This window comes from Vibrio sp. YYF0003, assembly GCF_036350715.1.
In the GTDB taxonomy this organism is placed as follows: Bacteria; Pseudomonadota; Gammaproteobacteria; order Enterobacterales; family Vibrionaceae; genus Vibrio; species Vibrio natriegens.
Map to the genome: position 1 here is coordinate 288,356 of NZ_JAZDWA010000006.1, position 57,671 is coordinate 346,026.

At 42.3% G+C, this 57,671-nt stretch carries 62 protein-coding genes and 1 pseudogene (2 of these 63 running past the window's edge); 51 read left to right on the forward strand and 12 right to left on the reverse strand.

Translation table 11 applies throughout. The annotated features are described in order from the left end of the window. The 8 genes from V1U08_RS18060 to V1U08_RS18095 all read left to right on the forward strand — a co-directional run. Positions 1-724: the 3' portion of a fumarate hydratase gene (locus V1U08_RS18060; protein WP_014232348.1), read on the forward strand. The gene continues 794 nt to the left of window position 1, outside the view; the window shows 724 of its 1,518 coding nt (coding positions 795-1,518); its start codon lies beyond the left edge, outside the window; the stop codon is at positions 722-724. Between the two features lie 175 nt (positions 725-899). Then, positions 900-1,085, forward strand: a complete 186-nt coding sequence (locus V1U08_RS18065; RefSeq protein ID WP_014232347.1) for a hypothetical protein — start codon at positions 900-902, stop codon at positions 1,083-1,085. Between the two features lie 179 nt (positions 1,086-1,264). After that, the gene (locus tag V1U08_RS18070) at positions 1,265-2,641 is read left to right on the forward strand and encodes a YcjX family protein (RefSeq protein ID WP_330471163.1); all 1,377 of its coding nucleotides are present in this window, start codon (positions 1,265-1,267) and stop codon (positions 2,639-2,641) included. Beyond that, the gene (locus V1U08_RS18075) at positions 2,638-3,678 is read left to right on the forward strand and encodes a YcjF family protein (protein ID WP_330471164.1); all 1,041 of its coding nucleotides are present in this window, start codon (positions 2,638-2,640) and stop codon (positions 3,676-3,678) included. The genes V1U08_RS18070 and V1U08_RS18075 overlap by 4 nt, the downstream gene beginning before the upstream one ends. A gap of 100 nt (positions 3,679-3,778) precedes the next feature. Continuing rightward, positions 3,779-5,323 carry a transcriptional regulator TyrR gene (gene tyrR, locus V1U08_RS18080; protein WP_014232344.1) on the forward strand — a complete coding sequence of 515 codons (1,545 nt, stop codon included), beginning with the start codon at positions 3,779-3,781 and terminating at the stop codon, positions 5,321-5,323. Between the two features lie 36 nt (positions 5,324-5,359). Then, positions 5,360-5,944, forward strand: coding sequence for a ribosomal protein S5-alanine N-acetyltransferase (gene rimJ / locus V1U08_RS18085; RefSeq protein WP_330471165.1), 585 nt, complete (start codon positions 5,360-5,362; stop codon positions 5,942-5,944). A 1-nt stretch (position 5,945) separates the two neighbouring features. Further along, complete coding sequence (locus V1U08_RS18090; RefSeq protein WP_330471166.1) at positions 5,946-6,533, forward strand: HD domain-containing protein; 588 nt, start codon at positions 5,946-5,948, stop codon at positions 6,531-6,533. A gap of 13 nt (positions 6,534-6,546) precedes the next feature. Then, on the forward strand, positions 6,547-7,020 hold the full coding sequence (locus V1U08_RS18095; protein ID WP_330471167.1) for a DUF2947 domain-containing protein: 474 nt from the start codon (positions 6,547-6,549) through the stop codon (positions 7,018-7,020). A 51-nt stretch (positions 7,021-7,071) separates the two neighbouring features. On the opposite strand, the gene V1U08_RS18100 is transcribed toward V1U08_RS18095, so the two are convergent. Further along, positions 7,072-8,034, reverse strand: coding sequence for an integron integrase (locus V1U08_RS18100; protein WP_330471168.1), 963 nt, complete (start codon positions 8,032-8,034; stop codon positions 7,072-7,074). A 241-nt stretch (positions 8,035-8,275) separates the two neighbouring features. Between V1U08_RS18100 and V1U08_RS18105 the strand changes: the two genes are divergently transcribed. From V1U08_RS18105 to V1U08_RS18325, 43 genes and pseudogenes are all read left to right on the forward strand, one after another. After that, positions 8,276-8,860 (forward strand): hypothetical protein, encoded by a 585-nt coding sequence (locus tag V1U08_RS18105; RefSeq protein WP_330471169.1) that lies wholly within the window; start codon positions 8,276-8,278, stop codon positions 8,858-8,860. A gap of 619 nt (positions 8,861-9,479) precedes the next feature. Next, positions 9,480-9,863 carry a hypothetical protein gene (locus V1U08_RS18110; RefSeq protein ID WP_140357611.1) on the forward strand — a complete coding sequence of 128 codons (384 nt, stop codon included), beginning with the start codon at positions 9,480-9,482 and terminating at the stop codon, positions 9,861-9,863. Between the two features lie 139 nt (positions 9,864-10,002). Next, on the forward strand, positions 10,003-10,446 hold the full coding sequence (locus tag V1U08_RS18115; protein ID WP_330471170.1) for a hypothetical protein: 444 nt from the start codon (positions 10,003-10,005) through the stop codon (positions 10,444-10,446). A gap of 143 nt (positions 10,447-10,589) precedes the next feature. After that, positions 10,590-11,147 (forward strand): nucleotidyltransferase domain-containing protein, encoded by a 558-nt coding sequence (locus V1U08_RS18120; protein WP_053342871.1) that lies wholly within the window; start codon positions 10,590-10,592, stop codon positions 11,145-11,147. A 152-nt stretch (positions 11,148-11,299) separates the two neighbouring features. After that, positions 11,300-11,794, forward strand: coding sequence for a GNAT family N-acetyltransferase (locus V1U08_RS18125; protein ID WP_025625177.1), 495 nt, complete (start codon positions 11,300-11,302; stop codon positions 11,792-11,794). A 138-nt stretch (positions 11,795-11,932) separates the two neighbouring features. Beyond that, complete coding sequence (locus tag V1U08_RS18130) at positions 11,933-12,271, forward strand: hypothetical protein (RefSeq protein WP_152816208.1); 339 nt, start codon at positions 11,933-11,935, stop codon at positions 12,269-12,271. 159 nt (positions 12,272-12,430) lie between these two features. Beyond that, positions 12,431-12,868, forward strand: a complete 438-nt coding sequence (locus tag V1U08_RS18135) for an NUDIX hydrolase (protein ID WP_330471171.1) — start codon at positions 12,431-12,433, stop codon at positions 12,866-12,868. A gap of 176 nt (positions 12,869-13,044) precedes the next feature. Continuing rightward, positions 13,045-13,800: a DUF3944 domain-containing protein gene (locus V1U08_RS18140; RefSeq protein WP_006741457.1), complete on the forward strand. Its 756-nt coding sequence runs from the start codon at positions 13,045-13,047 to the stop codon at positions 13,798-13,800. A gap of 733 nt (positions 13,801-14,533) precedes the next feature. After that, positions 14,534-15,535 (forward strand): DUF4062 domain-containing protein, encoded by a 1,002-nt coding sequence (locus V1U08_RS18145; protein WP_330471172.1) that lies wholly within the window; start codon positions 14,534-14,536, stop codon positions 15,533-15,535. Between the two features lie 178 nt (positions 15,536-15,713). Continuing rightward, the gene (locus V1U08_RS18150; protein WP_193292662.1) at positions 15,714-15,995 is read left to right on the forward strand and encodes a hypothetical protein; all 282 of its coding nucleotides are present in this window, start codon (positions 15,714-15,716) and stop codon (positions 15,993-15,995) included. 149 nt (positions 15,996-16,144) lie between these two features. Then, positions 16,145-16,417, forward strand: a complete 273-nt coding sequence (locus V1U08_RS18155) for a hypothetical protein (protein WP_330471173.1) — start codon at positions 16,145-16,147, stop codon at positions 16,415-16,417. Between the two features lie 707 nt (positions 16,418-17,124). Beyond that, positions 17,125-17,547, forward strand: coding sequence for an SMI1/KNR4 family protein (locus V1U08_RS18160; protein ID WP_330471174.1), 423 nt, complete (start codon positions 17,125-17,127; stop codon positions 17,545-17,547). Positions 17,548-17,682: 135 nt separating this feature from the next. Continuing rightward, complete coding sequence (locus tag V1U08_RS18165) at positions 17,683-18,543, forward strand: hypothetical protein (protein ID WP_140372758.1); 861 nt, start codon at positions 17,683-17,685, stop codon at positions 18,541-18,543. Between the two features lie 110 nt (positions 18,544-18,653). After that, complete coding sequence (locus tag V1U08_RS18170) at positions 18,654-19,193, forward strand: hypothetical protein (RefSeq protein WP_330471175.1); 540 nt, start codon at positions 18,654-18,656, stop codon at positions 19,191-19,193. A gap of 135 nt (positions 19,194-19,328) precedes the next feature. Further along, positions 19,329-19,496 (forward strand): hypothetical protein, encoded by a 168-nt coding sequence (locus V1U08_RS18175; RefSeq protein ID WP_330471176.1) that lies wholly within the window; start codon positions 19,329-19,331, stop codon positions 19,494-19,496. A gap of 263 nt (positions 19,497-19,759) precedes the next feature. Further along, on the forward strand, positions 19,760-20,182 hold the full coding sequence (locus V1U08_RS18180) for a hypothetical protein (protein ID WP_330471177.1): 423 nt from the start codon (positions 19,760-19,762) through the stop codon (positions 20,180-20,182). 135 nt (positions 20,183-20,317) lie between these two features. After that, the gene (locus tag V1U08_RS18185) at positions 20,318-20,791 is read left to right on the forward strand and encodes a T6SS immunity protein Tdi1 domain-containing protein (RefSeq protein WP_069540179.1); all 474 of its coding nucleotides are present in this window, start codon (positions 20,318-20,320) and stop codon (positions 20,789-20,791) included. Positions 20,792-20,959: 168 nt separating this feature from the next. After that, positions 20,960-21,250 (forward strand): hypothetical protein, encoded by a 291-nt coding sequence (locus tag V1U08_RS18190; protein WP_267398943.1) that lies wholly within the window; start codon positions 20,960-20,962, stop codon positions 21,248-21,250. 152 nt (positions 21,251-21,402) lie between these two features. Beyond that, the gene (locus tag V1U08_RS18195) at positions 21,403-21,744 is read left to right on the forward strand and encodes a hypothetical protein (protein WP_069537329.1); all 342 of its coding nucleotides are present in this window, start codon (positions 21,403-21,405) and stop codon (positions 21,742-21,744) included. A 164-nt stretch (positions 21,745-21,908) separates the two neighbouring features. Next, a complete protein-coding gene (locus V1U08_RS18200; protein ID WP_318497707.1) occupies positions 21,909-22,742 on the forward strand; it encodes a DUF4365 domain-containing protein in 834 nt (277 codons plus the stop codon). Between the two features lie 722 nt (positions 22,743-23,464). Beyond that, the gene (locus V1U08_RS18205) at positions 23,465-24,709 is read left to right on the forward strand and encodes an SIR2 family protein (protein ID WP_330471178.1); all 1,245 of its coding nucleotides are present in this window, start codon (positions 23,465-23,467) and stop codon (positions 24,707-24,709) included. A gap of 142 nt (positions 24,710-24,851) precedes the next feature. After that, entirely contained in the window at positions 24,852-25,847 is a 996-nt protein-coding gene (locus V1U08_RS18210) for a protein kinase domain-containing protein (RefSeq protein WP_330471179.1), read from the forward strand. Positions 25,848-26,009: 162 nt separating this feature from the next. Continuing rightward, entirely contained in the window at positions 26,010-26,450 is a 441-nt protein-coding gene (locus V1U08_RS18215; RefSeq protein WP_330471180.1) for a hypothetical protein, read from the forward strand. A 146-nt stretch (positions 26,451-26,596) separates the two neighbouring features. Continuing rightward, positions 26,597-26,782 carry a hypothetical protein gene (locus V1U08_RS18220; RefSeq protein WP_080505661.1) on the forward strand — a complete coding sequence of 62 codons (186 nt, stop codon included), beginning with the start codon at positions 26,597-26,599 and terminating at the stop codon, positions 26,780-26,782. A 1,227-nt stretch (positions 26,783-28,009) separates the two neighbouring features. Further along, a complete protein-coding gene (locus tag V1U08_RS18225; RefSeq protein WP_045377480.1) occupies positions 28,010-28,462 on the forward strand; it encodes a hypothetical protein in 453 nt (150 codons plus the stop codon). A 147-nt stretch (positions 28,463-28,609) separates the two neighbouring features. Continuing rightward, a pseudogene (locus tag V1U08_RS18230) lies at positions 28,610-29,120 on the forward strand (GNAT family N-acetyltransferase). A 199-nt stretch (positions 29,121-29,319) separates the two neighbouring features. Beyond that, on the forward strand, positions 29,320-30,309 hold the full coding sequence (locus V1U08_RS18235; protein WP_330471181.1) for a DUF6602 domain-containing protein: 990 nt from the start codon (positions 29,320-29,322) through the stop codon (positions 30,307-30,309). A 1,170-nt stretch (positions 30,310-31,479) separates the two neighbouring features. After that, positions 31,480-31,896: a hypothetical protein gene (locus V1U08_RS18240; protein WP_025502303.1), complete on the forward strand. Its 417-nt coding sequence runs from the start codon at positions 31,480-31,482 to the stop codon at positions 31,894-31,896. 133 nt (positions 31,897-32,029) lie between these two features. Further along, positions 32,030-32,362: a hypothetical protein gene (locus V1U08_RS18245; protein WP_024702461.1), complete on the forward strand. Its 333-nt coding sequence runs from the start codon at positions 32,030-32,032 to the stop codon at positions 32,360-32,362. A gap of 731 nt (positions 32,363-33,093) precedes the next feature. Continuing rightward, positions 33,094-33,513, forward strand: coding sequence for a GNAT family N-acetyltransferase (locus tag V1U08_RS18250; RefSeq protein WP_330471182.1), 420 nt, complete (start codon positions 33,094-33,096; stop codon positions 33,511-33,513). A 688-nt stretch (positions 33,514-34,201) separates the two neighbouring features. Next, complete coding sequence (locus V1U08_RS18260) at positions 34,202-34,369, forward strand: hypothetical protein (protein ID WP_330471183.1); 168 nt, start codon at positions 34,202-34,204, stop codon at positions 34,367-34,369. Positions 34,370-34,637: 268 nt separating this feature from the next. Continuing rightward, a complete protein-coding gene (locus V1U08_RS18265) occupies positions 34,638-35,009 on the forward strand; it encodes a GNAT family N-acetyltransferase (protein WP_330471184.1) in 372 nt (123 codons plus the stop codon). 215 nt (positions 35,010-35,224) lie between these two features. Continuing rightward, positions 35,225-35,722 (forward strand): hypothetical protein, encoded by a 498-nt coding sequence (locus tag V1U08_RS18270; protein ID WP_330471185.1) that lies wholly within the window; start codon positions 35,225-35,227, stop codon positions 35,720-35,722. 133 nt (positions 35,723-35,855) lie between these two features. Continuing rightward, positions 35,856-37,127, forward strand: coding sequence for a hypothetical protein (locus V1U08_RS18275; protein ID WP_330471186.1), 1,272 nt, complete (start codon positions 35,856-35,858; stop codon positions 37,125-37,127). A gap of 142 nt (positions 37,128-37,269) precedes the next feature. Beyond that, entirely contained in the window at positions 37,270-37,872 is a 603-nt protein-coding gene (locus V1U08_RS18285) for a class I SAM-dependent methyltransferase (protein ID WP_330471187.1), read from the forward strand. A gap of 136 nt (positions 37,873-38,008) precedes the next feature. After that, on the forward strand, positions 38,009-38,410 hold the full coding sequence (locus V1U08_RS18290; protein WP_025555159.1) for a putative signal transducing protein: 402 nt from the start codon (positions 38,009-38,011) through the stop codon (positions 38,408-38,410). Between the two features lie 182 nt (positions 38,411-38,592). Next, positions 38,593-38,982: a cell envelope integrity TolA C-terminal domain-containing protein gene (locus V1U08_RS18295; RefSeq protein ID WP_330471188.1), complete on the forward strand. Its 390-nt coding sequence runs from the start codon at positions 38,593-38,595 to the stop codon at positions 38,980-38,982. A gap of 153 nt (positions 38,983-39,135) precedes the next feature. Next, complete coding sequence (locus V1U08_RS18300) at positions 39,136-39,603, forward strand: ASCH domain-containing protein (protein ID WP_065302351.1); 468 nt, start codon at positions 39,136-39,138, stop codon at positions 39,601-39,603. A 163-nt stretch (positions 39,604-39,766) separates the two neighbouring features. Next, the gene (locus V1U08_RS18305) at positions 39,767-40,174 is read left to right on the forward strand and encodes an OsmC family protein (protein WP_014232128.1); all 408 of its coding nucleotides are present in this window, start codon (positions 39,767-39,769) and stop codon (positions 40,172-40,174) included. A 134-nt stretch (positions 40,175-40,308) separates the two neighbouring features. Then, complete coding sequence (locus tag V1U08_RS18310; RefSeq protein WP_065302352.1) at positions 40,309-40,644, forward strand: 5-carboxymethyl-2-hydroxymuconate Delta-isomerase; 336 nt, start codon at positions 40,309-40,311, stop codon at positions 40,642-40,644. Positions 40,645-41,129: 485 nt separating this feature from the next. Continuing rightward, positions 41,130-44,102, forward strand: coding sequence for a polysaccharide lyase family 8 super-sandwich domain-containing protein (locus V1U08_RS18315; protein ID WP_330471189.1), 2,973 nt, complete (start codon positions 41,130-41,132; stop codon positions 44,100-44,102). A 285-nt stretch (positions 44,103-44,387) separates the two neighbouring features. Next, positions 44,388-44,909, forward strand: coding sequence for a GNAT family N-acetyltransferase (locus tag V1U08_RS18320; RefSeq protein WP_330471190.1), 522 nt, complete (start codon positions 44,388-44,390; stop codon positions 44,907-44,909). A 113-nt stretch (positions 44,910-45,022) separates the two neighbouring features. Then, entirely contained in the window at positions 45,023-45,319 is a 297-nt protein-coding gene (locus V1U08_RS18325) for an antibiotic biosynthesis monooxygenase family protein (protein WP_330471191.1), read from the forward strand. A gap of 195 nt (positions 45,320-45,514) precedes the next feature. On the opposite strand, the gene V1U08_RS18330 is transcribed toward V1U08_RS18325, so the two are convergent. The 11 genes from V1U08_RS18330 to V1U08_RS18380 form a co-directional block, all read right to left on the reverse strand. Continuing rightward, positions 45,515-46,153 (reverse strand): sugar transferase, encoded by a 639-nt coding sequence (locus tag V1U08_RS18330; protein WP_014232122.1) that lies wholly within the window; start codon positions 46,151-46,153, stop codon positions 45,515-45,517. Continuing rightward, positions 46,150-47,352 (reverse strand): glycosyltransferase family 2 protein, encoded by a 1,203-nt coding sequence (locus V1U08_RS18335; RefSeq protein ID WP_330471192.1) that lies wholly within the window; start codon positions 47,350-47,352, stop codon positions 46,150-46,152. The genes V1U08_RS18330 and V1U08_RS18335 overlap by 4 nt, the downstream gene beginning before the upstream one ends. Then, a complete protein-coding gene (locus V1U08_RS18340; protein WP_330471193.1) occupies positions 47,349-48,440 on the reverse strand; it encodes a glycosyltransferase in 1,092 nt (363 codons plus the stop codon). Before V1U08_RS18340 ends, V1U08_RS18335 begins: the two co-directional genes overlap by 4 nt. Positions 48,441-48,577: 137 nt before the next feature. Beyond that, entirely contained in the window at positions 48,578-50,008 is a 1,431-nt protein-coding gene (locus tag V1U08_RS18345) for a GumC family protein (protein ID WP_330471194.1), read from the reverse strand. After that, positions 50,005-51,120, reverse strand: coding sequence for a glycosyltransferase (locus tag V1U08_RS18350; protein WP_330471195.1), 1,116 nt, complete (start codon positions 51,118-51,120; stop codon positions 50,005-50,007). Before V1U08_RS18350 ends, V1U08_RS18345 begins: the two co-directional genes overlap by 4 nt. 10 nt (positions 51,121-51,130) lie before the next feature. Then, on the reverse strand, positions 51,131-51,844 hold the full coding sequence (locus tag V1U08_RS18355) for an acyltransferase (RefSeq protein ID WP_330471196.1): 714 nt from the start codon (positions 51,842-51,844) through the stop codon (positions 51,131-51,133). 87 nt (positions 51,845-51,931) lie between these two features. Beyond that, positions 51,932-53,317, reverse strand: a complete 1,386-nt coding sequence (locus V1U08_RS18360; RefSeq protein ID WP_443089736.1) for an O-antigen ligase family protein — start codon at positions 53,315-53,317, stop codon at positions 51,932-51,934. Further along, entirely contained in the window at positions 53,314-54,741 is a 1,428-nt protein-coding gene (locus tag V1U08_RS18365) for a lipopolysaccharide biosynthesis protein (protein WP_330471197.1), read from the reverse strand. Before V1U08_RS18365 ends, V1U08_RS18360 begins: the two co-directional genes overlap by 4 nt. Before the next feature lie 25 nt (positions 54,742-54,766). Continuing rightward, entirely contained in the window at positions 54,767-55,948 is a 1,182-nt protein-coding gene (locus V1U08_RS18370; protein ID WP_330471198.1) for a glycosyltransferase family 4 protein, read from the reverse strand. After that, on the reverse strand, positions 55,941-57,146 hold the full coding sequence (locus V1U08_RS18375; RefSeq protein ID WP_330471199.1) for a glycosyltransferase: 1,206 nt from the start codon (positions 57,144-57,146) through the stop codon (positions 55,941-55,943). The genes V1U08_RS18370 and V1U08_RS18375 overlap by 8 nt, the downstream gene beginning before the upstream one ends. 137 nt (positions 57,147-57,283) lie before the next feature. After that, positions 57,284-57,671, reverse strand: partial view of a glycosyltransferase family 4 protein gene (locus V1U08_RS18380; protein WP_330471200.1) — the final stretch only. It continues 668 nt past the right edge of the window; 388 of the gene's 1,056 nt are visible here — the last part of the coding sequence; its start codon lies off the right edge, out of view — the gene reads right to left on this strand; the stop codon is at positions 57,284-57,286.

The following is a 57,671-nucleotide window of genomic DNA, read 5'->3' on the forward strand; positions in this document are numbered from 1 at the left end:
TGCTGCGTCTAAACCAGTATGTTTGATCCCGAACTGTGCTGCGACTCGTCACGTACACTTTACGCTAGATGGCTCAGGCCCGGCAGATTTGACTCCACCTAAGCTTGAAGAGTGGCCAGATATCACTTGGGAAGCGGGCGCGAATACTCGTCGCGTTAACTTAGACGAAGTGACACAAGCTGATGTTGAGCAGTGGAAGACAGGCGAGACAGTTCTTCTTTCTGGTAAGATTCTTACTGGTCGCGATGCGGCACACAAACGCATCCAGACTATGTTGCAAAATGGCGAGGGTCTACCTGAAGGTGTCGATTTCAAAGGTAAATTTATCTACTACGTTGGCCCTGTAGACGCTGTGGGTGATGAAGCCGTAGGTCCTGCTGGCCCGACTACGTCAACTCGTATGGACAAATTCACCGACATGATGCTTGATGAAACGGGCATTATGGGCATGATCGGTAAAGCAGAGCGTGGCCCTGCGACCGTTGAATCTATCAAGAAGCACAAAGCGGTTTACTTGATGGCGGTTGGCGGTGCGGCTTACCTGGTTGCGAAGGCGATTAAGAAAGCACGCGTAGTAGCGTTTGAAGATCTGGGTATGGAAGCGATCTACGAATTTGAAGTAGAAGACATGCCAGTAACAGTCGCGGTAGACTCAAACGGTGTGAACGCTCACCAGATTGGTCCGGACACTTGGAAAGTAAAAATCCAAGAGATGGAAGCTTAATGTAAATGGCACTTTGAGGACGTCTCAGTCTTGAGAATGTGACAAGGTGCTGATTTACCTAGCAAACAATTGACAAAAGTGCAGCGAAAACTGCACTTTTTGTCTATATACTAGGTATATTAACCTTTGGGCATAGCAACAGACGTTATGCGAACAATAATAATTAGGAGACGGCATGCCTCGTTTTATTCAAATTCTACAAATTATTCTTGCTGTTGTGGTGGGTGGCTTTGTTGGCTATGACTTGATTCTTCACGGTATCAGTATCTTTGATGAAAAATACGTCACGATTACGTGTGTATTGTGGGTAGTGCTAGAGGTGGCGCTATTCGTTATCTACAAACTGATTGAAGAAGATTAGAACGTTTACGCTTAAATCGTTTGATCGATAGTTAGAATACCGAAGCCTCTGAGAATTCTCAGGGGCTTTTGTGTTTTTGGGCAATGGCTTTCTTCTGTGAGTATTTTGTTCATCTTTGATTAATGTATGTAAAATTAGACTCATACCTTCGTCGTTTACTAATGAGATAAATAAAAAGCATGAAAAGAATAACAAAAGAAGTGAATGACTTTATCAACCGCGGCATGGACTCTAATGTCCGAATCGCCGTTACAGGCTTATCCCGAGCGGGCAAAACGGCGTTTATTACTTCCATGGTCGATCAGCTGCTTTATACGGCGACGCACGACAATTTGCCATTATTGGCCGCGGCCAGAGACAAACGATTGATAGGCGCTAAACGTGAGCCTCAATCGAACATGATGGTTCCGCGTTTTGCTTACGATGAAGCCATCGCTCAAATTCATGCCACGCCTCCAGCGTGGCCAGTGCCCACGCGTGATGTTAGTGAAATTCGACTGGCGCTGAAATATAAGCCGAATAAAACCACCAAAAAGCTATTGAGCAAAACTGCTGTACTTAACGTGGATATCATTGATTACCCGGGTGAGTGGCTGCTTGATTTACCGCTTCTGGATATGGATTTCGCAACCTGGTCGCAAACGCAGTTTAATGCGCTAAAAGGTCAACGCAGTCAGTTGGCAGAAACGTGGTTAGAAGAACTGGAAAACCTGGACCTTAACGAGAGTGTCAATGAAAAGCAGCTCGAGAGTATTGCGCATTCTTACACGCAATATCTACATGGTTGTAAAGACGCAGGGTTACATTGGGTTCAACCAGGGCGTTTTGTTCTGCCGGGTGAATTGGCCGGAGCGCCGGTTCTGCAATTTTTCCCTTGTCGGGTTGAGTCAGAGACCAAGCCTGTTAAAGGCAGTAATCTAGCGATGCTAGAAGCGCGTTTCCATGAATATCAGCAAAAAGTAGTGAAGGCGTTCTATAAGCATCACTTTGCGACGTTTGACCGCCAAATCGTGCTGGTGGATTGCTTACAACCTTTAAATGCAGGAGATGAGGCGTTTTACGATATGCGTCAGGCGCTGGAGCAAATCATGCACAGTTTCCGCTACGGGCGTAGTAGTTTTATTCGCCGACTTTTCTCGCCAAAGATCGACAAAGTACTCTTCGCTGCAACCAAAGCAGACCACGTTACGCCAGAGCAGCACCCGAATTTGGTCTCTTTGCTCCAGCAGATGGTGCATCCCGCTTGGCAAACTGCCGCGTATGAGAACATTGAAATGAGCTGTATGAGTATTGCTTCGATTCAGGCCACGACGCCGGGGTTTATTTCCACCGGCGACAAGACCGTTCCGGCTTTGCAGGGCACAACACTGGATGGCGAACCAATGACGATGTTCCCTGGTGAAGTGCCAAGGAAACTACCGAATGCGGCATACTGGCAAAACAGTGGTTTTGATTTCACTTCGTTCCGTCCAATGCCGTCAGCAAGTGATGAACCGATGAAACATATACGTTTAGACAAAGCACTGGATTACCTGATCGGAGATAAGTTGAAATGAGTGAATTCAAACAAAAGCAGGTCTTCTCCGACAATGTACTAGAAAAAGAACAGGATTCTGTACCAGAGGATTTAACTGCTCAAAAGGCCTTTAGTGACAAAGAAACCTTTGTGCCTGTTACTGTGCAAGAAGAGCCGCAAGAAACGGAGCAGGAATTGCAGCTTGAGCATGTGATTCGCCCTAAATCTGGTCGAAAATGGTTGGTGACAGGGTTACTTACTGCGTTTTCTGGTCTGGTGGGGTGGCAGGCGATCGATTCAGTTGTCACGGCGGTTCAAACGTCCGACTGGCTTGCATTGGGATGGGCAGGTTTTATTGCAACCATCGCCTCATTTGGTATTGGCGCGCTTGGCAAGGAGTTGTGGAAGCTGCGTAAACTGAGAAACCACTTCAGTATCCAAGAAGAGAGTGAATTGCTTGTTGGCAGTGATAGCGTAGGCAAGGGCAAAGGGTTTTGTGAAAAAGTGGCTGAACAAAGTGGGGTATTGGCAGAAAATCCGGGCTTTGACCGCTGGAAAAACAGCGTTAACCCTGCACACAGCGACGCTGAAATTCTCGATATGTACGACTCAATGGTGGTCAGTCAGCAAGACAAACTGGCTACAAAGATCGTGTCTCAACATGCCACCGAATCCGCTGCGTTAGTTGCAGTCAGCCCTCTCGCCGCAGCAGATATGTTTTTGGTAGCTTGGCGTAACTTCAAAATGATCGACAACTTATCCAAAGTCTATGGCGTAGAACTGGGCTATGCGTCGCGAATAAAACTGTTAAAAGCGGTCTTCGTGAATATGGCTGCCGCTGGTGCGAGTGAGCTAGCGATTGATGCTGGCATGGATTTAATGTCGATGGATCTTGCGGGCAAAGTATCAGCTCGCGCAGGTCAGGGGCTTGGTGTCGGTATTCTTACTGCGCGTTTGGGCTTAAAAGCAATGACACTGTTGCGCCCTCTACCTTGGTATCCTGAGCGTCAGGTTAAACTGGGTACAATTCGCAAAGCGGTAGTGGCGAAAGTTGCATCAATTACGATGAAACCGTAACCAATATCACCATTGATGAATAGGATTGCTTGACGCCATTCCAAGCTTGATAGAAACTACTGTCAACTTTTCCTGACAGTTGTGAATTGGGATATTTTCAGTGCGTCTTGAAGTCTTATGTGAAGATAGACTCGGTCTTACCCGAGAACTGCTCGATATTTTAGCATCTAAAAGTATCGACTTGCGTGGTATCGAGATTGATATCAGCGGCATTATATATTTGAATTGCCCGGATATTGATTTTGATACCTTTAGCGAATTAATGGCCGAAATCCGACGTATTTCGGGGGTTAAAGACGTACGTAAAATCCAGTTCATGCCCATGGAACGCCATAATACCGAGCTGCTTTCGCTGGTGGATAATCTGCCAGATCCCGTCTTTGCTATCGACCTAAAAGGCGCGGTAGACATGGCCAACATGTCTGCGTTGTCTCTGCTAGGTTTGCACAAGCAAGAAGTTATCGGCACACAAATTGGTACGCTATTACCAAGCATGCGTTTCTCTCGTTGGTCTGAAGGGGTGAACGCCCGGACTCGTGAAAATCTGGTGATTGATGGCCTGGATTATATTCTTGAGTTGATGCCGGTTTATATCAAAGATGAAGCGCAAAACTCGACACTGGCGAGTACGTTGATCACGATTCGCTCCAGCCAGCAAGTTTCGCGAATTGAAGAAGCCGTGCCGCTGCATAACCCGCTTGGTTTTGAACACTTTGTCGGATTATCTAACCGCCATAAAGCATTGATGAATCAAGCCAAGAAGTTGTCTGTCCTTGATCAGCCGTTATTGATTGAAGGTGAAACTGGCACTGGTAAAGAAATGCTGGCAAAAGCGTGTCACAGCCGATCTAGCCGAGCGAGTAAGCCTTTCCTCGTACTGAGCTGCGCGTCTATGCCAGATGATGTGGCTGAAACTGAACTGTTCGGCCATGCGCCAGGCTCATTTAACCACGAGCAGGGGCACAAAGGCATTTTTGAACAAGCGAATGGCGGCACCGTCTTCTTGGATGAAATTGGTGAGATGAGCTCCCATTTGCAAATCAAGCTACTGCGTTTTCTTCAGGATGGTAATTTCCGTCGAGTTGGCGCAGAGGATGAAATGCACGTTGATGTGCGTATTATCGCCTCTACCAAGCATAACCTTGCTGAGCTGTCGGAAGCGGGTATGTTCCGTGAAGATTTATACTATCGCCTGAACGTTCTTACGTTGACGATTCCTCCTTTACGCAAGCGCTCTAATGATGTCGCTCCACTATTAGAGCTGTTTGTGACCAAGCACGCGCAGCAATTGGGTATTGATAAACCTGATTTCGACGAAGATTTGATCGACGGACTCGCAAACTACCAATGGCCGGGTAATATGCGTCAGCTGGATAATATGGTTCTGCGAGCTTTAACCGAGATGGATGGTCATTTATTGAAGGTTGAGCACTTTAATTTGCCACAACCTCAATCTGTCGGTGGTGGCAGTGCGACACTCAATTTAGATGGCTCTTTGGATGAGATCATGCGTGATTATGAGTCTCAGATCCTTGAGCGTTTGTATCAGTCATTCCCATCAAGTCGCAAGCTGGCGAAGCGTTTGAATGTATCACATACGTCAATTGCCAATAAACTGCGTGACTATGGGATTCGTAAAAATTAATCCTGAACGAAGAGAAAACGGACGTTGTCATTTGTAATGGAAGATAAAAGTTCATCCGTCGCCGTTCATAAGTTGGACGGCGACTTACTTCTGCGTACTGCGGAAATCGCTGATGCAGATATGATTGCCGAATATTTTCAGGTAAATCGCGAGTACTTAAAGCCGTATGAACCAACCCGCGAGGACGCCTTTTTTACCGTCAATGGTTGGCTACAAAAACTCATTAAACTAAGCGAACTCCATCGTCAGGGGCTTGGCTATTACTGCCTTCTTATTGATACCCAAAAACAACGCATGTTAGGCACAATTTCCTTCAGCGGCCTGGTTCGTTTCCCGTTCCACTCATGCAGCGTTGGTTACTCTCTTGCCCAAACGGCGCAGGGTAACGGATACATGCGTCGTGGTCTTAAAATGGCTTGTGATTACATGTTCGACGTACAAAATATGCATCGAATTCAGGCAGGGTACATGCCACACAACAAACGCAGCGAAGCCGTTCTGGAACATGTTGGCTTTAGTAAAGAAGGCTATGCGAAGGACTATCTTTTGATAGATGGCGAGTGGCAAGATCATATCTTAACCTCACTGACTAAACCTGACTGGCAACCAAAGGCTCGATGATATGGAAAGACTAGAGAAGCAGCTAACGCTATTAATAGAGTTGGATCAGTTGAAAAATGTGCTTCGCCGAACCCGTGTTAAAAGCGCGGAAGGCAGACTGGAAAACAGCGGAGAACACAGTTGGCACGTAGCTCTGATGGCCGTCTTGATGGAAGAACATGCCAATGCTCCGGTCGATATTTGCCGAGTGATGAAAATGCTGTTGATCCACGATGTCGTAGAGATCGACGCGGGCGACACCTTTGTTTATGATACGGCCGCTTCAAAAGAGCAGGTGGAAAAAGAAATCAAAGCCGCAGAACGTTTATTCGGAATGCTGCCAAGCGATCAAGGCAAAGAGCTATTGGCATTGTGGCATGAATTTGAAGCGGCACAAACTGACGATGCAAAGTATGCAAAAGCCCTCGACCGTTTAATGCCAATGCTTCTGAATTATCATAATGACGGTCAGAGTTGGCAAGAACATAGAGTAACACGTGAACAAGCGCTTACTATTAACAAAAGAATTGAACTTGGCTCTGTCACATTGTGGGACAAAGCGAAAGAAATAATTGAAGATGCCACCGATAAAGGTTGGCTGAAGTCGTAATAAAGGAGACTGAATGTCTTATTTGCCTTTGGACGAATACCAAAGAAAATGGATTTTTACTCACCAGTCGATGCCGGTACCAGAAGAAGACTTAGCGCAGATAAAGCCGATGAGTCAGGCTCGCTCCGCTCAGTTCTGGAAAGAGAACATCAGTGCACAAAGCCCTGATATGGATCGCTTGAGCTCTCAAGATTGGCCGATGAAAGAGTCCAACTGGTCAGAAACTGTCGACTGGATTAGCGCTTGGGAATCAGACGAGCCAGAAATGCCAACCGAAGTTGAAACACATATTGATTGGCAAGACGATGTTACCGTTTATTTCTGTTACGAGAAGTACAACGTCATCGAAACCAAGTGGTCTATCTTCAAAAAGCATTGGAAGAACTTCCTGTTCTATGATGATGGCCCAATGTTGCTTGGCCGCCGTCGCGCTCAAGCTCTTTGGTTTGACTCAAAAGGCAATGTTAAACTGGGCGAACGCCACTAGTAATATGCTGAAATTATTATATTAAGCCACCAATTTGGTGGCTTTATCTTTTTAAAGGTTTGATAGAGGGCTTAGCACGCCACTTGCTCCTCTTTCGATAACGTGAGTGTATATTTGTGTGGTTTTTACATCTGAGTGCCCTAACTGCTCCTGAACTGTTCTGATATCGGCACCTGATTCGAGTAGGTGCGTGGCAAAGCTATGTCTTAGCGTATGGCACGTTACCGATTTTTCGATTCCCGCGTCTTTCGCTGAGCGTTTGACGGCTCTTTGTAGAGCACTCTCGTTGATATGATGTCTTCTTAACTCTCCCATTTCTGGATCAACACTTAGCTTTGCTGACGGGAATAGAAAGTGCCAGTTAAAGTCCAACTGTGCGTTTGGGTATTTACGTTGTAGACCCTCTGAAATATAAACACCTGCGTAACCAGGCATGTGACAATCTTTTTGATAATAACTTCGAGCGAGATCCACTTGTGCTTTTAGGGAAGAATGTAGCTCTTTTGCTAATGTCACCGTACGGTTCTTTCCGCCTTTACCTTGCCAGACACGGATTGCACCATAATCATAGTCAATGTCCTGAATTCTTAATCTTAGGCACTCCATCAAGCGAAGCCCGGAACCATAGAGTAGAAGTGTTTGAAGCTTGTATTTGGGATCGATATGTTGAATAAATCGACGAATCTCGTCTCGTGTTAACACGACAGGAAGTTTTTTCTCAGTTAGTGACTTTTGAAATCGCATTTCGAGTGAGAGTGGTGTCTGAAAGAAATCTCGGTACAGAAATGCAATCGAACAAAGCGCTAAAGCTTGAGTTTTTACTGCGACTTTATCTTTGACGGCAATGTGGCTAAGGAACTGAACTACATGCTCTTCTGACAACTTAGATGGATGTGCAAACTGATGAAAAACGATATAACGCTTGATCCAAAATAGGTAACTTTCAATCGTTTTATTTGAGTAATGATGCATTAGCATATGCTCTTTTACACTAAGTAAAAATTGGGATTTCATAACGAAATGTAACCTGTTTATTTATACAGTTTTGTTAATTTATCATCACTCAGTTAACTAACCTGCTTTTTGCCTTCTAATTGCGCGTACCAGCACTCATATTCATACCTCGTTTCTATATTTTTCATAAAGATAAGTGCTAATATTCATAAATATGCTTAAGAGAAATAAGGCGTTGTTACGTCTGAAAGGCTGCAAAAAGCCGTATAGAAAGCGTTAGCTTTCTTTCGGAGGATTTAAGATGGAAATTTCTGATTGGATATCAACATTTATGGCATTGATCGCAACGGCGTCAGCGATCATTACATATGTTGTATACCGGACTTCGACGGACCCAGAAGTCATCGTTTATGTCGATACAGACAAAAAACGACCATCATTTGTAAACTTAATTATTAAAAATATTGGTAATGGACCCGCTGAAAATATTGTGTTTGAAACATCTCGGCCGTTACCAAGTAAGGCTTTCGGAATTGAAGAACCAAAGAATATGCCTAGTCTTATGAAGTCTGGTCCCATTGTAGATGGAATTCCTTATATGGCTCCGAATCAGTCTATGGTTATTACGTGGGGACAATATGGAGGTCTAAAAAAGTATATTGGCAAAAAATCTATCGTAGTTACTGCCAAGTATAAGAGAGCAAATTCAAAACTTTCATTTTCCAAGAACACTAGTTCTTCACAGCTATTTATCGAGGCGTTTGGTGAGACTGACATTTCCGACTTCAATTGGGATAAACAGTTAGTTGAGGAACTCAAAAATACAAATAAGCAATTGCATAAAATTGAAGGTAGGCTCAGCGTTACGTCGGCGTCCGAAAGCTAACAAATTGTTCAAGAGTGATTCGGCACGCGTGGCATTTTTATTATGCGTTAGGTTTGGTGGTTAAGGTGGTATGCGGAAGCTTCGGTATTGCGTGCCTCACACCTTAACAAGGCGTTAGTTACCAACGAGAAAAACTCAGCTAATGCAGAATATTTAGGGTTAATGTCCGTGTATTGTTGGCTAGGTTGCCGTATTTCAATTTCTAGCGATTTGGGTTTGTCAAAATCGTGTTTTAGTTTCTTGTGTGGTTTGGGGTTTCTGCTTCAGAAGCCGATTTACTTGTTGAAAGCTCGCTCTGTAGCATTATCTTTCCAAAAGAGCTCTTAGGTTTTGTCAGTCCGCTTTCTACGGCGTTGTATGTTCCAAGCGGTTTCAGTTACAGTCGCTTTGAATCTGCGCCTGATTTGAGTTTTTCAACGTACGTAAAGTTAGTGTTGGCAAAGTGTCAATTAACTTCAAATCAAAGTGTTAGACTTGGCAACTAACAAAGCATTTAAGAGGGATTCACAACGCTTGGCGGTTTCGGTTTGAATTGGCTTTAGTGTTTACGGCACAATGGTTTAGGCTGGGTGGTAGCGTTGTTCACCCCTTAATGCGGCGTTATACGTTTGAGGTAATAATGATACAGGTAGAACTGCCTTTAGATGACAATATTGAGTTACTCCTTGAAGCTATTGGCTATGAAAGGCAGGAACTACTAAATATGGAGTTAGCTGAGTTTCTTCAATACCGTGACAAAGGTTACTTCACTCGAACTAAATATCGCCTTTCGGCTAGTGCGGATATGAATGCGTATATTGAAGTTGATATCTCCAATAACGACTATCTAGTCCTAGTTTTACAGCCTAGAACAGAATCAGTCCAACCAGCGCTGGAGCGAATAATTAGGGCATTCAATGCAGCTAGAGGTTGTAATGGCATTGTCGAACCAAAGCAGTTTTCTCTAGGTATATCTGAGGAAGCTGCTAGGGGTGTTAGAGAGTATCTTAACAAAAACGTATAACAAAGCGTTCAAGAGGGATTCCCAACGCTCGGCATTTTGGGTTTGATTCAGCTTGAGTGATTACGGAACAATGGTTTAGGTTAGGTGGTCTGCGTTGCTCACCCCTTAACGCGGCGTTAGGCTTATAGAACGAGAAACTATGAAAATATTATATTCAGGCGGTCTACAAATCCGCTCTAATGATGCACAAGAGCGATTGTTAAATGTTAATACTTTCTTAGATGGTGAGTTGGCTTTCCACAACTTATATCGAGAAGTTAAAGCAAGTGATTTTCCTATTGCACAGGATTGCTTTGGTGACCAGTTTTTTATTCGAGATAATTTGGTAGTTAAATTGAATGCAGAAACTGGTGATATTGATGAATTTGGTTGTACTTGGGAACAGTTTTTGGCTTGGGTTGACGAGGACCCAATTGAAAGGTTGAGCATTCCAAACGATTTGGATTTAAAGGTTGGTCAGTTGTTATTCGCGTATCCACCTTTCTGCACTGCTGAGGGAAATAATGCATCTATAAAAGCAGTAGATGGTGTCGAGCTAATCAGTTTTCACGCTAATTTTGCGAAACAGGTAAACGGCGAATAATAAGCCTAACAAACTGTTCAAGAGGGATTCGCAACGCGTGGCATTTTCACTATGCGTTGGTTCTAGTGTTTAAGGTGGTATGCGGCGGCTTCGGTCTTGCGTTGTTCACCCCTTAACAGGGCGTTATACAAACGGAGGTAACTGTGAGTTTAGAAGAACTTAACCTTGAAAATCTTCCCCTTCAAAGAGAACTGGTTAAATCTGCTTGTTCTGCGTTTATTTCCGAAGACAATGTGGTTGCCGCAGTGTTACTAGGCTCATTGGCTGCAGGTAAGGGTGACCGAGTATCTGACGCTGATATTTTGATTCTTACTCAAAATGAATTCCATAAATCCACACAAGAGTGCTTTTCGGCTTTTGAGCGTGGTAAAGAAATTTTCTATCGCAATCAAGGATTTCATAACGAGAATGCTTACTTTACAAAATACATTTTCACAGACTTAACCAGCACAGAGATTCATTGCCTAGATCTAAGCGAACCTTTTGATATCTCCAAACCTTTCAAAGTGCTATTTGATAAAACGGGTGCCGTGGAATCACGATTAACCGATGCTCCAGCACCAAAGCACGAAGATTTTCCTGCATATACAAATGGTGACCAAGGTTTAATCTGGGAACTTTTAGAGTGTATAAAGTGGTTAAGCCGAGGTAAAAATGAACTAGCCAAATCTTACCTTAAGAAATTGGCGGATAAGCTGTAACAGTTTGTATAACAAAGCGTTTAAGACGGATTCACAACGCTTGGCATTTTCGGTTTGATTCAGCTTAAGTGTTTACGGCACAATGGTTTAGGTTAGGTGGTCGCGTTGTTCACCACTTAACGCGGCGTTATGTGCTTTTGAGGAAAATTGACATGGAAGTAGTAGAAGCGAGTCCAGATTTAGCTCCAATATTAGCAAGTTACGCGAAAGAATGTTTGGAGTCGGGTATCCCTAAATATTCCGGCGTTGAACAAGATCCTGAAGCTTATTTATCAGGTTTGGTTGAACGTTCTAAGGCAACTTCTGAGTTACCAAACGGTTATTTGCCCAGCACAACTTATTATTGCGTATCTGACTCTGAAATCTTAGGCGCTATTCGAGTTCGTAAAGGTACTAATGCCAACGTAGAAAATGTCATTGGGCATGTAGGCTACGAAACTAGACCGTCAGCTCGCGGTAAAGGTGTAGCTTCATTTCTCCTCGCTTGGGTGCGAGAGCATATTGTCACTGACTCAGTTATTGTTACTTGTTCAATTGACAATCCAGCGTCCCAAAAGGTTATCGAAAACTGTGGCGGAGAGTATCTTGGCAACTACACAAGTGAAAACGAGGGCACTGTAAGGCGCTACCGTTTAGCACGCACATAACAAAGCGTTCAAGAGGGATTCTCAACGCTTGGCAGTTTTGGTTAGAAGTTTAGCTTTTGTGATTATGGCACAATGGTTTAGGTCAGGTGGTGGCGCTGTTCACCCCTTAACGCGGCGTTAGGCGACTAGGAGTTAATAATGGCTAAGGTAACTAGAATCCAAGCGGGACAATACTCGGTGGATGATGGGCGTTTTATTGTAAAACAAGGTTCAGGCTGGCTTGTACTTACTGCAAACGGTTCTCATGATTTTGGTCCTGTACCTACACTCGCATCTGCGAAACAGTATGTTGAGTCGGGAACCACACCGTTGGGGCAGCACAATTTGTCCACGAAACATGGCAGAAGACAAAGTAAAAAAGAGTTCAATTCATATTTGGCGTCTGAAGCTAAAAATGGAAACCCGATGCCCGCAATTTTGTGGTTTATTGTTCTTTTCATAGTCTGCGGTGTTGCATTCGCTGTTCGAGGTCATTAGATAGCTAAAAGTCGTCGCCTAACAAATTGTTCAAGAGTGATTCGGCACGCGTGGCATTTTTATTATGCGTTGGTTTCAGTGGTTAAGGTGTTATGCGGAAGCTTAGGTATTGCGTGCCTCACACCTTAACAAGGCGTTATGCGATTAGAGGAAAAACCAATGAGAGCACCACTTCAAGTATTAGTATTTCCGTATCAAATACTCAATGAACAACCTCGTTACTTAATCGGAAAACGAAGTGATAATGGTGTATGGCAAGCTATTTCAGGCGGTGGTGAAGATAGTGAATCCATTATCGAGGCAGCAAAGCGTGAACTTAAAGAAGAAACTGGTTTAATTGGCTGTGATTGGCAGCAATTGGACTCAATGTGTATGCTCCCAAAAGTGTACTATTCTGGTCATGAAAATTGGACTAATCATCAGTTTGTTGTGCCTGAATATTCTTTTTCGGTTCGGGTGTCTACTGAGCCTCAGCTATCAAATGAGCATACAAAATTTCGTTGGTGTAGTTTTCAAGAGGCTAGTGAACTTTTGAAATATGACTCAAACAGAATAGCCTTGTGGGAGCTTAATCAACGACTTAATAGCAACCTTTGAAAAATCGCATAACAAACGCTTTAAGACGGATTCGCAACGCTCGGCGGTTTTGGTTTGATTTGGCTTTTGTGTTTACGGTGTAATAATTGAGTGTAGTGGTAGCGTTGCTCACCACTTAAGCGGGCGTTAGCAGTACAAGTTAGTGTAATAAGTAAAATAGTAATAAAGGAAAAAAAATGGCTTACAGATATGATAGTGACTTAGAGTTCTTAGGTGCAATTAAATCAGAAGACCTTAGTGACTTAGTTTATTGTTTAACTCATGATAAAGATGGTGAGGAGCGTTTTACTGAAGAACTAACTCAGCACGCTAAATATAAAAGACACTATCCAGATCATTCGATGTACTGGGAAGAAATAGCTGCAGAAATACAATGCTTCGGTGCCAACACTTTTGTGACTTTGTTACGTGGTGGTAAAGGCGTCGAGTATAAGGAAGTGTTGACTGATGTCTGCGATAAGATGAAAGTAAATTACAATAAAAACTCTAGTGTCGAAAAGATTGAGCAAAATTTGTTAATGAAAATTCTCGAGGAGGCTATTGAAAAAATGTCTCCGGAAGAGCTCAAAGAATTGGCATTGAGTACGGGTGTAAAAAATACTTCAGGCATAACGAAAGAAGCAATGGTTGGTGTTTTTCAGGCGGTATTTCGTGCCGGAGGTTTCAAGTCATATCAGCTAACACTAATTATCGTAAATGCCGTGGCTAAAGCATTAATTGGTCGTGGTTTGACGTTCGCGGGTAATGCAGCGCTTACTAGAACAATGGCGGTTTTGACTGGACCAATTGGTTGGGCTATTACTGGTCTATGGACTGCTGTTGATGTTGCTGGTGCTGCATACCGTGTAACAATCCCTGCTGTAATCCAAGTATCCGTTTTGAGGCAGAAACATATCTATGAAAAACAAGCTGAAGAAGTCGAGTTCTCGTAAGATATACTGCTAACAAGGCATTTAAGAGTGATTCCCAACGCTTGGCATTTTCGGTGTCATCGTTGGGTTTTGTGTTTACGGTGGTATGGTTTAGTTTTGTGGCAGCGTTGCTCACACCTTAATGCGGCGTTAGTACTGGATTGGCATCAACGGTAAAATTTTCGGAGTTTATCGGTTTCTTTTCCTAGCTTTACACCTGGTTAAATGTGCCTTTCACGTTCTTTCCGGTGGCACTATATGAGTTGTGTTCGCGTTGATTTCACCGTTTACGGTTTCTAACTTTCGGGCTATTTCTCTGGTGCGGGTTCTTTGGTGTGATTGGTTTTATGAGTCAGAAATGCTTTTCACTGGCGCGGTTGTTCAGTTCTGAAGCCCGTATCCTTTGTTAATTTGAAAACGGCGACAATAGGGCAGTTAAGCAAGTTTTTCTTCTAGCCAACTTGTGTTTTGAGAGTGAGTTCTAGTTTGGCAGTTGTCCCTTTGGTGTCAGCGTATTAAGCCATAACTTTCGTGCTATATTTCAATATCTTGGTGTATGCCAAAGGCTTTAAGGGCAGCGTACTAACAAACAATTCAAGAGGGATTCGTAACGCGTGGCATTTTTGGCATGCGTTAATTTGAGTGATTAAGGTGGTTTGAGGTGGCATCGGTGTTGCGTTACTCACCCCTTAATTGGGCGTTATGCGTCAGACGGCCCCGAGTTTTAGCGTGAGAAAAATAAAATGGAGAAGTAATGGATAAACGTTACCAAGTCTTTGTAAGTTCGACTTATGTTGACCTCGTCGAAGAGCGACAAAGTGTCCTCCAGACACTCATGGAAATGGATTGCATTCCTGCAGGTATGGAGCTCTTTCCAGCAGCGGATGAAGAGCAGTGGGAATTTATAAAGAAAGTAATCGACGATTGCGATTACTATTTACTTATCATTGGTGGTCGTTATGGTACCACTGCCGAAGATGGGTTGAGCTATACTGAAAAAGAGTTTGATTACGCTATAAGTAAAGGCATTAAAGTTATCGCTTTACTGCATGAAGCCCCAGATGATTTACCTCGTGGTAAAAGTGAGCAATCAGAAGACTTGTATGGAAAATTACAAGAGTTCAGAAAGAAAGTAGGCACCGGTAGGTTAGTTCGTTTTTGGAAAGAAGCGAACCAGTTACCGGGTGAGGTTGCTTTAAGCCTGAATAAGACGATAAAAATGTTTCCTGCCGTTGGTTGGGTTAGGGCTGATTCTGCTGCATCACCTGAACTGTTAGCCGAAATAAATGAACTGAGAAAAAAGAATGACTCATTGATAGCCCAGTTAGATGAATTGAGTAGTCATCAACCACTAGTGCCAGAAAAAGAGCTAGCTGATTGGGATAGCACTATTGAGTTACATGGTTCATACCGTAAGTTTGCCCATTCAATTCATCAACCCTCACAAGACTGTAAGTGGACGGCAAACATTAGTTGGCGAGAACTGTTTGCTTTATTGTCCCCATTTTTGTCTGACGCTGCATTTGACTCAGCAGTAAGCGAATTTGTTTCACAACAACTCAGCAATGTAGACATTCAAGATAGAAATAATTCTAGTTTTACAACAGATAAGCAGAATTTATACACAATTAGGATTCAGTTTATGGCTATGGGACTAATTGAAATTAATAATGACAATCCGCAAGCTCTATGGAAACTCAGTTCTAGAGGTATGTCAGAAATGCTGAGAGCAAGGGTCGTTGGAAAAAACGCATAACAAAGCATTTAAGAGTGATTCCCAACGCTTGGTATTTTTTCATTCCATTGTTGGGTTTAGTGTTTACGGTGGTATGGTTGAGTTTCGTGGTAGCGTTGCTCACACCTTAATGCGGCGTTATGTGTCTTTTTGACTATCTGCCATACTTATCAAGGTAGATTTCTTCGCAGGTAGCGCTATGGATGACAAACAGTTAGATCGTAGCTTACGATCGATCGGAAAAGAGTGTTTTGTTAAATACTACGAGTTGTTTCAGGATAAAAACTGGTCAAAAGAGGATTTGATTGAACACTTGATAGCTTTAGAGGGTTATCAAGAGTCTGGTTGTATTACTCGAATATCGCAATCTAGGCGTATATTCAATGATCACCGCGAATACGATGCTTTGGATATGGTTATTAGTTCTAATCGTTTACCTATTGAAATTATTGAAAAAGCTAGAAAGCTTAGACTTCTATAGGCAACACATAACAAAGCATTTAAGAGTGATTCCCAACGCTTGGCATTTTCTGTGCTAGTCGTTGGGTTTTGTGTTTACGGTGGTATGGTTGAGTTTAGTGGTAGCGTTGCTCACACCTTAATGCGGCGTTATGTTTTAAGGCGAATTACATGAAATTGTGGAAAGTCAGAGGTTATGACGGAATGGAAGAAATTGTATCTTTTGATATTCCGATGTATACATTGTCTGAAAAACAGGTGCAACAACTGCTCAAAACATTGGTCGCGAAATATTCATTATCAAATGAAGAAATTATAAGTTCTTACCTAAATGGTAGAAGTAAATGTAGAAGTAATTTACTAGATGTCCATAGGTTAGGTTTGCGCCCCGAATTTACTTGTGGTGAAAATCCATATTTCACTGCTGTGATTATTGAAAAATGATCTCAGCTCTACATGAGAACAAACATAACAAATTGTTCAAGAGTGATTCGGCACGCGTGGCATTTTTACTATGCGTCAGTTTTAGTGGTTAAGGTGTTATGCGGAAGCTTCTGTATTGCGTGCCTCACACCTTAACAAGGCGTTAGTACTGGATTGGCATCAACGGTAAAATTTTCGGAGTTTATCGGTTTCTTTCCTTGTTTTACACCTGGTCAAATGTGCCTTTCACGTTCTTTCCGGTGGCACTATATGTGTTGTGCTTGCTTTGACTTCACCGTTTACGGTTTCTAACTTTCGGGCTATTTCTTTAGTGTGGTTTCTTTGATGCTGGTAAATTTTCGTCAACACGGAGTTTCTTTGGCGCTGTCGTTTAGTTCTGAAGCCCGTATCCTTTGTTAATTTGAAAACGGCGACAATAGGGCAGTTAAGCATATTTTTCTTCTTGCCAACTTGCGATTTGAGAGAGAGTTCTAGTTTGGCAGTTGTCCCTTTAGCTTCGACATTTTAAGCCATAAGTTTCGTGCTATATTTCAATATCTTGGCATGTGCCAAATGTTCACGGGCAGCGTACTAACAAGTTGCTTAAGAGTGATTCGTAACGCGTGGCATTTTTGGTATGCGGTGTCTTCAGTGATTAAGGCGTCGCGCGGTAGCTTTTATATTGCGTTACTCACACCTTAGCAAGGCGTTAACTGCTTGGAGGAATAATGAGATTAGAGCTTCCGGATTTTTTAATTGAAGTGATGGGCTCTCGTATGTACCAAATTGAAGTTGGTAGCTTTTCGCTCAAACAGAAGTCTGACTCTTATGGCAATCATCTAGAGACAGAGTTAGGTCAATTATGTTCATCTAAAGATGAGGTTCTGCGTTGTACTGAAGCTCTCAAAAGTGATTTTGTGCCTGATGGTTATTATGGCAGCTCTGAGTTAAGTGGTTATCCTGGTGAGATTCGCGACATTACAGACTTTTCTAAGATAGTCTGTTTTGGCTATTCATCTGATGGCGCACCTTTTTGTTTAGATTTTCGCGACGGTTGTGAACCATCCATAATTTGGTGGGATGACGTCTATTGGCGGCGTATTTCTCCAAGTTTTAAGTGTTTTATGGAACTCTTTAAGGTATGCAGTTAACAATCTGTTTAAGAGTGATTCGCAACGCGTGGCATTTTTACTATGCGTTGAGTTTAGTGTTTAAGGTGATATGCGGCGGCATCAGTATTGCGTTGCTCACACCTTAACAGGGCGTTATGTTCAAAGGAGAAAAATTTGAGTCTATTGATGGATATTAGCTTTGGGTGTAGATGCTCTCATCATATAGAAGCGACTGTATATGTTCCTGATCCAGATTTCATGGCAGAGAAATCTCGTGATAGTACCAGTGAACATTGGGAAGAAATTGAGTGTGAGAAGTGCGGTGATATGTATGAGGCTTACATAACTAACTCATTCTCATATGCTGAATGTAGCATTGATAATGGTGAAGTCGATGTAAATTATTCAGTCCCTTATTATCCTGATTTAGGTGAAGACGATCTCGATTGGTTTATTGAAAGTTCTAAACAGTTTTCTGTATTCGAACGCCAAATAGAGAACGTAAAAGGTCTTCTTGAAGCGGAAGTTTCCGAAGAACAAGCTTTTAGCTTGCATGTAATGCTACACGGCCATGTTGTTGCCGCAGTCGAGGCATATCTTGCATCAACGTTTATACATAAGGTCACTAACAATAGTGATTTTATACAAAAGTTAGTAGAAACTGATCCTACGTTTTCACAGCAAAAATTCACTCTTAAAGAAATATTTCAAAAACAAAACCAATTAAAGCAAACAGTGGCGAAGTACTTAAAAGACTTGATATTCCATGACCTTAAGAAAGTTAAGCCCATGTACAAGGAAGTGTTGAGCGTAGATTTTGGTGAAATAAAGTGGTTATTCCAAGCTGTAAGTACAAGGCATCACTGTGTTCATCGTGCTGGTTATGATAAGGATGGGAACCCTTTAGTTATTGGTGCTGAGTCCATCCGAGAGCTAGTTGATAAAAGTTGGAGCTTTATCGTCTTTATCGAAGAAGAGTTAAAAACCTTAGAACAACAGTCAGACTTAGATTTGGATTTCGACATACCATTTTGAACATAACAAAGCATTTAAGAGTGATTCGCAATGCTTGGCATTTTCGCTTCGCTCAAGTATAGCCAAGCGCCGCTCACACCTTAATGCGGCGTTAGCATGATGGAGCAAAAATGAGCGATTACAGAATAAAACAAAGCCCAATTTTAGGGGCTCCTGAGTTTTACAGTTCAAGTGACGAACTCATTAAATATTTAGATAGCGTAGGTATGAACTTGTCACGCGTCATCATCGAGTTCAATGCACTAGAAGATGAGATTTCATATTATATCTGTGACATGTTTTCTGCTGATGACGCTGAAAAAATATATGCGTTTATTGGTGAAATGATGTTTAAGAAAAAAGCTTTGAAGCTTCTGCAGCTTTATCACATCGAATGTCGCAGTAGAGGCTTAGACTTCCAAGATGTTCTCAAAGACTTAGATAACAAACTAAAAGACGCTGCGACCAAGAGAAATGGTGTTACCCATGGTGGTTGGTTACACTCCAGTCCAACTAAGGGTACTCCAGTATCATTGAAGTCAAACAACAAAGGCCTTTCTAAAGCTTATGAGCAGTTTGATGCTGAAAAATTGCAAAACATCTTAAATGACATCACCACTGCGAGAGCGCATTTAAGTCACTTTCATGATCGCTTAAAAAAATCATGCTAACAAACGCTTCAAGACGGATTCGCAACGCTCGGCGGTTTTGGTTCGGTTTCGCTTTAGTGTTTACGGTGTAATAATAAGTGTCGTGGTAGTGTTGCTCACCACTTAAGCGGGCGTTATGTTTATGGGGAGAGATTGATGAGTTATGTAGAAAATAAAGATAAAAATCAAATTCTTGAAGAGCTTATTGGAACTGCTCAAGCGGGAAGTCAAGTTCATGAACAGCAGAAGTCAGCAATTCTTGTTCGCTGTACGGAAGATATCCAGCAATCTATAGATGAGTTGGGCGACGAAATTGATCAATAAAAAGTGCATTTGAAGAATCATCGAGAAGCTCCGGAAAAGTGGCTTTAGCTCTAAATTGGTTAACCGGAGCCTTGGTTCTAGTTGGTGTGGCTCAGGTCGTAGTTGCCGTAATTAAGTAAACATAACAAACAATTTAAGAGGGATTCCCAACGCTTGGTATTTTTGCTTCTACTTCAATTTTTGGTGGCTACGGCACAATGCTTTGGGTTGGGTGGTAGCGTTGCTCACCCCTTAATTGGGCGTTATGTGCAGGAGGCTGGTAAATGAAGCTCGATACTCAAGTCACAGGAAATATAGGTATGTACTATGTTTGCTATCACCTTTTGCGAATGGGATGGAATGTCATGCCAACCGCGAGGAATGCAAAAGGTATTGATATCGTGGCTTACAATACGCAAGGAACGGAATTCATTGGAGTTCAGGTCAAGTCATTATCCAAAAGAAACCCAGTACCACTGGGTACATCCCTCGACAAAATAATGGGAGATTACTGGGTAATAGTAAACAACGTCGCTAAAGAGCCAAATGTGTTCATCATGACACCTGAGGAAGTAAAGTCTTTAGCTCATCGTGGTGAAAAAGACGGGCGTATATCATATTGGCTTCAACCTAAATCATATGATCAAGCTGATTATCGTGATGCGTGGTCAAGAATAGGTCTAGGGCATCAATCGGCAAGCACATAACAAAGCGTTTAAGACGGATTCACAACGCTTGGCATTTTTGGTTTGTATCAGCTTAAGTGTTTGCGGCACAATGGCTTCGGTTAGGTGGTAGCGTTGCTCACCACTTAACGCGGCGTTATGCCTCAAGGAGATAATGTGTCTTTAACATGGAATGATCTGACAATTAGATTTGATCATATTGAGCGGGATAAGTTAGTTGAAGACTGGCAGTGGCTGGTCGGTTCTGCTTTGCCAATTTTGATTACTTCTGTAGGTGATGCATTTCTACAAAAAGCATCGGGTGAAATATATTGGCTCATTACAGGTAGCGGTGAGTTTGAAAAGGTAGCAGACTCATACGAAGATTTTCAGTCGAAGCTTCAAGATAATGAGCTGGTTAATGAGTGGTTCTTAATTCCCGTTGTAGCTCAGTTGAAATCACAAGGTGTAAATTTGGTGGGCGGTAAACTGTATGGATTCAAACAGTTACCAGTATTAGGTGGAGCTTATGAGCCAGAAAACTATGAGCTTACGGATATTGAGGTCTACTTTTCGATGTCAGGTCAAATTAATTTACAAATTAAGGATATTCCTGATGGCACACAAGTTAACTTTACAATCACCGACTAAAGGCATAACAAAGCGTTTAAGAGGGATTTGGCACGCGTGGCATTTTTAGTTTGCGTTGAGTTTTGTGCTTAAGGCACTTTGCAGAAGCTTATGTATTGCGTGCCGGCACCCCTTAACGCGGCGTTATGTGCTACGAAGTTTTAAATACCATGGAGACTAATTTCTAATATGAATACTTTTCTTGAATATCTAAAACTAAGCTTATGGCTTTTCCCTCCTTTTTTCTTTGTTATATCACTTTTGCATTTCCGGAAAAAAATTAAACCTAATAGTGTCTATGGGTACTCAGCGAAAGGTCAGTTGATGATGGGAGTTGCTTTTACTTTTTGTGCAAGCTCTTTTTTATTTCCACAAAGCGGAGTTTCTATTGCTTTAATGCTTGGTTACTGTGTCATTTTAATTTGGGCGGCTAGGTTGGAAAAACGAGCAAAGCAAAGGTGGCAAAGTTCTCAGAATTAGCACATAACAAGGCATTTAAGACGGATTCCCAACGCTCGGCATTTTCAGTTTGAATTGAGTTAAGTGTTTACGGCACAATGGATTAGGTCGGGTGGCAGGCGTTGCTCACCACTTAATGCGGCGTTAGCTTAAATCATTAACAAGGATGTGTAATGAGAAGTAAAAAATGGATATTTGCAGGTATTTTACTCATTGGTGGACCTTCATTATTGCCATTTAGTTTGGAAGTGATCTCAATAATTGAGCTGTTTGGTCTTTTCGGTTTGTGGACAATTTATTCATCTTACGCCGAATATTTGGTGAATCATCCTCGCTTTAAAAGAGGTCTGCGTTTAGCTACCAGTTGGGACTTTCAGCCTCAAATGTTGTTCTCGCTGAGAGAGCTTAGGGCATGTCCACAGTTAGTTTTTCATATGCTCCCTATTCAAAGTGTGATGGTCTGGACTTTGAATATTATGTTTTGGGGTGGTGTGGCTTGGTGCTACATAATTTAAGCTAACAAATTGTTCAAGAGGGATTCGCAACGCGTGGCATTTTTACTATGCGTTAGTTTTAGTGATTACGGCGGTATGCAGCGGTTTCAGTATTGCGTTGCTCACCCCTTAACAAGGCGTTATATGCCTAAGCTGACAATTGAATTTAAGAGGAGTAATTGACTATGGTATATCCAAAAAACTCGGCAAAAGGCAAAGCTGGAGAGAACTATTTTGCGTATTGGATATTAAGAAATTTTGGTTGGCCATGTAGATTGTTGGATATAGATATTGGTATTGATGCACAAATAGAAGTATTAAATGGAAATAACCGACCAACTGGTAATTGCCTACCAGTTCAAATAAAAACAACAGAGAGTAAAGAACTAAAGCTACAGATTGATACTGAGCATTTAAACCAATGGAGCATGATGAATGAGTCTGTATTATTAGTGCTAATTGACTTTAAAACTGATACCCCCAACATTTACTATAAAGAGATCCAATGCGAAGACGTACAGAGTAAGCTATATGATGCAAAATTAAATAACATTGAAAGCAAAGTTATTTGGTTTTCTGAACAAGACCTACTCACTATGGATCTTAAAAATAAAATCACTTCAATCTCATATAAGAACTTAGATGAAATTACTATCAAAAATGCTAAACATTTAATTGTTGAAATTGAAGATAATAAAGAATTTTTTGAACTTGAATCTGGCTGCTGGGGAGAGTTTGACTTTAGTAAAGGAGAATATGATTCAGTCATAGAATCCTATGATAGGTGTTGCCGCTTAAATGAAAAAATTGAAAATGCAACCATTCAACTATCTAACCTCTCATCTGTATGCGATTCAATTGACACGGCTTTAGAAGAATTCGAGTATTTTACTTCTGGTATTAAAAACCTCCTTTGTACATTGTTTAGAACGGATGAAAAATATGAACATAGAAAGGATTTGAACGAAGCAAAAAGACACAATACGTTAAAGAATCTAATAACAGAAGCTTTTGAGTAGGCATATAACAATCTGTTTAAGAGTGATTCGCAACGCTTGGCATTTTTGCTATGCGTTGCGTTTTGTGTTTAAGGTGGTATGCGGCGGCATCGGTATTGCGTTGCTCACACCTTAACAGGGCGTTAGTACTGGATTGGCATCACGGTAAATTTTTCGGGGTTTATCGGGTTCTTTTCCTAGCTTTACACCTGGTCAAATGTGACTTTCACGTTCTTTCCGGTGGCACTATATGCGTTGTGTTCGCGTTGATTTCACCGTTTACGGTTTCTAACTTTCGGGCTATTTCTCTGGTGCGGCTTCTTTGGTGTTGGGAAATTCTCGTCAAACACTGAGTTTCTTTGACGCTGCCGTTTAGTTCTGCAGCCTGTATCCTTTGCAAATTTGAAAACGGCGACAATAGGGCAGTTAAGCATATTTTTCTTCTCGCCAACTTGCGTTTTGAGAGTGAGTTCTAGTTTGGCAGTTGTCCCTTTAGCTTCAGCATTTTAAGCCAGAAGTTTCGTGCTATATTTCAATATCTTGGCATGTGCCAAATGTTCACGGGCAGCGTACTAACAAGTTGCTTAAGAGTGATTCGTAACGCATGGCATTTTTGGTATGCGGTGTCTTCAGTGATTTAGGCGTCGTGCGGTAGCTTTTGTATTGCGTTACTCACACCTTAGCAAAGCGTTATGCTACTTGTTTGGTTTGGCACAAGAAAACAATAAAAATAAGGTATTGGAATGAAGAAAGATGATAAAGAACCAGATCTTATCGTCGAAGATGAAAATGGTTTTAAGACGCTCATCGACATAAAGTACGCGAAACCTAAGTCTGAAAGTGAGTATACAAAACGGATCTGGAAAAGCCTTAGTAGTGATAGAGATGATGGTAAATTTGACGATATTTTCTCCGATGTATTTGATAGCGTGTTTAAAAATATATCGACTAAAGTCTCTGACTCCGTATTAAAAATTGCTGACAATGAGGCAAATCGAAAGAAAGTAATCCGAGAATTAAAAAATCATTACAACAATGAAAGTTTAACTTTGATTTTAGGAGCTGGTATCTCTATGGATCTTGGCTTACCTTCATGGGATGAGCTTCTACGTAGACTACTAGCAAAAACACTTGATAGTGCAGACAAAGAAAGCACCGTGATGGCTGCAATGTTTAATTCGGTATTTGGTCCAAGTAGCTTAATCGCTGCACGCTACCTCAAGCTTCACTTCGAGAAAGAAAAACACGAGAAAAATGGCAGGAAGTATCCATTTGAAACTGAAGTGCGCAAAGCTCTATATGAAAACTTTAACGAGGTAGAAACACCTATTTACAAAGCAATTGTCCAACTATGTGTTTCGCCGGGAAAAAATCCAAGCTTGGATTCAGTCATAACGTACAACTACGATGACATCTTGGAAAATAAGTTGAAAGCATTGGACCTAGGGATTAAATATAAGAGTATCTACACCTTAGGAATGAACCCGAAGAAAGACGAACTTCCTATTTACCATGTTCATGGTTACCTCCCTCGCTCTGGAAATGTTACAGATAAACATGCGGTGATTCTTTCTGATGACAGCTATCATAAACAGTATATGGACCTTTACCATTGGAGTAATCTGGTTCAAATAAATAAGTTTAAGGATTCCAATTGCTTGTTTATAGGTCACTCTTTTTCTGACCCGAACCTAAGGCGTTTATTGGATATTGCAAAATCTCAACGTGGGCATGATAGAACTCAGCACTATGTTATTAAACGTAGATATAACGTCGATAAAGTTAAAGAAACCCTTAAAGAGTTGTTAGTAAAGGAAAAGCTAGTAGATGTGCTCAATCATTCTGATGAGCTAGACGCTGTTGCATCAGGGCTGGTTAAAACCGTACACAAGTTTGAAGAAAGTGATGCGAAATCTTTTGGAGCAGAGATTGTTTGGGTGAACGAATTTTCAGAAATCTCAGAGATTATAGAAAGCATTCCTAAGTAGCATAACAAACAATTTAAGAGTGATTCACCACGCTTGGCATTTTTGGTTTGGGTTGAGTTCAGTGTTTACGGTGTTCAAATTGAGTGCCGTAATAGCGTGGCTCACACCTTAATTGGGCGTTATATTTTTATGGAGATATCAGGTGAAAATTCCAAAATCAGTACTTAACTCAGTTTTTAAAGGGAAAATCATAAATGAGTTTTCAGGTAACTCCGGTAAAGTATACTTAGTAGAAAATAATGCTGCTTCACCTAAATATGTAGCTTACAAAAGTTGTAAAGAGCTCAGCGAAAGCTCGCTTGAGCTCTTTAAAGAGGAAGTTCTAAAATGGAATTCAATTAACAGCAGATATACAGTTCCTATCTACTACGTTCATATTATTTTCGGCGAATACTATGCATGCATGAGAGCATGTGATGGTAGTTTAGAAAACTTCCTCAAAGAGAAAATATCAGAAGTGGCTGCTTTTAATTATTCACTGCAAATAATTAAAGGATTGATGGATTTGAATTGTAGTTCAATTCATCACCATCAAGATTTCAACCCTCAGAATATACTATTCGAAGACTTATCTAGAAAGTTCGTAGGATTTCCTCCTGATCATATAGATTCATCACATCGTTATAGAATGATGCTTTCTGATTTTGCTATGTCAAACTACTACTTAAAAGATAATGTTGCTGGTAAGTCTGGTGGAAAGTTTCCATTCAAGGCACCAGAACAGTACAAGGATTCTGAAATAACAGACTTTTATCCAGATCGATTTGCACTTGGTGTACTTCTTTGTCTACTTTTTAGCAACAAACACCCTTGTGGACATTCAGCATCACAGGTTCTAAAGAAAAATCCGAAAAATCCGAAAAATCCGAAAAAGCTAAAAACTAGTTGGGAAACTTGGGCTAGGGAAGGTGAGCGAACAATTGATATCAATTGTTCGCGACTCAAAGATCTTATTCTTAAGTTATTATCTGTCGAACCACTTGACCGACCTAGTTACGAAGAATGTTTTCGCTCTATAAAAGAGCTGTACAAAGATAAATATACAAATGATTTTGAAACATCTATGTTTTACATCGACTATTTTGACAGGCAACACATGGACTGGCCGAGAGAAGAGTTAAAAGTTAGAGTAAACTAAAAATATAACAAACTGTTTAAGAGTGATTCGCAACGCGTGGCATTTTTACTATGCGTTGGTTTTAGTGTTTAAGGTGATATGCGGGAGCTTCGGTATTGCGTTGCTCACACCTTAACAGGGCGTTATGCTTCACAGTGAAAAGTATCATCAAAGGATTTGATAATGATTAAGTGGTTTAATAACCCAACTGAAACAATAGAAGCCCTTGAAAAGTTAGGTGGTTACAAAGTTTGTTTTATCTTCCTATTTCTTTGTGCTTTGATTTCTCCAGGTGTATTGATCCTATTCCAATATAAAAGAGAATTGTTTATGTCTATTGAATCATTAAAGCTATTAATGCTTTCTATCAGTATATCTATACCGATATTTTTAATAGGCAGTGTGATTGGTGCTGCGGGTAGAGAAAAGTTTTCATTTTTGGACGCTGCTTTTTCTGGGGCTGGTTTGACCCTATTTTACAGCTACTTAGCTCTATTTTTGGCTTACATTTCTGGCAGGCCATTTGTGCATTTTTTAATCTTACTTGGAGCCTTATTAACATTTGGGTGCTTTCAAGCGGTCATAAAGAACAAAAAGCTTCAAGGGCAGGATGAGGAAGCATAACAAAGCATTTAAGACGGATTCCCAACGCTCGGCATTTTTGGTTTGCTTCAGCTTTAGTGGTTACGGCACAATACTTTAAGTTCTGTGGTCTGCGTTGCTCACCACTTAATGCGGCGTTATGCTTAATCAAATAAAATCAGTGGTTTATGGTTTTTCTTTGTTTCCTCTGCTTTTGGGTTTTGTGCGCGTCGGCAAGTTGGCTCCAGTGGGTGCTGTTTTCTGGACACTTATTCTTTGGCGCTGAAAATTCACAGAGTTGCCTCAATCAACTTTCGGGCAAGCGCGAGGTTAGGGCGGTTGGCACAATCAGAAATTTGATCTTAGGTTTTTGAGTTTTGATTACCAAATTTCAAAGTCTGATTTTCAAAACTATGAGTCATTTCGGTTTTCTACGTTTTGGCTTTTGTTTGTGAATCAAAGCCGAGTTAATCTTGTTTCCAGAAAAACGTAACCCATTGAAGCTTAAGCATAACAAGGCGTTTAAGTGGGATTTGGCACGCGTGGCATTTTCAGTTTGCGTTGAGTTCGGTGATTACGGCACTGTGCGGTAGCTTTTGTATTGCGTGCCTGCACCCCTTAACGCGGCGTTAGTTGTCAACGAGGAAAACGCAGCTAAAACAGAATGTTTAGAGTTAAAGTCAATGTATTTTTGGTGGGGTTTCGTACTTCAATTTTGAATCGTTCGGGTTTGTGAAAATCGTTCTCAGGTTTCTTTTGTGGTTGGATTTTCTGTTTTAGAAACCGATTCGCTTGCTGAGAGTCAGCTCTGTGATGTTGTCATTTTCAAATGAGCTTTTTGGTGTTGTTAGGCTGTATTCTACGGCGCTGTTTGTTCCAAGTGGTTTCAGTGACAGGCGCTTTGAAACTGCGCCTGAACTGAGTTTTTCAAAGCACATAAAACTAGTGTTGGCAAAACGGCAATCGACTTCAAATGAAAGCTTTAGGCTTGGCAACTAACAAAGCATTCAAGAGGGATTCACAACGCTTGGCAGTTTTGGTTGAATTAGCTTAAGTGTTTACAGCACAATGGTTTAGTTTGGGTGGAATGCGTTGTTCACCCCTTAATGCGGCGTTAGGCTAATCGTGGTGAAATTCATATTTCATCCCAATTTCAATGGAAATCGAGACCTGTTGTCTTGTCTAAGGCATGAGTAAAAGTAGTATGTGCTGTAGAACTCTAATTTAAGTCAATGTTGCAGGTAAAAAGTGAATATACTTCTAATCATAGCTACAGTTTTTTTAGCCAAATTTATCGGTTCACAAATGGGGTTTACCTATAACCTGTTTTCAGACCCATTTAGTCTTAAATTAGTTCTAATCGACTTTGGATTGTTTGTCGTTGTCGGTGTGGTTCTAAGTTTTATTTACAATAAGACCAAACGTGCATTCAAGAAATTCAGGCAGAATTAGCCTAACAAACGCTTTAAGACGGATTCGCAACGCTTGGCGGTTTTGGTTTGAATTGGCTTTTGTGTTTACGGTGTAATAATTGAGTGTCGTGGTAGCGTTGCTCACCACTTAAGCGGGCGTTAGCTATAGCGAGAAAATTTTGAGGTAAGATGGAAAAGTTAGAGTCTAATTTAGTGGGAGTTACAGGGGAGTATTACGTTGCAGCCGAACTGAGTAGAAGAGGCTATATAGCGTCAATTACACTTAGGAATAGCCGTGGCATTGATATTGTGGCGAGTAACTCGGATGCTTCAAAATCAATCTCAGTCCAAGTTAAAACTAATAGTGATGGTTCTGCTAAATGGGTGGTAAATAGGAAATCTGAAGACTTCTATTCTGCCAATCATTTTTACATTTTTGTATCGCTCAAGCCTCTATCAGATCAGCCTCCTATCTATCATGTAGTACCAAGTGAGCATGTGGCAAAAACAATTAAAGTTGGCCATCAAAACTGGTTATCCGGAACCAAAAAAGATGGCTCACCTCGAAAAGATAGCACTATACGAAAGTTTGAAGACTTAGACGGTAAGTTTGTTGGCCAGTGGCAGCTGTTGGGGCTATAGCTAACAAACTGTTTAAGAGTGATTCGCAACGCTTGGCATTTTTACTATGCGTTAGTTTAGGTGCTTAAGGTGGTATGCGGTGGCATCGGTATTGCGTTGCTCACACCTTAACAGGGCGTTATAAAGCTCGAAGAAAAAGGACATTTCGTGGAAATTCGAATAGGTAAACTTGAAGATGTTGCTGGTATTACAGACATCTTTAATTTTTATATTGAACACACCAATGCACGCTTTGAGGAAGTTCCATTTACTCTGGAAAATCGTCAGAAATGGTTTTCTCAGTTCTCTAGCAACACCAAATATCAACTATATGTCGCTATAGAAAATGGCGAATTGCTAGGTTTTGCATGTTCCCAACAGTACAGAGCAATTTCAGCTTTTGACGATACTGTAGAAGTGACCGTGTATCTGGCACAAGAAGCTAAAGGGAAAGGTTTAGGTTCTAAAACTATATACTCAGTTGTTCTCATCTATTCGTGCTTACGGCGTCCACCGTGTATTGTCGGGTGTTGCATTACCAAACGACGCATCAGTTGCATTACATAAACGGTTTGGTTTCAGAGAAGTCGGAGTTTTCAATGAGTATGCGAAGAAACACGGGCAGTACATAAGCTCGGTGTGGTTAGAAAAGGCGTTTAACGTAGAGTCCGCTTTATAACAAACAATTTAAGAGTGATTCGGCACGCGTGGCATTTTTGGTATGCGTTGGTTTTAGTGGTTAAGGTGGTATGCGGAAGCATCGGTATTGCGTGCCTCACACCTTAATTGGGCGTTAGCCTACATCCATAAATCATAAAGAATGCATCATCATATACCTTTGATATATAATGATATTTTTATTTTCCTAGAGAGTTAGTGTGTCTTTTTTCCAAAACTATTATAGAGAAACAGCCAAAGCAGCAATTGCAAAAGCAAATTGCTTCAGAAAGTTAAATCATCAAGGAGTAAAAGGAGCAATTTTAGAAGTATTGATAAAAGAATTATTTCGCCCTCTATTGCCCCCAAATATTGGAGTCGGAAGCGGACAGATTATTTCTCATGACGGATCCATTCCTTCTAATGAAATTGATATTATCATATATGATAAATCTATCCTTCCTCCTTTGCTAGTTGATAACAGTTTAGGTCTGTTTCCTGTTGAATGTGTACTATACACTATCGAAGTTAAAACTACGCTCGACAAAAGGGGACTTCAGCAGGCTCACGATAGCGGAAAAAAAGTAGATGGGTTTTCATTTTTGTCTGGCATTAGGGGGGCTAACGGTGAGTCTTTAGCACACTATGTTAAAGGAATAGTTCCAGCTATATTTGCACTTTCATCTGATGCATCAAATAAGTCGGAAGCGAAGCGTTACCAAGAAATTTATTCTAAAGAGAAGGGACCTATAGTCAAAGATATATGCGTGGCTAACAAAGGTTACTGGAGAGATGATGGGGATAAGTGGGTTCGATATGATAGTGATAAAGAGTGCAGTGAAGTACTGAGTTTCATTGGATTGATTTTGAATTCATATAAAGAAATTAGTGATAGTAGAAAAAACCCTCTACTTGGTAATTATCTTATTCCTGAGAACGACGTCGTAGCTGAACATTTCAGCAGACAGCTTTACAAAGCTCGTGTTACTTGTAAGTCTTGTGGGGCAGATAATGAGTCATATCCCAAATTTGACCTAACTCAAATTCGAGGGCACGACATAGAAAATGGTGAGATCTTTAAGGTAAATAATGAGGACGATATTCAAACTATTGAAAAGTGCGAGTGTGGTTCAAGTCTAGTCTTACCAGGTGGGGAGTATAAGTTACGGCGTCATTCCAGATATTACGAGCTGGCTGAAGATGTAGGCTAACAATCTGTTTAAGAGTGATTCGCAACGCTTGGCATTTTTGCTATGCGTTGCGTTTGGTGTTGAAGGTGGTATGCAGAAGCTTCGGTATTGCATTGCTCACACCTTAACAGGGCGTTAGTACTGGATTGGCATCAAAGGTCAAAAGTCTTGATGTTTATTGGTTTCTTTTCCTAGTTTTACACCTGGTCAAATGTGCCTTTCACGTTCTTTCCGGTGGCACTATATGAGTTGTGTTCGCGTTGATTTCACCGTTTACGGTTTCTAACTTTCGGGCTATTTCTCTGGTGCGGATTCTTTGGTGTGGTTGGTTTTATGAGTCAGAAATGCTTTTCACTGGCGCGGTTGTTCAGTTCTGAAGCCCTTATCCTTTGTTAATTTGAAACCGGTGAAAAAAGGCCGTTTTGCATATTTTCCTTCTCGCCAACTTGAGTTTTGAGATTGGGTTCAAGTTTGGTAGTTGTCTGTTTGGCTTCAACGTTTTAAGCCAAAATTTTCGTGCTATATTTCAATACCTTGGTGTGTGCCAAAGGCTTTAAGGGCCGCGTACTAACAAACAATTCAAGAGGGATTCGTAACGCGTGGCATTTTTACTATGCGTTAATTTTAGTGATTAAGGTGGTTTGCGGTGGCATCGGTGTTGCGTTACTCACCCCTTAATTGGGCGTTAGTTGCCAACGAGGAAAACGTAGCTAAAGCAGAGTTTTTGGGGCTAATTCTCGTGTGTTTTTGGCTTGGTTTTCGTATTTCAATTTCTAGTTATTTGGGTTTGTAAAATTGTGCGTTGGTTTCTTTTGTGGTTGTATTCTCTATTTCAGAAACCGATTTATATGTTGAAAGTTAGCTCTGTAACATTGTTTGTCCAAAGGCGCTTTTTGGTGTTGTTTGCCCATTTTCTACGGTGTTGTATGTTCCAAGTGGTTTCAGTGAGAGGCGCTTTGAAAGTGCGCCTGATTTGAGTGAGCCAAAACACATAAAGCTAGTGTTGGCAAAACGTCAATTAACATCGAATCAAAGCTTTAGGTTTGGCAACTAACAAAGCATTCAAGAGGGATTCACAACGCTTGGCAGTTTTGGTTTGAATTAGCTTAAGTGTTTACGGCACAATGGTTTAGGCCGGGTGGTTTGCGTTGTTCACCCCTTAATGCGGCGTTATGCTCGTAGGAGGAAGTTGTGTATCTCAGGGAAAAAGAGAAAGCTTTAAATAAAGGTGTAATTTTAATCGGCACTATAGGTACTATCGGTATTTCTATTGCATCAGGAAGCTTGTTTTTAGCTCTAGGTTTGAGCGCGATAGCCGCAATTAGCTTGTTATTACAGCAAAAGTTTCCGGATAAAAATGGCCTTTATAGCATCGAGGTTCTAGATAAGCGTATTACTCTTAAACTAGGAAACAGTGCACTTTGGCATTTGAGTGTATGTGATGTTGAATCCTTTGATACAGCTTACTCAAGGGACGGCGCAGTGATCAGAGAAATTACTTTAAAAACTGTGAGCGATAGTTATGTATTACCAAAACTTGATCGCTTTGAAACTAGCGAAGTTTTGGACCTTGTAAGTCTTGTGCAAACCCTAAAAGAACGAGCATAACAAATTGTTCAAGAGTGATTCGGCACGCGTGGCATTTTTACTATGCGTTGGTTTTAGTGGTTAAGGTGGTATGCGGCGGCTTAGGTATTGCGTGCCTCACACCTTAACAAGGCGTTAGGTGAAAGGAGGTATCTTGAGGTCATTTATACTTGGAATTTTATATGCGTTCATCGCGGTTGTTCTCATCGGCGCTTTGGGACGATGGTTAGTACCCTATTTAGCATCAATCTCTCTAGTTGATTACGTTGCCTTCAGTGGTATTTTTTCTATCGGCATAGCGTATTTAGCTTATGACGGCAGCAGTCCCGCTAATCAGGATGCAATGTCACTAATTACACATCGCGAACTAGTCAGTCGAGACATCGATGAACAAGACCGACACAACCGAATTAGTTTTACGTTTTCAGTAGGTATTGCTGGCGTATTACTGTTACTAGTTAGCGGTTTAATGGCTTGGTTGCAGTAAGTATTTTCACCTAACAAAGCGTTCAAGATGGATTCACAACGCTTGGCAGTTTTAGTTTGAATCAGCTTAAGTGTTTACGGCACAATGGTTTAGGTAAGGTGGTCGCGTTGTTCACCACTTAACGCGGCGTTATGTTTCACTTTGATTTAGAAGAAATAAAAGGTTTCTTGGCGCTTATTTCTTTGGTCTCTTTGGCAATTCGCTCGGGTAGTCTCAGCAATTCAATATTGTCTGCCCAGGTTCATGAATCCCTCAAAATAATCACGCTTCAAAGTTCGTGGGTTGCTTCAGTTCGAAGTCGCGTCTGCGTGTTGAAAATTGGGCTGGCTTAAAGTCGCTTTGGTTCTTTTTCCCAATTAGCAAATCGGCAGCGGGGTTTTCGGCAATTTGAGTTTTGTCTTTCGCTGTATTGAAAGGGATGCCGTCATTCGCCGAAAATCATCAAAGTTGCCTCAATCAAATTCCTGGGAATTACGCGATTTATGTTTATCGCTTTTGTCGGATGATTCCACAAAGTCGTGTGACGCAAGTTAAACAATTTCTTATGCAATTCAGTTCTTTGCCATGTGAGTTAGTCAGTTGTGGTAAAACATAACAAAGTGTTTAAGAGGGATTCGTCAACGCGTGGCGTTTTCACTTCAAATCAGTTTAAGTGATTAAGGCGGTCATATCCGCTTTGGCGGTAGCGTTGTCTCACCCCTTAACACGGCGTTAGGTTTGTTGGTAAGTTTATGGAAATAATAAAGTTTCAACCTCATCATTTAGACGCTGTAAGGAAATTGTATCTAGAATCACGATTAGCAACTTTTACATGGCAGGACACAGACTTGTTTGAACTCTCAGACTTTGAACGAGATACCGCAGGCGAAGATATTTTGGTTGCGAGTAAATCAAATAAAATCCTCGGTTTTATTTCCATTTGGGAGCCTGATAACTTCATACATCACTTATTTGTAAGTCCTTGTAACTTAAGGAGCGGGGTAGGTTTAAAACTGTTGGACTTTGCTAAACAACGGTATTCAAATTTAAGCCTGAAATGCCTTACTCAAAATAGAAATGCTATTGGGTTTTATCGGTCACAAGGTTTTACAATAGTAGAAACTGTGAATGATGGTTCAGAAAGTTACCATCTAATGAAGTGCCAGTCATAAACCTAACAAACAGTTCAAGAGGGATTCAGCACGCGTGGCATTTTCGGTATGCGTTGGTTTCGGTGTTGAAGTGCCATGCAGTAACATCGGTATTGCGTGCTTCACCCCTTAACTGGGCGTTAGTACTGGATTGGCATCAAAGGTCAAAAGTCTTGATGTTTATTGGTTTCTTTTCCTAGTTTTACACCTGGTCAAATGTGCCTTTCACGTTCTTTCCGGTGGCACTATATGAGTTGTGTTCGCGTTGATTTCACCGTTTACGGTTTCTAACTTTCGGGCTATTTCTCTGGTGTGGCTTCTTTGGTGCTGGGAAATTCTCGTCAACACGGAGTTTCTTTGGCGCTGCCGTTTAGTTCTGCAGCCTGTATCCTTGGCAAATTTGAAAGCGGTGAAATAGGGTAGCTTTGCATATTTTTCTTCTAGCCAACTTGCGTTTTGAGAGTGAGTTCTAGTTTGGCAGTTGTCCCTTTAGCTTCAGCATTTTAAGCCAGAAGTTTCGTGCTATATTTCAATATCTTGGCATGTGCCAAATGTTCACGGGCAGCGTACTAACAAGTTGCTTAAGAGTGATTCGTAACGCGTGGCATTTTTGGTATGAGGTGTCTTCAGTGATTAAGGCGTCGTGCGGTAGCTTTTGTATTGCGTTACTCACACCTTAGCAAAGCGTTATGTTCACGAGGAGAAATTGATGAGTTATGTAGAAAATAAAGATAAAAATCAAATTCTTGAAGAGCTTATTGGAACTGCTCAAGCGGTAAGTCAAGTTCATGAACAGCAGAAGTCAGCAATTCTTGTTCGCTGTACGGAAGATATCCAGCAATCTATAGATGAGTTGGGCGACGAAATTGATCAATAAAAAGTGCATTTGAAGAATCATCGAGAAGCTCCGGAAAAGTGGCTTTAGCTCTAAATTGGTTAACCGGAGCCTTGGTTCTAGTTGGTGTGGCTCAGGTCGTAGTTGCCGTAATTAAATAAACATAACAAACAATTTAAGAGGGATTCCCAACGCTTGGCATTTTTGCTTCTACTTCAATTTTTGGTGGTTACGGCACATTGCTTTAGGTTGGGTGGTAGCGTTGCTCACCCCTTAATTGGGCGTTATGTTTTTGAAGGAAATTGGCTGTATGGCTCTCGAACTTAGAAGTATAAATTACGACAATTTTTATGAGATTTGCCAGCTGAAAGTTGCTCCAAATCAGTTAAATCATGTCGATAGCAATGCTATTTCACTGGCTGAAGCGAACTTTATGAACTTTCCTTGGTTTAAGGGCATCTATTTCGAAAATAAACCGGTTGGGTTCATTTTAGTAAGCGCAGATACTGTATCAGGTAAGTTTGAGCTTTGGAGGCTCATGCTAGATAAATCTTACCAGTCAAAGGGCTATGGTCGTATTGCTGTAGATTTGTTGAAATCGGCCTTGGTTAATGAGTTTGGAATATCCGCTCTTTATACAAGTGTTGTCGCAAGTGCAGACAGCCCCCAGGTTTCTACGTAAATTGCGGTTTTGTGCCCACAGGTCACTTAGTTGAAGGTCGTGAAATAGAGTTGTGCCTATCTCTTTAGCTACAAACATAACAAAGCATTCAAGAGGGATTCACAACGCTTGGCAGTTTTGGTTTGAATCAGCTTTAGTGTTTACGGCACAATAGTTTAGGTTGGGTGGTGGCGTTGTTCACCCCTTAATGCAGCGTTATACATCAAGGAGACTATATGCTCACACCTCCAACAGATAATCTGTATAAGTTCATGGCTGTGTTTGGGCTTATTATGATTCTTTCTAGTGGTGCTTTTTGGTGGAAAGCATCTAATGAATTTAGTGAGTTCTTTGAAAGAAGCGAAAGTTATGTAAATGGTATTCCCAAAAGTGGTGAAGCTTATGGAAAATTTGCGGAAAAAACTAACGAAGCAATAGCTATCTATAACAGCGTGGGTGGTGACAGAAGTAAGTTAATAAAACAACAGGAATTGGCTATTGAAGCAATTCTTGCTGATGCTGCAATTTTGAGAGGCGAGGCAGACCAAATTATTAACCGAAATCCAGCCAAAAGAATCGCTCTTAATTCAAGGTTTGAACGCTATGAGTTGGCAAAGCTAGTGAGCTTTGCAGGAATCATATTGGGATTGGTAGTTTCTGCTTTAGGTTTTTACTTTTGGCATACTAGATTACAAATCTATATTGATAAGTTACATCGTGAAAGTGATGTATAACAAACTGTTCAAGAGGGATTCGCAACGCGTGGCATTTTTACTATGCGTTGGTTTAAGTGATTAAGGTGGTATGCGGCGGCTTCGGTATTGCGTTGCTCACCCCTTAACAGGGCGTTAGCTTACAGGAGATAAAATGAAGAATTTGCTACAAATTCTATTTGTTATATTAGCGGTACTTTCGGTTGCTGCTTATGAATTTTATTTATACCTCGAAAGGACGAAGGATGTTGCAGATTATTCCTTTTCGATTGGTAGTTATGTAATCTCGTTAACGGCATTGTTGGTAGCGCTTAGAACTTACATGTCTATTGATAGCGTTAATAACATAAGCAAGATGGATGGTAATATACTCGAAAATCAGGGGTACACAATATCTCTTCCGGAGATTGTGTGCAGATACGATCAAAATTCAGTGGCCTCCTTGCAAGAGGCGGTGATGAGAGATATTGAGTATAAGCTGAAGAATACGTCAAAAACCGCATCAGAATTTGCTGATACTTTACAGTATATGATTGACTTAATTATAGTATTCCCAGCAGTATTCAAATCAAAAAAATCGGACTTAAGTAAATATAATAAAAGGATGGAAAAAATCCTAGATTTGCTAAAAAGCAAAGTGAAAAAATATGACTCTTTGAACAAAGGAAGTCTAATTCAGATTCACGAGGCCTCAAAACTATTCGAAGCCATTGTAAAATATCAACAAGTTATAATAAAAAAAGGCGTGAATGTTAATGCTGAACTTCTTCATATTAGAGGCGGCATCCTTAAAAATAATGTAACTCAAACTATTTATCACAATTACCTTGGTTTGTATTACCATAAGAAATCTATGCATGAAATTCTTACGATCTTAAAAATTAAAGAAGTAGATTTTTACTCTAAAGATGGTTTGGCAATATTGGCAGAACTAAAATCTGGATCCTATGATTTGAATGACATAACTTCATTCTTGGAAAAGTCATCGGCTCATTATAAAAAGGCATTGTCTATATCTTCTGATGATTTGGTTTGGCCTGGGTTTATCTATTTTAACTTAGCTCGTACAGAATTTCTTTATTCATATGTTGTAGAAAAAGAAGGCAATCATAGTATCTCTATAGAAAAGGCGATCTCATCTCGAATGAATCAATGTAAGGTAATCGAAGAAGTTTTAAATGGTAAATCAAGCACCCAGCTTTCAGAATTTTTTAGATTTCAAGAAGAAAAAGCTAGGCTATTTAAAGTGAAAATGGCCATCGCTGAGGGGGCAGGCTCTGCTCAGACTGAAACTTTAAGCTACCGTGGCAAGCTCCTAAGTGAGGCCGCTTGGCATGAGTTGTCTACTTCGTTTCCTGAATCGCAAACTTATGATGAGCTACGAGATCTAATCGATAGTATCGTCAATAGTCAAAAAGTAAGCTAACAAACTGTTTAAGAGGGATTCGCAACGCGTGGCATTTTTACTATGTGTTGATTTTAGTGTTTAAGGTGGTATGCGGCGGCATCGGTATTGCGTTGCTCACCCCTTAACAGGGCGTTATGTACTTTAAGGTAAAACGAAGATTATGGATGATCAGAAACATAGAGAAAATTGGCGGAAGTTTTACGAAAAGGCATTAAATCGACCACATTCCACAAGAACTGAACGAGCTGTAAATTTAGATGCTTCTTCAATTAAAGTAGCAATAGATTGTGGTTGCGGAACGGGTAGCGACATAAAGTATTTAACCTCGCAAGGCTATAAAGTCTTCGGCTTTGACATCAATCCTGACTCAGTAGCAATATGCCGAGATAGGTTTGGCAATGAGTCGAGTGTAAATGTTGTGCAATCATCATTTTGTGAGTTTGAGTATGCTGATGCCAGCTTAATCGTCGCTAACGCGAGTTTATTTTTTGTGAACCCTGAGCAGTTTCAAGCGGTATGGACAAGCATAGATGCTAGTCTCGTAAAGGGTGGGGTTTTTGCTGGTGATTTCATGGGTAAAAACGACTCTTGGGCTAGTGACTTCCACGCCCCCATAACTGCACTCTCTAAAGATGAGTTGTTAAACTTATTCTCTAACTTTGAAATTATAGAGTTCAATGAAAGGGATGAAGATGGCACAACAATGGTAGGTGAATCAAAGCATTGGCACATTTATTCGGTGGTTGCCGTCAAACGTACATAACAATGCGTTTAAGGCAGATTCACAACGCTTGGCAATTTGGGTTTGAATCAGCTTTAGTGGTTACGGCGCAATGGTTTAGGTTCAGTGGTAGCGTTGCTCACTACTTAACGCGGCGTTATACCACAAGGAGCAATATGTGATTGTAGTAGCAAGGTTTTCTTTTCCTCATGAAGCTCATATTGCGAAAGCGAGTCTAGATAGTGCTGGGATAGAAAGTTACATCGCTGACGAGCACACGGTGAATACTCAGTGGCTTTATTCAAACGCTATGGGCGGTGTTCGCCTGATGGTCTCGGAGAGTGATGCAGGGGAAGCGAAACAAATACTTAGTAGTGACTTCTCAGAATCATTGGAAAATGAAGTTGCCGTTGATGAAGCCAAAGATGTTTGCCCTAACTGTGGTAGCACGGAGCTATATGCATTTACAAAAGGTAAGCGTCCAGCTTTCTTAGTATTCATTTTACTGGGTTTTCCACTGTTCTTTTACAAGCATGGTTACAAGTGTAAGCAGTGTGGGGAGTTCAGTGAAAAGCTTTGAGTAGTGGTATAACAAAGCGTTCAAGAGGGATTCGCAACGCGTGGCATTTTTACTATGCGTTGCGTTTGGTGTTTTAGGTGGAATGCGGCGGTTTTGGTATTGCGTTGCTCACACCTTAACAGAGCGTTAGGGCAACACGTAATTGAGGGTAGTTCATTATGAGGCTCATAAGTCTGTTCGTTATGTTCTGGTTTTCATATATTAGTTCGGCTACAGCAGAAGTTGATATTGTAGAGAAAGAAAGGCGCGAGCAGAAAGCTGCTTTAGAAGATATCTTAGGTCAATTTTCCAGCCCGACTCCGGAAGAACGTGAAATCTCAAAGTATGCAGACATTTATACGGAAACAATTCAAAATGCGTTGTCCAAAAAGGGAAGTTACAAGGGCGCAGAGTGCCGCTTAACAATTCAGTTAAGTCCAGAAGGATTGGTAAAAAACTTAGATATGGACATACAAAATAGACTTTGTCGGAGCGCGTTCAACGCTATTTGGGATATCGCTGAATTCCCTTTGCCTCTAGACAAAAAAGTCGCTTCAAAGCTAACAAATATCAGATTGACGCTATCGTACTAACGAATTGCCCTAACAAAGCGTTTAAGGCAGATTTGCAACACGTGGCACTTTTGGTTTTATTCATCTTAAGTGTTTATGGCACAATTGGTTAGGTTCAGTGGTAGCGTTGCTCATTACTTAACGCGGCGTTAGAAATTACATGGAGAATTTATTATGGATGCAAGGTATGTGGATTATTTCCAAGCCTATGCAAGTACACTGTCTGAATCTCAACTTGCTGAGATTGGAGAGTTAGAAACTACTTACTTTTGTGACGATGAATACAATACAAATGAGTGCGCTCGTCTTGTCTCTATTGGTCAAAAACGTGCAACTTGCAGCGTCAAAGAAGCGTACCGTATTGAAGGTGAGGAGTTTCCTAAAGTAGGGCAGTACCAAATCGTGCTTGACTGGGAAAAGAACCCGGTTTGCATAGTAAAAATAACCAATGTGGACTTTTGTCCCTTTGGACAGGTTAGTCGAGAATTCGCTGAATCTGAGGGGGAAGGAGATGGCACCTATGAGTGGTGGTATAAAGCACATAACGACTTCTTCACTAGAGACTGTAAATCAGCTTATGGTATAGAATTCAACGACTCAACAGAGTTGGTTCTTGTAACGTTTGAGTTAGTGCACAAGTAATTTCTAACAAGGCGTTTAAGACAGATTCGCAACGCTTGGTAATTTTGGTTTGATTTGGCTTTTGTGTTTACGGTGTAATAATTGAGTTTTGTGGTAGTGTTGCTCACCACTTAACAGGGCGTTAAGTGCAATCAACAATAGTCACATCAAAAAGTAGGGAAGTATGAGTATTAATATAAAGTGGGATGGTGATTGTCGTTTTAAAGTGTCAACTGAAGGAGGCTTTACGTTTAATGTTGACGCTACAAGTGAGAAAGCCCCTTGTCCAACAGAAGTTCTATTGTCGGCTTTAGGTTCATGTAGTGCTACGGATGTCGTCTTGTTACTACAAGATCAAGGTTTTGAAGTTAAAGGCCTAGAAAATACGGTTACTTTCGCCCTAACGGAATCAGAACCTCGTTTATATAAATCGGCAAACTTACACTTTACAGTAAATGGCAGCGGTTTTAAGGAATCTGACATTTTGCGAGCAGCTCAAGATGCGGTGGAAAAGCATTGTCATGTTTGTCTTATGCTGAGTCCCACGATCGATATCACTTTTTCAGCGGAAGTGGGCAAAAATTGCACTTAACAAGCGTTTAAGAGGGATTCTCAACGCTTGGCATTTTCAGTTTGATTAAGCTTTAGTGTTTACGGCACAATGATTTAGGCTAGGTGGTGGCGTTGTTCACCCCTTAATGCGGCGTTATATTTAAGGAGTAAGTTTTGCCTCATTGTATTATTGAGCATTCATCATCTATCGAACAGGTAGACTTGAATCAGAAAGTGTTTCTGGGTGCTTTAGAGTCGAATTTGTTTGAGCCAGATGGTAGCGATATAAAGGTTAGAAGTATTGCATATGAAAACTATCAAACAGGCTCCGCTAAAGAAGACTTTATTCACGTAACTTTGCGTATTCTTTCTGGTCGTAATGAACAAGACAAGTTGCTTTTGTCTAATAGTGTCATGTCCAGGCTGAAATCAATCCAGTTGGTTAGTGCTTCATTAACAGTAGAGGTTGTCGATATAGACCGAAACAGTTATGCCAAGCAGATAGTTTAAATATAACAAACTGTTTAAGACAGGTTCGCAACGCGTGGCATTTTTACTATGCGTTGCTTTAAGTGAATAAGTTGGTTTGCCGCGGCTTAGGTATTGCGTTGTTCACCCCTAAATAGAACGATATATTTCACCAGTTACCCTGAAAGCCTCGAATCTGATCAGTCCGTTGCTTTTGTCCATTACTTTTGGGAGGGGGGAGTTTGTGCAAAACGGAGGCAATGCAACTCACGACAAAATAGCTTGGTGATCACACATGTATGATGCCCATTTTATCCGTAAATGGCACATTTCAAAAAAGAGGTTGTTACTCAACACGGCACCTTTTGTGATTAAAATCACTACAGACGGCCAGGATGATTTGATCTGCTTCGCGTTATCTTCATCAGAACTAATACAAGTTAATAAAACATTTATTGTTTCATCACAAGAGAAACGTTGTTTCAGGTTTCCTTTGTTCTTTTGTCAGAATAAATGTGGAGTTGAAGTTGAAGAAGTTCAAATTATCGGTAATTACCGCATCGGTGCTAGCCATTGCTGGATGTAATGGAATAATCAAAGAAGTCGAAAGTCAACATGCTTCCGAAGTTCAATCTCAGGCAGCCAATGAGTTCGAGCTGGTGCGCCAGAATATGCTGAGTGGTTTTGTTGATCGCCAAACCGACATAGCCGCTAAACAACAGAAATCAGTGTTGGAACTAGCGCAAGAGCATGCGGACAGCATGGCCGCGAATGGCAGTTGGGAAGATATTGAATATGCCGACGAAGATCCAACTGGTTGGCAAGCCGGAGATCACCTAAGACGCCTGCGTATGATCGGCGCCGCGTTCGTGCAATCAAATAATGCCGATTTGGCGGATGCCGCTATCCGTGGCTTGACCTATTGGCATCAACAAGATTTCAAAACCGGTTGGTGGTGGGCAGACATTGGTCAGCCTCAATTCCTGGGTGAAGTTGCTCTGATGTTGGGTGATCTGCTGCCGATGGAGCAGCGCTTTCAAACCGCGATGATCATGTCAGATACTCCTGGGGTCCGTAAGAGTGATAATGCTGAGACAACCGGTGGTAACCGCAGTGACATCAACCTGGTCGTAATCTACCGCGGCCTGCTGATTCATAGCAAATCTCTGGTTGGCGCCGCAGTAAAAGACATGGAAAATACCGTCAAACTCACCAATGGCGAAGGCATTCAGGCGGATTACTCTTTCCATCAGCACGGCGCTCAACTGTACAGCGCTGGCTATGGCGAAGTCTGGTTTGGCGCAACCTTGCGAGTCGCCTATATGGTCCGCGATACCGAATGGCGGTTTAGCCAAGAGAAGGCCGATATTCTCACCAACTTCTTCCTGGATGGCTGGCGCTGGATGAAGCGCGGCAGCCGTCTGGACTACAACACCTGGGGACGCGGTATCAGCCGTAGCAAACCAGAACTGACTCCTCTGGCTGAGTTACCGCCGTTAAAACCAAGCAATAATATCACCCAGATGGATATGGTGGCTGCATTAACTCCTGAACGTGCGGCTGAAGCGATGGCCTTTAAAGCGCACGTTACAGGTGCCAGACATGGCGTACCTTCCGGTTTGAATGGCTTTAAACACTTCTGGCGCAGTGACTATTCCACCAAAATGGCCGATGGTCACTTCTTCGGCATTCGCATGAACTCCCAGCGAACCTACCCTAATGAAAGTGGTAACGGTGAAAACCTGTTGGGCTATTGGCTGGGCTTCGGCAGCACATTTCTGGAACAGCGCGGCGACGAATACCACAACATTTTCCCGGTATGGAACTGGAAGTTGGTGCCGGGCGTAACCGCGCCTGAATATGAAGGCTTGCCGGATGACTGGGGTAAGGTTGAACAGCCGGAAGTTGCTTTCGTGGGTGGCGTGTCTAACGGCAATTATGGCGTAACAACCATGGATATGAACCTCGATACCAGTCCAGCCAAAGGTGATGCATTCAACACTAAAGCGAAGAAATCATGGTTCAGCTTTAAAAACGAGATAGTTGCGTTAGGCGCTGGCATCTCTTCAACATCCGCTGAAAATGTGAACACTACTCTCAACCAGACCCTGCTCAACGGTAAGGTGACGGTTGATGGTGTGGAAGTTGAAAACGGTGTACGCGAGATCAGCTCTGCCAACTGGGTGCACCATGATGGCGTAGGCTATATATTCCCGCAAAACGGCGAACGCCACCTGTCCAACCAGACGCAGAAAGGTAACTGGAAACGGATCCGCAGTGGATCTTCCGCCAATGAAGTCTCTAAGGATGTCTTCACCCTGCATATCAGCCACGGTGTGAAGCCAAGTGACGCCGACTACCAGTATATTATTGTGCCTGAGCTGACCGCAGAGCAGACGGCGTCCTATCAGCAGATGATGCCAGTGACCGTACTGCAGAACAGCACCAGCGTACAGGCCGTACGTAATTCCGATCTTAAGATCGCTGGTGTCGTTTTCCATCAGGCCGGCAGCGTAGTGATCAGCGACGATCTTACGGTTTCTGTAGATAAACCAAGCGTATTGCTGGTAGATGAAAGTGGCGCTGAACCGATCGTAACGTTATCCACTCCAGGTTTGTCTTACGCCGAAGTTAAGCTGACGCTGGACTCTAAAGCCAAGGGCGAAGCGGTAACTCGCATGGTGATGACACACGGCAAAACTGCGGAACAAGGTAACAGCGTAACCTTCCCTTTCTACCAAGGTGCGGAGAAGATAAACCAAGCTTTCAGGGATGAAATCAAGCAAGCAGAAGAAGAAGCAAGAGTCGCAGCTGAAGCCCAAGCCGCAGTTGTTGCCAAAGCGGAAGCTGCAGCCAAAGAGGCATCTGAAGCCCAAGCAAAAGCTGATGCAGAAGCCAGAGCTAAGGCTAAGCAAGATCTGGCCGCTGGCGGACTAGAGCTGAAAGTGACTCAAGACGCTTATGTGCGCGGTGGTAATCAGGCTGACAAATTCGACGGTATTGCTTGGGGGTTCATGGGGGTAGAAAATCACTACAACAACCCGGCACTGGATCATATAAGTATTCTTCGCTTTGATACAAACGGCCTGATGGGCTTAAAAGCGACTTCCGCCAAATTAAAGTTGCATATCCGAGGTGTTGACACCCGTCCAGACAAAACTGGCGGTAATAAGGATACCCGCTTGCAGGCCTTTGCTGCAGACGCCGGCGACTGGATTGAAAAAGAAAGCATCACTTGGAATACTCTACCTTCCACCGATGGCGCCACAGCATCTGGCATTGCCACAGCCAGCCATGGTCAAAGCCAGAAATGGATTGAGCTGGATGTAACTGATATCGTCAACAAATTGGACAGCAAGCGTTCACTGGATCTGCTGCTGGTTAATATCGACGAGAAAGGTCAAGGCGGTTATGTCGGTTTATCTACCAAAGAGCACAGTGGCGGTAAATATACCCCTCAGCTGCTAATCCAAGGTGAATTGGAAGAGCCGGTGAAATAAGTTCTTAAGGAGGAACTGCCGAAGAGTGGAGTGAACAGAGCATCAGTCTGACAATTGATGCTCTGTCTTATGCAGCTGATACATCAGGGTCTTCGTATGGTGGCCTGCGGTCAAAAACATTCGCTGATATTACAAGCAGCTAAGTCGTAACAGGGCTGATGGCAGAGTCTACTGGAATGGACACAGCTGTGATGTTGATGTTTCAGGGTTACTCATTTGTGGGTTAAGTTTTGATAATGTAGCTATGCGGCGCTTTAACACAGTGGTAGGTTTTAAAGGTTAAATATGGATATTTACCCGGAAATAGAATTATCGAGAGAGCAGCATTCTGAGATTCAGTCTTTGCGAAACCAGTCGTTTCCTGAAGATCAAGTGGCACGCTCTTATTACAAGCAACTTCCTCACATGAGAGCCCTGAAATATAAAGGTAATCAACTTGTTGGTTACATGGGCTTAGACTATCGAGTGATAGCCGTGGGAGAAGAAAACTACAAAGTCTTAGGTGTTATCGATTTTTGTATCGACAGCGCTCATCAAGGTAAAGGTATTGGCTCTTCAATGTTATCTCAGCTTGCAGATTATGCTTCTACTAAAGAAGTCGATTTCATAGTCTTAATATCTGATCTGCATAGCTTTTATACACAAAATGGTTATCAGCGTGTTGATACGCTCAGTTCATGGTTGCGGCTATCTGAACACAGAAATTATGGTGTCGCAGTGGAGCGGGTGAATGATTTGTATATAAAGTCAATGAGTGGAAAAACTTGGGCAGTTGGACACATGGACTGGTTAGGATATATGTACTAGTTGTGTTTAAGATGGATGTATCGCCTTCCGTATTGCTTTGGTTCACCCCATAACGTGACGTTATGTGCCAAATGCTTTGGGATTTAGAAACTGCGTATCTTACAGGGAGTTTTATGTTTAGAGTTGTGTATGAGTGGCGTGTACCAATCGAGAAAATGGACGAGTTTCAAGATGCCTGGCGTTCGGCGACCGAATCCATCCACCATTCGGTAGAAGGTGCGCTCGGTAGCTTTATGCTCCATTCCTATGATAAGCCTGAAAAGGTTCTCACTGTTGCCAAATGGCAAACTCGCGAAAATTGGGAACAGTTTTGGGAAAATCGTAATCCAGAAAAAATGCAGAAGATGCGTGAAATTGCTGAACGTATCTCGGTTGAAGCATTCGACGAAATTGAAGATAGAACTAAATAGTGTCAGCGACACATTGAGAGTATTAAGCGTGCTAAAGAAACTATAGCTAATTATGGCAAGGCGTTTCAATAGGTTGTCTCAAGCACAGTAGAGGCGCAAAGGGGGTAACCTTTGAGCCTCTTGCGTTATTAAGCAAAGCCCAACAACTCGATAGTCGCTGTGCGTCACAATGATTAAATCCAGTGTCTATCTCTGCTATTGCCCCCGACCATCAAACATCACCACAATGGTTTTGGTAATGATGCTCATATCCATACTGAGCCAAGACTTCATCGAGCATAGAGAAAGCGCGTAACTGTGGTCATAGCCGACTTTTCTTCGCACGTCATCAATGCAAGTATCGTAACCCTGATTGACTTGCGCTAATCCGGTAATGCCCGGCATCACGCCATAGGTTCTATCAGCGAAATAAGGGATCGCACTCTCCAGTTTGCTATAGAAACTAGGCCGTTCAGGTCGTGGACCTATCAGTGACATGTCACCTTTAACTACGTTAAAAAGTTGTGGGATTTCATCCAAACGAGTCTTACGTAAAAATCGTCCAACTGGCGTGATTCTTGGGTCATTTTCCGTCGCCCAAACAGCCCCTGTATGTTGTTCTGCATCTTGGTACATGGTGCGAAATTTAATGATTTCGAAAAACATCATTTTCTCTGGTGTAGATTTACCGACTCGAAGCTGCTTATAAAACACAGGGCCCGAAGAGGAGAGTTTGATTGCTATCGCGATAAAAGGCATTACTGGTGACAGAAGCAGTAAACCAAACAGCGCGCCGAATAAATCAAAGAGACGTTTTGCAAACCAAATTGAAATATGTGCGGATACGTTGCTCATAGTGCATCTCCTTTTTGGCCCACACGAGACCACTTTCCTGATTCAAGACCAAATAGGTATCGCATACCACCGATGAAATTTGCGCAATGACCAGCAACGATGTAAAGCAGTAGCTTGCAGGCTTTGTGACAAAATATATGTGGTAGGTGATAAATTACAATCGCCAGTGAATAGATCGTGATTTGAGTGACCAGTGCAGCCATGAAAAGTGGGTTGTCCATCATGGCGATAGAACTAACAAAACAAAATAGAAGTAGGTAAGGGGTCATGAGCCGTAGCCCTTTGCCGGAAAAGAATGCAAATGCGACACCTCTGTACTTCGGTAAGAACATCTCACAAAGCTGGATAGCCTGCTGCATGTTGCCAGCAGAGATACGCAGTCTTCGGCTAAAATCATCTTTCTCGTTGGTGGCTTCCATCTCCAGAGCAACCATCTCAGGCTCATATTCAGCAATATACCCCTGACGTACGATAGACATAGGAATTATAAAGTCATCATTGATTGTATCGGCACTTATAGATTCAAACAGGTGTGTGCGGAATAGGTAAAATGCGCCATGCGCCCCAAGCGTTGAGCCAAGTGAGGCTTCACGCATCTTAAGCTGACTTTGGTATTTCCAGTAGCTGGCTTCCCCAGCATTACCCGGCTTAAACAATTGATAGTGACCATTGACGACGCCGACTTTACTGTCTTGAAAATGTGTATTTGCAATCCATAGCGCATCAATGGAAATAAGGGCGGACACGTCGCTCAAGGCCGTAATATCACTGGTGATGGTTTTCATCTGTTCATTTATCAGGGCAACTTTGCCACGATTGGTTTTAAATGCCCGGATTTCAAAATGTGTATCGGAACAAATTGCTTCTTGGATGGTTTGTTCTGCAATACTCACTGTCTTATCGGTACAGCCATCACATGCGATGATGACTTTGTACTTATTTTTTGGGTAATCAAGCGCAGATAGGTTGCGAATTTTGTCCGCTATCCACTGCTCTTCGTTGTAGGCAGGTATCAAGATAGTGATGGTTGAACATCCCCGATCGCTTTTGATACTTCTATATCCACGCGTTCTATGGCTGCGGGCTTTGTAAGGGTGATTTTTAGAATACCAAGACAGTAAAACAGGGTAGCCAACGTGGTGATAGATAACCAACACGCAACTGATAATAAACAGTATGGTAAGTAGTAAATCAATCATGCGCTTTTCTCCTCAGCTAATATTTCGTATGCACGCATCATGTCCCTGATGTCGTTATGCTTTAAGACAAACTGTCTTGGGGATGCTTTTACTGGTTTGTTTAAGGCGGTTTTTACACTGGCGGCCAACTGCTGTGAGTTTTCACTTTCAAACAACACTCCGGTGCTTGGGCAAAGGGTTTCTTTTGTTGCACCAATGTTGCTTGCTAAAGTGACAATGTCACATGCTTGAGCCTCTAAAGTAGAGAGCGGGAAACCTTCACGACGTGAGGGCAAACAGAATAAGTCCAGCGTTTGATAAAACCGCGTCATGTCATCAACTAGACCAAGAAAGGTTACTCGACTGCTTAACCCAAGTTGCTGCACTTGCTGTTCTAATTTGATACGTTGGCTACCATCCCCAGCGATAACTAGCTGTATATGATTAGGGAGTAATGCCATCGCGTTGATCAAAATGTCGTGGCCTTTGACTTGTTCTAATCGACCTGCCGTACCAATAATGGTGCTTTGCACAGGCAGTCCAAAAAGTTGACGGGCAAGGTGCTTGGAGCCAGTGGTGAATTTCTCGCAGTCGATACCGTTTTTGATCACCCTGACATCCTGATAATCAAAATGTTGATGAATTCGTTGTTTTACCAAGAGTGCATCGGCAACAACGCAAGGTTTAGCGATTTTTAGTGCCAGGTTTTGTAAAGCGCGGTGCTTTTGGTCTGATAGATGCCATGCATCGTGTTCGGTATGAATTCGAGCTTTTACCCCGGCCAAGCGAGCAGCAACGGAGCCGTATAGAATCGGACCAATATGATGAGTATGAACAACGCTTGGCTTTAACGTGAAAAACAGTTTAACAAGCTGTATCAGCGTCTTAACGCTATAGCCTGACGGCTTGTTAAGAAAGATTAATTGGTTTTCAACCGACTTCAGTTTTGACCATTTCAATACTGATTCTTGTTTTGTACCCTCCAAACTAACAATGAGTACTTTCTGGTGTGGGGACGAAAACGCCAGCATGTTGAGTGCGAGCGCCTCTAATCCACCAGGGGAAAGGTGCTGAACCACGTGAATAATCGTTTTGGACTTTATGCTCATACTCGCTCCTAACGGATGTTTAGCTCTGAACTAGTATTAGCATTATGTGTGCCAGGTTTATTATCTAATTAATACAATGTCTTATGAGTTTTTTATCGTATTTCTCAAGCTGAAAGTCAATTTGAAAATTGTTATGATTAATACGGCTTTATTCTTGGAATGTGCGTGAGTACAGGCGCCTGGGTAATGGCTTCGATCTCTTCTTTGCGTCTTATCGATGAATCAAACAGCTCGATCAATAACGCAACACCAGCACCTAAACCAATCCCTGCCACCAAACCCGCAATGACAAATACAATCGCCGGAAGATTCGCCGGGCGACTAGGGGTATAGGGAAGGTCAATAATTTTGACGCGTTTGTTTTGCTCGAAAACCCCTAAAGAACCTGTGAGCTGAGCCATTTCGTAACGTTGAATTAATTCATCATAGAGTTGACGCTTAATTTCAGCATTGCGAACTAAACGATGCATGGTTTTCGCGTTATCACCGAATCGATTGGCTTCTTGCTCCAGACTGGAAATCATTTCTTTTAAACTTTTTGTTTCTTCTGTGAGGGATTCATAACGACCTCGCACGAGTTGCAAGCTTTGTAGTTGGGTGACGAGTAAAGGTTGAATCTCTCCAAGATCTTTTAATTTATTACTGCTGGCTATATCCCAAAGCTGATCGCTACTGATATTAGGTTGCTCCATTTTCAATAATAAGGCGCGTTCATTTTCTAAACGGCGTAACTCGCGTTCTTTGCCTTGAACAGCACTATGACTCTCTGTGTACTTCGCTTTGAGAAGAGTCAGTTCGCTACGAATCTCGATGATCTGATCTTCAATTTTTCCGACCACGGGGTTGGTTTTTGATAGTTGTTGATCGAGAGAACCCAGGCTCTTTTCAACCCCAGCGAGTTCGGCTTTTTTCTCTGCGTAGCTTTGTTTCAGAGAGGCAAGGCGACCTAGCGACTGACTTTGCATTTCCGGCGTTACCGATGCAAAGCGATTTTTAAAATCAGCCAGTTCGTTTTCCGCAATGTCGAGTTCCTGTCTGCGTTTCTCAATATGAATAGCGAGAAATTCTGACGAGTCCTGAATCGATGAACGCTCTGGTGCGAGAAGCTGTTCAATAAAATGCTCACTGATAGACTCTAATAACTCTTTCATACCGTCCGGACGGGGAGCGGTCAGTGAGATTTTAAGAAAGTCTTTGCCCGGTTGAGTGATCGTTAAACTGTTTGAAAGCTGATTGATGATGTAATCACGCTTGGCTGGTGGCATAGCGTCGTTAATCAGCTGATGCTCATTCGCCACCGCAGTGAGTACATGGCGACTTTTCAGTAGCGTACTCAAGGCATTTAGACGTTCTTTCAGCATGGTTGAGACCGCGATATCTTCCAGAAACGGATTCATCTTTGCGGTTTCCTGAATCAGCATTGACGTATGCGACACGTAGTTAGTCGGTGCAATTTTGCCAATAAAGTATCCAACGAATGGAAGGATAAGAATGGGTACGACAATCACATACCGTTGTCGCCATGCTGAATTGAGTATGATGATAAACCTCCGTTTTAGCTCGTTCATAGTGACTCCAACATACAGTTCAGTTTAAGCGTACGTGCATCCCAACTTTCGTTGATGACTGACTTTTGTCGCTCAAAGGTTGATTCACGATCTAACTGATTTAATGCCTCTGTGAATTGCTCGCAATCAGTGACGGTTGAAACCAAGGCTTTGTAAGGCGATAACGCGGGAAAAGGAGTCGTAATGACGGGACAGCCTGCCGCAAAGTATTCCAGTAATTTTAAAGGGCTGCATGAAGCAATTTGTCCATTGGATTTAAACGGAAGTAAACTCACATCCCAATGTTGACTGTAACCGGGTAAGTCGCGATGTGGCTTAGGGCCAAGGTAGTGCACATTCGCCAGTTTCGGTAGCGGATAGTTTGGGAGTTCAATTGGGCCGATAAACACAAATTGCCAGCTAGGGTTCGCGAGGCAAACTTGCTCGATGAGTTCGTAATCTAGCCAGTTAGACAGGCTGCCATAAAACCCAGCAATCTTGTGATTTGGAGAAGGTAAATCCGTGGCACGCTGGCTTGGCTGACTAAAGAGTGAGGTATCTACGCCATGGGGCAAGTAGTGAGTTTTGGTCTGTGGAAATTTCGCTAGCAAGGGTGCACTGGCTGCGAGAATCAGGTCCGCGTGCTCCACGAGTTTGTCTTCGTGCTGTTTGACCACCTCATGATCGACACCGGCAAGCGATGAGAAATCGTCTCCACAATAGTAAACCACCGATGACTCACCCAGAGTTCCACATAAATCGGCTGCAGTCGGCAGTGAAGTCCATAAAATCGGTTTGTGCAGTTGAAGCTTCTCGATAACGGGTTTCAGCTGAAGACGCATCAAGGTTTTGGCGATATAACGCGCGAATGCTGACTTAGGAGCAGGAAGTGTTTTAAGGTTGATCACCGTAATATTTACGTGATGCTCTCGCTGGTCGGTGTAGCCACCTTTACTTTTACCCATAAGCTTACCGCAAGCACGTTTAACATCGTGCATATTTAACTTGGGTTGACGGAGTCCGATCGAGTTAACCCAAAGTACCTTGCGTTGTTTTGCTAACCGGGTAACCAGATGTTGTGTACTCGATGGTAAGCCACCAAAATCTTCACCAAAAACAATAAGATCTCGCATAGTGAACTCCTTAGTGATTAAGTGAACGTATCACTCTGGCAGGATTACCAGCAGCAACAACAAAAGCGGGTAGGTCTTTAGTGACCACACTACCAGCTCCCACGATGGTCCCTTCGCCAATCGTGACATTGGGGCAAACCGTGACGTTTGTTCCTAGCCATACGTCCTTTGCAAGTACGATGTCTCCAACATCGCAATCGAGATCGCCAAAGCCTTTCGCTCTTAAATCAGCGTCAAGTGAGTGACCAGAATATCCAAACAGAAAGGCGCGACCGGCAATTCGAACATTGTCACCAATTTCAATTCGTCTCCCAATCGCAAAAGTACTCTGCCAACCGATATCGACGTTACTGCCAACAATCAGTTGTGGATCACTGGATTGGGGTCTGGCGCTAAACGTTGTTTGACCAGAGATGCGGCAATCGTCTCCAAGCGTGATGGAAAGTGGCCCGGAAACAAAAGGCACACCACCAAAGAGATAAAGTCCTCGGCCATATTGAGAAAGGCGACCTTTAAAGGCGGGGGTATGGATAAATACCCTAACCACGTTGCTCCAAATGGAGGTACTCGCTGAATAAACGGTGCGAACCGTCTTGTTTATCCACAACGGTGTAGGAAGATCACATGCACGAATCGATTTCAAAATGAGAAACAATTTGCGATATGAAGGGTTTTCGTGGTGTTGTAACCATACTTTGAAGTCATTTAACTGCTGAGCCAACATGATACTGTCCCTTATATTGAGGTGATAAAGAGACTATTTCACGTTGCGTGCCAAAAAATTAATTGTTTAAAAACAGTAACATAAGAATTATTTGTTGAGTGTTTCTTTGGTTTTCTCAATTTGAGAACGGATTTGAGTAATTCGGGAGATAGCGATACAAAGCGCTGCGAGGATATAAATCGGCCACGTGAAGCCTTGGGTTAGGAAAGTACCGGAAACCACAGTGCCTATTACACCTGCATACACCGCAAGCGCTGTTGCTGTGAGATAAGGGGAAACCAAGCCTTTTCGCTGATTTAAGATAGAAAGCGTTTGTCGGCTCGTTTTGATAAGCGAAATGATCATACCAATAAACACAGCCAGGCCAAGAAACCCGGTCTCAGCCAACACGCCGAACCAAGTACTGTGAACCGCGTGGTTGAGCCCGTCCCAATGTGGGCTGTAATAGTAGTAATTCGAATAGAAATTGTTTAAACCCACGCCACTAAACGGGTTCACCACCGCCATCTTAAACGCCGCTTCCCATGCATATAAGCGTCCCATGGCTGATGCGTCGATGCCGTCTTCTGCTGCGCCGCCCGACTGACGGTCGGAAATTCCGGCTACGGCAAACAGTCCCAGCAACCCAATTACAGCGATGAAGATCAATAGTGATTTTGAGCGAATCAAGCGCAGACCAAAAATACCAAATACAGCAACTGATCCCAAAAGCCCACCACGGCTTTGTGTCGCGATAACGGCTGCCATTGCCAGTACTAGCCCGGTAATACCAAGAATACGTGAGAAGCCTATACCTTTTGTGGTGGCAAAGCTGATCGCAAACGCCAGAGGAAACATTAATACCAGCGACAAATCATTCGGATCACCAAGCACAGAGCCCAACTGACGACCGATGGTGACTCTCGTGCCCTCAACTAAACCAATCCCCGAAGCCGAATTATACAAAGCAACTACGGCGATTAATCCACCCGCTAAGATAATCAAGGTTGCGATTTTTCGCACTGCATCTTCCGTATTCACCAACCAAGCGATGGCTAGAGTCATGATGATGATTTTCCAATAGATATTTTTAAAATAGGTTATGGCTACACCCGGGTTAGAGGACAAGACAATGCCTATGACAACAAGCCCCCAAAATAGGACGAGCCACGTCATACTCGGGTGCCAGAAAGTTTGTAGCTGGCGACTGATCAAGGTGTGCCAAATCAAAGCGCCAAGTGCTCCTAAAGAGAGGAGTAACGGGATTTTTAATGAATAAAGTGCGGGTAAGGCTTCGTGAATTCGAAAGAAGGAAAACAGTACAAATAGACTCACTAACCAGAATGTCTGATTGAGCACAAACAATGCCGCAAGCGGTAAAAAGCAGAGCACAACGACAATGGCTGGATGAGGAATAACATACCAAACCATAGCTAGCATAAACGTAACCAGCGTCATGATCATTATTGGCCTGGCGTGTTTGACACTATTCATAGTGAGCGACCCACGTAATGAGTTAACGTGTTTGAAAGACGTTTGAGTGAAGCACATGAAATCAACTGGAACCGAATTGCAAAAGCGATAACGCCTAACGGCTGAAGCAGCAGCATTAACGCGGACAACTCGATACTTTGATGATACCGACTGGTTAATAGAAACAGCACCGTTAACGCTATCAGCGCACAAATAGGACTGGTTTGATAATCCAGATAATGCGCACGTTGGCTAAACCAAATTGTGAATATGAATCGACTTAATTGCCCCGCGATCAACCCGTAAAGCATTGCTTCAATGCCGAAGTCAGCAGAAAGGATACAAATCACCATCGCCAATGAAATGGAGGCGAGGTTAATATACAAAAGCTGAGAGGTGTGCTTTTGGTAGAGAATACCAAAGTTAGTCAACTCGACCAGCTCTTTGAATAGCATCATTGTTATGGTCATTCCAACCAAAGCGATAGCAGGCTGGTAAGAGTCCGGTAAAGAGAACGAAATAAAAAGTTGACTAAGCCATACCACAGCGACAGAAATAACGCACAACAGCAGTATCCCTTGAGTCGTCACGCTAGCGACATGTTCTCCTCCATTTTTGTCCATGGTTTCGAAACGTTTTGGCATCCACCACATATGAAAAGGTTGGATAACAATACCGACGCCAAGCGCGAATTTAGCCGCAATCGCATACATGCCTAAGGTTTCTAAATCGGTTGCTCCAGCGATCAGCCACCTTTCTGCACCACTTAAACCAAATGCCACCACACCGGACAACATTAGTGGCGCAGAGTAGCGGATATAACGAATAAAGTGTTGTTTGTTAGGTAGGGAAAATGGAAAGTTTATGAAAACGTGCAAAAACAAAAACTGGATAAAGGTACACACGATATTGAGGGCAAAAACGAGTGTCACGTCCGGTTTGTATGTCAGGACGACAACAAGTAAAGAAACCTGAGCTAATACGGTCGCGACACATATCTTAAAGAACAAGCTTGCTTGATTATGCAATCTTAACCAGGCAAGGCTGATAGCAAGGGGCGCTTCGTAACACAAAACCAAAGCCATAAATAGGATTTGCTCACTGGTGAACGTCGAGAGCTTAAAAGGGACCAGGTAATAAATGAACAAGATAAACAAACTCAGACTGAAAGAAACAACGAGCGATGCACTGTACAGTTGAGAAGCTTTTCTTTTTCGCACCGTGAAGCGACTGATTGTGCCTATAAATCGATAGAGATTTTCATGCATTGCAATGCCCACAATCAGACTAAAGAATACCGTTGTGATACCGAGCAACTCGAGATGGCCGATTTCTTGCGGTGACAAGTATTGGGCCATAAGAGGCAAAGTAAATAGCGACACACCTTTAATGAGAAACAGGCTGACTGCATATAAACTGATGTTTTTCAGATGGCTAACATTCATTGCAAAATTTCCTATTCAAACTGAATTAGTTGCATGCGTGAAGGGCGGATGTAACCACGTCACCATTAATGTGTTGTGCAAACTTTTGGTAGCAATGTTCAGCTTTATAGCGAGCCGCTATTTCTAACGCACGCTGGCTGCAACGATGAAATGCTTGTTGGTCGTTACTGGCATAGAGCAGAGCATCACACAAAGAATCTGGGTTTCCCGGCTGATACTTAATACAGTTTTCATTGTGGGTCAGTGTCTTGTCCCAATATGCGCCATCTCGTGGAATGACAACGCACATACCCGCAGCCAGAGCCTCTAGAATAGATAAACCGAATGGCTCATTACAGCTGGTTGAAACAAAGATGTTGGATTGACTCCGGATATCGTCTAAGTTTTCAGGGTCTTCATACCATATGGTGTGGGAGAGTAAAACCGGAGCGTTGGAGATTGGTAAACACGTATCGACGGGGCGAATGTAGCAAACATTGAGTACGACAGACTGACTAATAGCGGCACGTTTGGATGCTTTTATTAACGTTTCCAAACCTTTCCATTTCAGCAGCGATGCAGCCCAAAAGTAAACTGGCGTGTTCTTTTGACATTCCTTTGGCCAACGTGATGCCGGAATGCCATTCACAAATGACTGATATTGAGATGAGTTTAAGTAACTTTCAGCCATTGCCGTGGCGTCTTTTATTTTGGTCGCGGTTTTAAGGTAAGTTTCTAGTGCCGCTTTGAGGCTACAACGGGTAGAGGGTAAGTAAAACACGGCGTTCGCTCTGGTAAGACAGAAGCCAATAGAGCGTGAGATCCCGACGTTGCCATGGATAAACTGAACGACTTCAATATTAAGAACCATCTGTAACAAATAGACTGGCATATCCATACCTGGCCCTGAAGCGCCGATGAACGTAGTAATGCCGCGATGCCCAATCAATGTCTTTAGCAATACCAATAGAAGATACAGTTGGTTTAGCCAGTAGAGAATCCCATTGTGCTGACTCATTAACCAAGGAACTGGGGAAATGGAAATCAAAGTAACATTGTGTTTGGCGTAGAACTCTGTTTGCTTCCAGAATGCCGTGTCTACGGTTGCGACAATGAAATCATTGGACTCAACACGGCATACATTGAGCGCATCACTGGTGGCAATCTTAGAGCCGCCTTTAAATGCGATAGGGTCAAAAATAAGCGTTTTCTTGTTTTGACTAGTCATGCTGGCCTCCAAACGACAAACGATTTACCACATAGGTTTTGAGGGGGGATAAAGTGCTTATTAGAGACCGATTGGCTACAAATGGCTGTTCCAATAAGTCTCTATAAAGAAGTTCTATTTTTCGGCAACTGACAGATAGATCATGATTTTGGGTAATGTGAACAAAACCGCTCATTCCATACTGTTCACATAGTTCAGGATTATTGATTAGCACGCGCATCGCTTTTGCTATTGGGCCAATGCCCTGATTCGGATACAGAACTCCAGTTTCGCCATGGGTAATGAATTCAGGAATGCCACCTTCAAGCGGCGCGATAACTGGGATTTTAGCAAGGGCAGCTTCTGCTACAGCCAGCCCAAAGGCTTCACTGCGAGCACCACTGATAAAGGCATCGCATCCCTTTAGCCATCCAACGACATTGGATTGTTCGCCAACAAAGTGAATACGATTGCTTAGGTGCAAACGACTGGCTTGCTGAACAAGCTTGCCCATTAAATCGCCATCGCCAATGACAACGAGACTGACGTTAGGATACTCAAAAGCCACGTGACGCATTGCGGTAATGATCCGGTCTACACCTTTACGGTGAATCAGAGAGCCAACCGTCGAAAAAACAAAATCCTGCTCCGGAATAGATAACGCTTGCCTAACATCGACTTTTTGCTGCGCGGAGAGTGAGACGGTATCAATACCATTGTGAATAACCGATATTTTTTCGTTAAGGTAACCATCTTTAGTCATGAATTCAGCGACGTACTGACTGACTGAAATAATGTGCGGAGAAAGATGCAGGCCAAGCGTTAGGCGGTCGCGTGCTGGGTAAGGGCAGTGGAGCTGGGTAACGACGGGCACTTTCTTCATTTGTGCAGCGGCCAACATCCACTGGCAGGGCGCACCACTATTAATATGTACAAGGTCTATTTTTTCGCGTTCGATGATCTCGCAACCATGCTTAATCAGACCAAGCCAACCTGATACGTTGTATTTAGGTGGTTTCCAGCCAAGCAGCAGTGGAAAATGATTAAGCTGAGTTGGAACATTCATCAGTTCTAACTGTTTTGAGAGTTCGCAATTATTGGTCCAAACGTAACAAGCGTAGTGATGATGTTCCATGTACTTAATAAGATCGAGCAAACATTTCTCACTGCCTCGGATCCAGTCATCGCCGTAATGTACAAATAGAATCTTTCTCTTCATGCCAACCCCCAACATCGTCTTTGCATAAAACCGTTAATTGCACTTTTCGATAGGACTAACGCAAATGTGATGCCAAGAAGGTGGTGGTTCTATGTGATTGTTTTTAAGGTGATTTATAGGAGGCTTGAGGTGGGGCGTTATTGTTTCTCAATTTGACAATCAGATTGAGAGCTATTGGGGAAGTAGAGTTTGATCATTTTTGGGATGACGGCAGATTGAGAATAGTGCTGTTCAACGCTATCAATCGCCTGCTTTTTTATCGCTAATTGCTGGTGGGGGGCGAGGGACAGATAGGTGTTTAAAGCCTCATTCAATTGATTGACGTTGTCGACTAAGTATCCGTTGGTTTCGTGTTGAATAAGCTTCGACATATTGCCAACATTAAGTGAGACAACAGGGATACCTCTTGCCATCGCTTCGAGCGCTGTCATGGGTAAGCCTTCATAACGAGAGCAAATGATCAAAATGCCAATATGTTGCCAAATGGCGTCCATGTTGGTTTGGTGACCATGAAACCTGACGTTT

Excerpts from the sequence above, each read along its gene's own strand:
- V1U08_RS18180 (WP_330471177.1), top strand. The coding sequence starts at position 19,760 with ATGAAGCTCGATACTCAAGTCACAGGAAATATAGGTATGTACTATGTT.
- V1U08_RS18070 (WP_330471163.1), top strand. The coding sequence starts at position 1,265 with ATGAAAAGAATAACAAAAGAAGTGAATGACTTTATCAACCGCGGCATG.
- V1U08_RS18110 (WP_140357611.1), top strand. The coding sequence starts at position 9,480 with ATGATACAGGTAGAACTGCCTTTAGATGACAATATTGAGTTACTCCTT.
- V1U08_RS18195 (WP_069537329.1), top strand. The coding sequence starts at position 21,403 with ATGAGAAGTAAAAAATGGATATTTGCAGGTATTTTACTCATTGGTGGA.
- V1U08_RS18320 (WP_330471190.1), top strand. The coding sequence starts at position 44,388 with ATGGATATTTACCCGGAAATAGAATTATCGAGAGAGCAGCATTCTGAG.
- V1U08_RS18095 (WP_330471167.1), top strand. The coding sequence starts at position 6,547 with ATGTCTTATTTGCCTTTGGACGAATACCAAAGAAAATGGATTTTTACT.
- V1U08_RS18075 (WP_330471164.1), top strand. The coding sequence starts at position 2,638 with ATGAGTGAATTCAAACAAAAGCAGGTCTTCTCCGACAATGTACTAGAA.
- V1U08_RS18375 (WP_330471199.1), bottom strand. The coding sequence starts at position 57,146 with ATGAAGAGAAAGATTCTATTTGTACATTACGGCGATGACTGGATCCGA.
- V1U08_RS18145 (WP_330471172.1), top strand. The coding sequence starts at position 14,534 with ATGGATAAACGTTACCAAGTCTTTGTAAGTTCGACTTATGTTGACCTC.
- V1U08_RS18265 (WP_330471184.1), top strand. The coding sequence starts at position 34,638 with ATGGCTCTCGAACTTAGAAGTATAAATTACGACAATTTTTATGAGATT.
- V1U08_RS18090 (WP_330471166.1), top strand. The coding sequence starts at position 5,946 with ATGGAAAGACTAGAGAAGCAGCTAACGCTATTAATAGAGTTGGATCAG.
- V1U08_RS18150 (WP_193292662.1), top strand. The coding sequence starts at position 15,714 with ATGGATGACAAACAGTTAGATCGTAGCTTACGATCGATCGGAAAAGAG.
- V1U08_RS18275 (WP_330471186.1), top strand. The coding sequence starts at position 35,856 with ATGAAGAATTTGCTACAAATTCTATTTGTTATATTAGCGGTACTTTCG.
- V1U08_RS18160 (WP_330471174.1), top strand. The coding sequence starts at position 17,125 with ATGAGATTAGAGCTTCCGGATTTTTTAATTGAAGTGATGGGCTCTCGT.
- V1U08_RS18330 (WP_014232122.1), bottom strand. The coding sequence starts at position 46,153 with ATGAGCAACGTATCCGCACATATTTCAATTTGGTTTGCAAAACGTCTC.
- V1U08_RS18220 (WP_080505661.1), top strand. The coding sequence starts at position 26,597 with ATGGTTTTTCTTTGTTTCCTCTGCTTTTGGGTTTTGTGCGCGTCGGCA.
- V1U08_RS18270 (WP_330471185.1), top strand. The coding sequence starts at position 35,225 with ATGCTCACACCTCCAACAGATAATCTGTATAAGTTCATGGCTGTGTTT.
- V1U08_RS18260 (WP_330471183.1), top strand. The coding sequence starts at position 34,202 with ATGAGTTATGTAGAAAATAAAGATAAAAATCAAATTCTTGAAGAGCTT.
- V1U08_RS18365 (WP_330471197.1), bottom strand. The coding sequence starts at position 54,741 with ATGAATGTTAGCCATCTGAAAAACATCAGTTTATATGCAGTCAGCCTG.
- V1U08_RS18130 (WP_152816208.1), top strand. The coding sequence starts at position 11,933 with ATGGCTAAGGTAACTAGAATCCAAGCGGGACAATACTCGGTGGATGAT.
- V1U08_RS18170 (WP_330471175.1), top strand. The coding sequence starts at position 18,654 with ATGAGCGATTACAGAATAAAACAAAGCCCAATTTTAGGGGCTCCTGAG.
- V1U08_RS18285 (WP_330471187.1), top strand. The coding sequence starts at position 37,270 with ATGGATGATCAGAAACATAGAGAAAATTGGCGGAAGTTTTACGAAAAG.
- V1U08_RS18295 (WP_330471188.1), top strand. The coding sequence starts at position 38,593 with ATGTTCTGGTTTTCATATATTAGTTCGGCTACAGCAGAAGTTGATATT.
- V1U08_RS18215 (WP_330471180.1), top strand. The coding sequence starts at position 26,010 with ATGATTAAGTGGTTTAATAACCCAACTGAAACAATAGAAGCCCTTGAA.
- V1U08_RS18340 (WP_330471193.1), bottom strand. The coding sequence starts at position 48,440 with ATGAGCATAAAGTCCAAAACGATTATTCACGTGGTTCAGCACCTTTCC.
- V1U08_RS18305 (WP_014232128.1), top strand. The coding sequence starts at position 39,767 with ATGAGTATTAATATAAAGTGGGATGGTGATTGTCGTTTTAAAGTGTCA.
- V1U08_RS18175 (WP_330471176.1), top strand. The coding sequence starts at position 19,329 with ATGAGTTATGTAGAAAATAAAGATAAAAATCAAATTCTTGAAGAGCTT.
- V1U08_RS18360 (WP_443089736.1), bottom strand. The coding sequence starts at position 53,317 with ATGAATAGTGTCAAACACGCCAGGCCAATAATGATCATGACGCTGGTT.
- V1U08_RS18355 (WP_330471196.1), bottom strand. The coding sequence starts at position 51,844 with ATGTTGGCTCAGCAGTTAAATGACTTCAAAGTATGGTTACAACACCAC.
- V1U08_RS18140 (WP_006741457.1), top strand. The coding sequence starts at position 13,045 with ATGGCTTACAGATATGATAGTGACTTAGAGTTCTTAGGTGCAATTAAA.
- V1U08_RS18200 (WP_318497707.1), top strand. The coding sequence starts at position 21,909 with ATGGTATATCCAAAAAACTCGGCAAAAGGCAAAGCTGGAGAGAACTAT.
- V1U08_RS18345 (WP_330471194.1), bottom strand. The coding sequence starts at position 50,008 with ATGAACGAGCTAAAACGGAGGTTTATCATCATACTCAATTCAGCATGG.
- V1U08_RS18325 (WP_330471191.1), top strand. The coding sequence starts at position 45,023 with ATGTTTAGAGTTGTGTATGAGTGGCGTGTACCAATCGAGAAAATGGAC.
- V1U08_RS18300 (WP_065302351.1), top strand. The coding sequence starts at position 39,136 with ATGGATGCAAGGTATGTGGATTATTTCCAAGCCTATGCAAGTACACTG.
- V1U08_RS18125 (WP_025625177.1), top strand. The coding sequence starts at position 11,300 with ATGGAAGTAGTAGAAGCGAGTCCAGATTTAGCTCCAATATTAGCAAGT.
- V1U08_RS18105 (WP_330471169.1), top strand. The coding sequence starts at position 8,276 with ATGGAAATTTCTGATTGGATATCAACATTTATGGCATTGATCGCAACG.
- V1U08_RS18370 (WP_330471198.1), bottom strand. The coding sequence starts at position 55,948 with ATGACTAGTCAAAACAAGAAAACGCTTATTTTTGACCCTATCGCATTT.
- rimJ (WP_330471165.1), top strand. The coding sequence starts at position 5,360 with ATGGAAGATAAAAGTTCATCCGTCGCCGTTCATAAGTTGGACGGCGAC.
- V1U08_RS18335 (WP_330471192.1), bottom strand. The coding sequence starts at position 47,352 with ATGATTGATTTACTACTTACCATACTGTTTATTATCAGTTGCGTGTTG.
- V1U08_RS18100 (WP_330471168.1), bottom strand. The coding sequence starts at position 8,034 with ATGAAATCCCAATTTTTACTTAGTGTAAAAGAGCATATGCTAATGCAT.
- V1U08_RS18250 (WP_330471182.1), top strand. The coding sequence starts at position 33,094 with ATGGAAATAATAAAGTTTCAACCTCATCATTTAGACGCTGTAAGGAAA.
- V1U08_RS18350 (WP_330471195.1), bottom strand. The coding sequence starts at position 51,120 with ATGCGAGATCTTATTGTTTTTGGTGAAGATTTTGGTGGCTTACCATCG.
- V1U08_RS18065 (WP_014232347.1), top strand. The coding sequence starts at position 900 with ATGCCTCGTTTTATTCAAATTCTACAAATTATTCTTGCTGTTGTGGTG.
- V1U08_RS18190 (WP_267398943.1), top strand. The coding sequence starts at position 20,960 with ATGAATACTTTTCTTGAATATCTAAAACTAAGCTTATGGCTTTTCCCT.
- V1U08_RS18155 (WP_330471173.1), top strand. The coding sequence starts at position 16,145 with ATGAAATTGTGGAAAGTCAGAGGTTATGACGGAATGGAAGAAATTGTA.
- V1U08_RS18135 (WP_330471171.1), top strand. The coding sequence starts at position 12,431 with ATGAGAGCACCACTTCAAGTATTAGTATTTCCGTATCAAATACTCAAT.
- V1U08_RS18115 (WP_330471170.1), top strand. The coding sequence starts at position 10,003 with ATGAAAATATTATATTCAGGCGGTCTACAAATCCGCTCTAATGATGCA.
- V1U08_RS18225 (WP_045377480.1), top strand. The coding sequence starts at position 28,010 with ATGGAAAAGTTAGAGTCTAATTTAGTGGGAGTTACAGGGGAGTATTAC.
- V1U08_RS18205 (WP_330471178.1), top strand. The coding sequence starts at position 23,465 with ATGAAGAAAGATGATAAAGAACCAGATCTTATCGTCGAAGATGAAAAT.